Origin of the sequence: Chryseotalea sanaruensis (assembly GCF_003990915.1) — a bacterium.
Lineage (GTDB): Bacteria > Bacteroidota > Bacteroidia > Cytophagales > Cyclobacteriaceae > Chryseotalea > Chryseotalea sanaruensis.
On record NZ_BHXQ01000008.1, the window covers coordinates 57672 to 115342 of the forward strand.

52 protein-coding genes (2 of these 52 cut by a window edge) are annotated in these 57671 nt (G+C 38.4%); 16 read left to right on the plus strand and 36 right to left on the minus strand.

Annotated elements, in window-relative coordinates; all coding sequences use genetic code 11:
• The 4 genes from SanaruYs_RS18685 to SanaruYs_RS18700 form a co-directional block, all read left to right on the plus strand.
• On the plus strand, window positions 1-209 hold the end of the coding sequence (locus tag SanaruYs_RS18685; protein WP_218022480.1) for a DUF2306 domain-containing protein. It extends 367 nt beyond the left edge of the window; only the last 209 of its 576 coding nucleotides appear in the window; the start codon falls outside the window, past its left edge; the stop codon is at window positions 207-209.
• Between the two features lie 113 nt (window positions 210-322).
• Window positions 323-2521: an acylase gene (locus tag SanaruYs_RS18690; protein ID WP_127124139.1), complete on the plus strand. Its 2199-nt coding sequence runs from the start codon at window positions 323-325 to the stop codon at window positions 2519-2521.
• 383 nt (window positions 2522-2904) lie between these two features.
• Window positions 2905-3405: a hypothetical protein gene (locus SanaruYs_RS18695; protein ID WP_127124140.1), complete on the plus strand. Its 501-nt coding sequence runs from the start codon at window positions 2905-2907 to the stop codon at window positions 3403-3405.
• Between the two features lie 5 nt (window positions 3406-3410).
• Window positions 3411-3767, plus strand: coding sequence for a GerW family sporulation protein (locus tag SanaruYs_RS18700; protein ID WP_127124141.1), 357 nt, complete (start codon window positions 3411-3413; stop codon window positions 3765-3767).
• Between the two features lie 454 nt (window positions 3768-4221).
• On the opposite strand, the gene SanaruYs_RS18705 is transcribed toward SanaruYs_RS18700, so the two are convergent.
• The 19 genes from SanaruYs_RS18705 to SanaruYs_RS18795 all read right to left on the minus strand — a co-directional run bounded on the left by SanaruYs_RS18705 (window position 4222) and on the right by SanaruYs_RS18795 (window position 26469).
• Window positions 4222-5319 carry a type 1 glutamine amidotransferase domain-containing protein gene (locus SanaruYs_RS18705; protein ID WP_127124142.1) on the minus strand — a complete coding sequence of 366 codons (1098 nt, stop codon included), beginning with the start codon at window positions 5317-5319 and terminating at the stop codon, window positions 4222-4224.
• 81 nt (window positions 5320-5400) lie between these two features.
• Window positions 5401-6444 carry a helix-turn-helix domain-containing protein gene (locus SanaruYs_RS18710; protein ID WP_127124143.1) on the minus strand — a complete coding sequence of 348 codons (1044 nt, stop codon included), beginning with the start codon at window positions 6442-6444 and terminating at the stop codon, window positions 5401-5403.
• A gap of 681 nt (window positions 6445-7125) precedes the next feature.
• On the minus strand, window positions 7126-7653 hold the full coding sequence (locus SanaruYs_RS18715) for an REP-associated tyrosine transposase (protein ID WP_127124144.1): 528 nt from the start codon (window positions 7651-7653) through the stop codon (window positions 7126-7128).
• 155 nt (window positions 7654-7808) lie between these two features.
• On the minus strand, window positions 7809-8792 hold the full coding sequence (locus SanaruYs_RS18720) for a hypothetical protein (protein ID WP_127124145.1): 984 nt from the start codon (window positions 8790-8792) through the stop codon (window positions 7809-7811).
• A 348-nt stretch (window positions 8793-9140) separates the two neighbouring features.
• The gene (locus SanaruYs_RS18725; RefSeq protein WP_127124146.1) at window positions 9141-9659 is read right to left on the minus strand and encodes a hypothetical protein; all 519 of its coding nucleotides are present in this window, start codon (window positions 9657-9659) and stop codon (window positions 9141-9143) included.
• 497 nt (window positions 9660-10156) lie between these two features.
• Entirely contained in the window at window positions 10157-11512 is a 1356-nt protein-coding gene (locus SanaruYs_RS18730; RefSeq protein ID WP_127124147.1) for a Kelch repeat-containing protein, read from the minus strand.
• Window positions 11513-12761: 1249 nt separating this feature from the next.
• The gene (locus SanaruYs_RS18735; RefSeq protein ID WP_127124148.1) at window positions 12762-13073 is read right to left on the minus strand and encodes a hypothetical protein; all 312 of its coding nucleotides are present in this window, start codon (window positions 13071-13073) and stop codon (window positions 12762-12764) included.
• Window positions 13074-13560: 487 nt separating this feature from the next.
• Entirely contained in the window at window positions 13561-14211 is a 651-nt protein-coding gene (locus SanaruYs_RS18740) for a hypothetical protein (protein WP_127124149.1), read from the minus strand.
• A gap of 52 nt (window positions 14212-14263) precedes the next feature.
• Window positions 14264-14647, minus strand: a complete 384-nt coding sequence (locus tag SanaruYs_RS18745) for an MmcQ/YjbR family DNA-binding protein (protein WP_127124150.1) — start codon at window positions 14645-14647, stop codon at window positions 14264-14266.
• Window positions 14648-14866: 219 nt separating this feature from the next.
• Window positions 14867-16630 carry an amidohydrolase family protein gene (locus tag SanaruYs_RS18750; RefSeq protein WP_127124151.1) on the minus strand — a complete coding sequence of 588 codons (1764 nt, stop codon included), beginning with the start codon at window positions 16628-16630 and terminating at the stop codon, window positions 14867-14869.
• 351 nt (window positions 16631-16981) lie between these two features.
• Complete coding sequence (locus SanaruYs_RS18755; RefSeq protein WP_127124152.1) at window positions 16982-17614, minus strand: hypothetical protein; 633 nt, start codon at window positions 17612-17614, stop codon at window positions 16982-16984.
• Between the two features lie 185 nt (window positions 17615-17799).
• Complete coding sequence (locus SanaruYs_RS18760; protein ID WP_127124153.1) at window positions 17800-18723, minus strand: hypothetical protein; 924 nt, start codon at window positions 18721-18723, stop codon at window positions 17800-17802.
• Window positions 18710-19135, minus strand: coding sequence for a hypothetical protein (locus SanaruYs_RS18765; RefSeq protein WP_127124154.1), 426 nt, complete (start codon window positions 19133-19135; stop codon window positions 18710-18712). The genes SanaruYs_RS18760 and SanaruYs_RS18765 overlap by 14 nt, the downstream gene beginning before the upstream one ends.
• 303 nt (window positions 19136-19438) lie before the next feature.
• Entirely contained in the window at window positions 19439-20479 is a 1041-nt protein-coding gene (locus SanaruYs_RS18770; RefSeq protein WP_127124155.1) for an endonuclease/exonuclease/phosphatase family protein, read from the minus strand.
• A gap of 924 nt (window positions 20480-21403) precedes the next feature.
• Window positions 21404-21853: a DMT family transporter gene (locus tag SanaruYs_RS18775; protein WP_160118723.1), complete on the minus strand. Its 450-nt coding sequence runs from the start codon at window positions 21851-21853 to the stop codon at window positions 21404-21406.
• A gap of 2 nt (window positions 21854-21855) precedes the next feature.
• Window positions 21856-22635, minus strand: coding sequence for a DUF481 domain-containing protein (locus SanaruYs_RS18780; protein WP_127124157.1), 780 nt, complete (start codon window positions 22633-22635; stop codon window positions 21856-21858).
• Window position 22636: 1 nt separating this feature from the next.
• Window positions 22637-24160 (minus strand): alpha/beta fold hydrolase, encoded by a 1524-nt coding sequence (locus tag SanaruYs_RS18785; RefSeq protein WP_127124158.1) that lies wholly within the window; start codon window positions 24158-24160, stop codon window positions 22637-22639.
• An 83-nt stretch (window positions 24161-24243) separates the two neighbouring features.
• Window positions 24244-25161 (minus strand): helix-turn-helix domain-containing protein, encoded by a 918-nt coding sequence (locus SanaruYs_RS18790; RefSeq protein WP_127124159.1) that lies wholly within the window; start codon window positions 25159-25161, stop codon window positions 24244-24246.
• A 234-nt stretch (window positions 25162-25395) separates the two neighbouring features.
• Window positions 25396-26469, minus strand: a complete 1074-nt coding sequence (locus SanaruYs_RS18795) for a WD40/YVTN/BNR-like repeat-containing protein (protein ID WP_127124160.1) — start codon at window positions 26467-26469, stop codon at window positions 25396-25398.
• Window positions 26470-27073: 604 nt separating this feature from the next.
• Here SanaruYs_RS18795 and SanaruYs_RS18805 point away from each other — a divergent pair.
• The 3 genes from SanaruYs_RS18805 (at window position 27074) to SanaruYs_RS18815 (ending at window position 31867) form a co-directional block, all read left to right on the plus strand.
• The gene (locus SanaruYs_RS18805; protein ID WP_127124162.1) at window positions 27074-28672 is read left to right on the plus strand and encodes a vitamin K epoxide reductase family protein; all 1599 of its coding nucleotides are present in this window, start codon (window positions 27074-27076) and stop codon (window positions 28670-28672) included.
• A 223-nt stretch (window positions 28673-28895) separates the two neighbouring features.
• Window positions 28896-29240 (plus strand): PadR family transcriptional regulator, encoded by a 345-nt coding sequence (locus tag SanaruYs_RS18810; protein ID WP_127124163.1) that lies wholly within the window; start codon window positions 28896-28898, stop codon window positions 29238-29240.
• The gene (locus SanaruYs_RS18815) at window positions 29240-31867 is read left to right on the plus strand and encodes an ABC transporter permease (protein ID WP_160118724.1); all 2628 of its coding nucleotides are present in this window, start codon (window positions 29240-29242) and stop codon (window positions 31865-31867) included. Before SanaruYs_RS18810 ends, SanaruYs_RS18815 begins: the two co-directional genes overlap by 1 nt.
• Before the next feature lie 203 nt (window positions 31868-32070).
• On the opposite strand, the gene pdxR is transcribed toward SanaruYs_RS18815, so the two are convergent.
• A complete protein-coding gene (gene pdxR / locus SanaruYs_RS18820) occupies window positions 32071-33537 on the minus strand; it encodes a MocR-like pyridoxine biosynthesis transcription factor PdxR (RefSeq protein ID WP_127124165.1) in 1467 nt (488 codons plus the stop codon).
• Window positions 33538-33755: 218 nt separating this feature from the next.
• Between pdxR and SanaruYs_RS18825 the strand changes: the two genes are divergently transcribed.
• The 4 genes from SanaruYs_RS18825 to SanaruYs_RS18840 all read left to right on the plus strand — a co-directional run bounded on the left by SanaruYs_RS18825 (window position 33756) and on the right by SanaruYs_RS18840 (window position 38400).
• On the plus strand, window positions 33756-34664 hold the full coding sequence (locus SanaruYs_RS18825; protein ID WP_127124166.1) for an EamA family transporter: 909 nt from the start codon (window positions 33756-33758) through the stop codon (window positions 34662-34664).
• Window positions 34665-35824: 1160 nt separating this feature from the next.
• On the plus strand, window positions 35825-36685 hold the full coding sequence (locus SanaruYs_RS18830) for a DUF6799 domain-containing protein (protein ID WP_127124167.1): 861 nt from the start codon (window positions 35825-35827) through the stop codon (window positions 36683-36685).
• Between the two features lie 114 nt (window positions 36686-36799).
• The gene (locus tag SanaruYs_RS18835) at window positions 36800-37684 is read left to right on the plus strand and encodes a hypothetical protein (protein WP_127124168.1); all 885 of its coding nucleotides are present in this window, start codon (window positions 36800-36802) and stop codon (window positions 37682-37684) included.
• 23 nt (window positions 37685-37707) lie between these two features.
• Window positions 37708-38400: a peroxiredoxin gene (locus SanaruYs_RS18840; RefSeq protein ID WP_218022482.1), complete on the plus strand. Its 693-nt coding sequence runs from the start codon at window positions 37708-37710 to the stop codon at window positions 38398-38400.
• A gap of 128 nt (window positions 38401-38528) precedes the next feature.
• On the opposite strand, the gene SanaruYs_RS18845 is transcribed toward SanaruYs_RS18840, so the two are convergent.
• Together SanaruYs_RS18845 and fabV are read right to left on the minus strand one after the other, a co-directional pair.
• Entirely contained in the window at window positions 38529-39218 is a 690-nt protein-coding gene (locus tag SanaruYs_RS18845; protein ID WP_127124169.1) for a DUF4253 domain-containing protein, read from the minus strand.
• A 198-nt stretch (window positions 39219-39416) separates the two neighbouring features.
• Window positions 39417-40610, minus strand: a complete 1194-nt coding sequence (fabV, locus tag SanaruYs_RS18850) for an enoyl-ACP reductase FabV (RefSeq protein ID WP_127124170.1) — start codon at window positions 40608-40610, stop codon at window positions 39417-39419.
• Window positions 40611-40818: 208 nt separating this feature from the next.
• Between fabV and SanaruYs_RS18855 the strand changes: the two genes are divergently transcribed.
• Window positions 40819-42681 carry an ATP-binding protein gene (locus tag SanaruYs_RS18855; protein WP_127124171.1) on the plus strand — a complete coding sequence of 621 codons (1863 nt, stop codon included), beginning with the start codon at window positions 40819-40821 and terminating at the stop codon, window positions 42679-42681.
• Here the strand turns inward: SanaruYs_RS18855 and SanaruYs_RS18860 are convergent.
• Window positions 42671-43189 carry a SixA phosphatase family protein gene (locus tag SanaruYs_RS18860; protein WP_160118725.1) on the minus strand — a complete coding sequence of 173 codons (519 nt, stop codon included), beginning with the start codon at window positions 43187-43189 and terminating at the stop codon, window positions 42671-42673. The genes SanaruYs_RS18855 and SanaruYs_RS18860 overlap by 11 nt on opposite strands.
• Window positions 43190-43204: 15 nt before the next feature.
• Window positions 43205-43699: a nuclear transport factor 2 family protein gene (locus SanaruYs_RS18865; protein ID WP_127124173.1), complete on the minus strand. Its 495-nt coding sequence runs from the start codon at window positions 43697-43699 to the stop codon at window positions 43205-43207.
• Window positions 43700-43833: 134 nt separating this feature from the next.
• On the opposite strand from SanaruYs_RS18865, the gene SanaruYs_RS18870 reads away from it, so the two are divergent.
• Genes SanaruYs_RS18870 through mnmA form a run of 3 tightly spaced genes read left to right on the plus strand, consistent with a single transcriptional unit; the run spans window position 43834 to window position 47487 of the window.
• Window positions 43834-44979 carry a tetratricopeptide repeat protein gene (locus tag SanaruYs_RS18870; RefSeq protein ID WP_127124174.1) on the plus strand — a complete coding sequence of 382 codons (1146 nt, stop codon included), beginning with the start codon at window positions 43834-43836 and terminating at the stop codon, window positions 44977-44979.
• 57 nt (window positions 44980-45036) lie between these two features.
• A complete protein-coding gene (locus SanaruYs_RS18875) occupies window positions 45037-46245 on the plus strand; it encodes a peroxiredoxin family protein (protein WP_127124175.1) in 1209 nt (402 codons plus the stop codon).
• 54 nt (window positions 46246-46299) lie between these two features.
• Window positions 46300-47487, plus strand: a complete 1188-nt coding sequence (gene mnmA / locus SanaruYs_RS18880) for a tRNA 2-thiouridine(34) synthase MnmA (protein ID WP_127124176.1) — start codon at window positions 46300-46302, stop codon at window positions 47485-47487.
• Here mnmA and SanaruYs_RS18885 read toward each other — a convergent pair.
• The 10 genes from SanaruYs_RS18885 to SanaruYs_RS18930 form a co-directional block, all read right to left on the minus strand.
• Window positions 47484-47723: a hypothetical protein gene (locus tag SanaruYs_RS18885; protein WP_127124177.1), complete on the minus strand. Its 240-nt coding sequence runs from the start codon at window positions 47721-47723 to the stop codon at window positions 47484-47486. The genes mnmA and SanaruYs_RS18885 overlap by 4 nt on opposite strands.
• Before the next feature lie 137 nt (window positions 47724-47860).
• Window positions 47861-48550: a fibronectin type III domain-containing protein gene (locus tag SanaruYs_RS18890; protein WP_127124178.1), complete on the minus strand. Its 690-nt coding sequence runs from the start codon at window positions 48548-48550 to the stop codon at window positions 47861-47863.
• Window positions 48551-48566: 16 nt separating this feature from the next.
• Window positions 48567-49133 carry a DUF502 domain-containing protein gene (locus SanaruYs_RS18895; RefSeq protein ID WP_127124179.1) on the minus strand — a complete coding sequence of 189 codons (567 nt, stop codon included), beginning with the start codon at window positions 49131-49133 and terminating at the stop codon, window positions 48567-48569.
• A gap of 189 nt (window positions 49134-49322) precedes the next feature.
• Window positions 49323-49937, minus strand: a complete 615-nt coding sequence (nqrE, locus tag SanaruYs_RS18900; RefSeq protein ID WP_127124180.1) for an NADH:ubiquinone reductase (Na(+)-transporting) subunit E — start codon at window positions 49935-49937, stop codon at window positions 49323-49325.
• A 6-nt stretch (window positions 49938-49943) separates the two neighbouring features.
• On the minus strand, window positions 49944-50606 hold the full coding sequence (locus SanaruYs_RS18905; RefSeq protein ID WP_127124181.1) for an NADH:ubiquinone reductase (Na(+)-transporting) subunit D: 663 nt from the start codon (window positions 50604-50606) through the stop codon (window positions 49944-49946).
• On the minus strand, window positions 50603-51325 hold the full coding sequence (gene nqrC, locus SanaruYs_RS18910; RefSeq protein WP_127124182.1) for an NADH:ubiquinone reductase (Na(+)-transporting) subunit C: 723 nt from the start codon (window positions 51323-51325) through the stop codon (window positions 50603-50605). Before nqrC ends, SanaruYs_RS18905 begins: the two co-directional genes overlap by 4 nt.
• Entirely contained in the window at window positions 51312-52517 is a 1206-nt protein-coding gene (locus tag SanaruYs_RS18915) for an NADH:ubiquinone reductase (Na(+)-transporting) subunit B (RefSeq protein ID WP_127124183.1), read from the minus strand. The genes nqrC and SanaruYs_RS18915 overlap by 14 nt, the downstream gene beginning before the upstream one ends.
• A gap of 1 nt (window position 52518) precedes the next feature.
• Window positions 52519-53883: a Na(+)-translocating NADH-quinone reductase subunit A gene (locus SanaruYs_RS18920; protein ID WP_127124184.1), complete on the minus strand. Its 1365-nt coding sequence runs from the start codon at window positions 53881-53883 to the stop codon at window positions 52519-52521.
• A gap of 108 nt (window positions 53884-53991) precedes the next feature.
• Window positions 53992-54690: a (d)CMP kinase gene (gene cmk, locus SanaruYs_RS18925; RefSeq protein ID WP_127124185.1), complete on the minus strand. Its 699-nt coding sequence runs from the start codon at window positions 54688-54690 to the stop codon at window positions 53992-53994.
• 146 nt (window positions 54691-54836) lie between these two features.
• Window positions 54837-55532 (minus strand): hypothetical protein, encoded by a 696-nt coding sequence (locus tag SanaruYs_RS18930; protein ID WP_127124186.1) that lies wholly within the window; start codon window positions 55530-55532, stop codon window positions 54837-54839.
• 140 nt (window positions 55533-55672) lie between these two features.
• On the opposite strand from SanaruYs_RS18930, the gene SanaruYs_RS18935 reads away from it, so the two are divergent.
• Entirely contained in the window at window positions 55673-55954 is a 282-nt protein-coding gene (locus SanaruYs_RS18935; RefSeq protein ID WP_127124187.1) for a hypothetical protein, read from the plus strand.
• A 69-nt stretch (window positions 55955-56023) separates the two neighbouring features.
• Here the strand turns inward: SanaruYs_RS18935 and SanaruYs_RS18940 are convergent, their stop codons facing one another.
• Together SanaruYs_RS18940 and SanaruYs_RS18945 are read right to left on the minus strand one after the other, a co-directional pair.
• Window positions 56024-57430 carry an MATE family efflux transporter gene (locus SanaruYs_RS18940; RefSeq protein WP_127124188.1) on the minus strand — a complete coding sequence of 469 codons (1407 nt, stop codon included), beginning with the start codon at window positions 57428-57430 and terminating at the stop codon, window positions 56024-56026.
• A 214-nt stretch (window positions 57431-57644) separates the two neighbouring features.
• A protein-coding gene (locus SanaruYs_RS18945) for an autotransporter outer membrane beta-barrel domain-containing protein (protein WP_127124189.1) crosses the window boundary here: on the minus strand, window positions 57645-57671 show its end. 2238 nt of this gene lie beyond the right edge of the window; the window shows 27 of its 2265 coding nt (coding positions 2239-2265); its start codon lies off the right edge, out of view; its stop codon occupies window positions 57645-57647.

Here is a 57671-nt window from a genome sequence, read left to right on the forward strand (position 1 = left end):
TTTTGCATGGAAACTTTATGATACGCAGTTATGCACTTACACTTTCTGCATTAACCCTTCGTGCTTGGAAATATATTATAGTGCTGATTTTTCATCCTCATCCCATGGATGTTTATATGCTTGTAGCCTGGTTGGGGTGGGTACCCAACCTATTAATTGCCGAATGGTTAATTCGAACAAAGTTTTCCACAAAAATTCTTAGTAGTTAAAGCCATAATCAGGCAGCAATGTAATCAACCATTTTCAGTACGGATAAAATTTTGATGAGTGGCGTAGGGCTGCAGGCAATTAGTTTTACCTTAATGCTATAATTGCCAAACCTATGAGAATTCTGCTTTTAATATTATCGGTAGCGATACTTTCATCGTGTAATCCTAAAAATCAAGAGTTAGCACGCTGGAAGGAACACGCAGATAATACAACCATTTACCGCGATGATTTTGGGGTGCCGCACATCTATGGAAAAACAGATGCTGATGCTGTTTTCGGTTTACTCTATGCCCAATGCGAAGATGATTTTCCACGTATAGAACGTAACTACCTATGGGCAATAGGGCGACTGGCAGAAGTAGAAGGTGAAAAGCAATTGTATAGCGATGTACGTGCAAACCTTTTTATGACGCGTGATGAAGCCATAGCACAATATGAGAACAGTCCTGATTGGCTAAAGAAATTATGTAATGCTTTCGCGGATGGCATCAACTATTATCTGTATACCCATCCGGAAGTAAAACCTGCCTTGCTCACACACTTCGAACCCTGGATGCCGATGTACTTCAGCGAAGGCAGTATTGGCGGTGATATTGAATCAATCTCTACAACAAAACTTGAGGCCTTCTACAAGCAATTAGCAGAAGGCGCCAATACAGAAGCTGTTGATCAACAACAGGCAAGGGCTGTATTGAATCAGACAAATACTACTAACGATTTAGATGAACCACAAGGTTCTAATGGCATTGCCATTTCCGGAAAATTAACACAAAGCGGAAATGCCATGTTGCTCATCAACCCGCACACCTCCTTCTACTTCAGGGGCGAAGTGCATGTGGTGAGTGAAGAAGGTTTAAATGCTTACGGAGCCGTAACCTGGGGACAGTTTTTTATTTACCAGGGATTTAATGAAAAGAATGGCTGGATGCATACTTCCTCTTACACCGATGTGATGGATGAATTTATGGAAAGCATCGAGAAGAAAGAAGATAAACTCTATTATCAATATGGAGAAGAATCACGACCGGTAGAAAAGCGCATGGTTACAATCGCCTACAAAACAGATAGTACAATTGCACAGCGCGAATTCGCGATTTACAAAACACATCACGGCCCCATTACTGAAGCTTCTGCAGATAAATGGATTGCAACAGCCATGCTATGGGATCCATCCCGCGCCTTACAACAAGCCTTCATCAGAACTAAGACAGCATCGTATGATGAGTTTAAGAAAATGATGGACTTTAAAACAAATTCTTCGAACAATACTGTTTATGCAGATGCCGCTGGCAACATTGCTTTTTTCCAGGGCAACTTTATCCCTAAGCGCGATACAATTTTTAATTATGCATTACCGGTAGATGGCAGTAACAAAGCCACAGACTGGCAAGGTTTACATGCAGTAGATGAAAGCATCCATCTATTTAATCCAGGTAATGGCTGGATACAAAATTGTAATTCAACACCTTTTACTTCTGCTGCTGAATTCAGTCCGAAGAAGAAGGACTACCCTTATTACATGGCCACCGAGCCTGAAAATTTCAGGGGGGTGCATGCTATTAAAGTATTGACAAACAGAAGTGGCTATACACTCGACTCATTGTTATCGCTTGCATACGATCCATACCTGCCGGCTTTTGAGAAACTGATTCCTGGGTTATTAAAAGCGTTCGATCAGTCTGGTAAAAAGTATAGTGCACTAAAACCTGCCATTGAAGTATTACGTCAATGGGATATGCGAACCTCAAAAGAATCAGTAGGCATGTCGTTGGCGCACTATTATATTTCTGCTTATCTGCAAAAAGGGCCACGCCCCGAAGGACTTAGTATGATGGAGCGCGTAAATTATTTTGGAATGGATACACCCAATGATGAACGCCTGCAGATTTTTAGTGAGGCTGTACAAAAAATAACGGACGACTTTGGTAAATGGAATACACCTTGGGGTGAGATTTGCAGACTGCAACGATTAGATGGCGCCATCACGCAAAAGTTTGATGATACCAAGCCTAGCATTGCTATTGGTTTTGGTTCGGGCAATTGGGGTGCGTTGGCATCTTTTGGTGTACGCGGTAAACAAGATACTAAACGTTACTATGGTACTTATGGTAATAGTTTTGTAGCTGTTGTAGAGTTTGGTGAAAAGGTAAAAGCCAAAAGTATTCTGGCTGGTGGCCAGAGTGGCGATCCTACCTCTCCACATTTTATGGATCAGGCCCAACGCTATGCCGACAGAAATTTTAAGGATGTAGCCTATTACAGAGAAGATGTTGAAGCAAGGGCGGTGAGGAAGTATAATCCGGGGAAGTGAAGAGTAAGTCTCGAGCTATGAGTCCCGCTGTTCTGGTATATCGTCTAACCCGCTGTTCGACATGTTTCCAGCGATTTTAAAAATTGATTTTGGTTCAACAACAGCGACCGGTCAGACCGGACGTTATAGCTGTTGTAAAGTTTAGCGCAGCGCATGTCGAACTTCAAATAAAAATGGATTTTTTAATCCTGCTCTACAACTCAACTAATTCTAATAATCTCTAAACACAATCAGCGTCCCAGCGGAGACGCTGATTGGACCGGAAAGCGTTGTAGTCGCTGCCTCTCAATTTTCCTCATGATATAAATCAGCGCCTCCCTATTCAGATATCATTACTTCCTGTTTCTTCTCGTCTTATTTTGGCATGTCAAATAAAAGGGAGTATGACAGTTTTAGCCATTATACTCTTCATTATTCTATTTATCAGTAGCTGGATTTTGTTCATGCCACTGGTTGTTGATGTTGATACTACAGCCACACGATACTGCATGTACCAGGCCGGTACTTTTCAGTTTTATTTTGAAAATGATTTTCAGCCCCGCCTGCGGGTATTGGGCATGTCGGTATCGCTAAAACAAAAAACGAAACCAAAAGCTGAAATTAAAGTCCGCAAAAAAAGTAAAACTGAAAAAATAGCCATGCCTCGTATATGGGCACTGGTGCGCAATATTTTTCGGTGCATTAATATTAAGCGGTTTACGCTTACGCTAGATACAGGCGATGTAGTATTCAACGCAAAGCTTATACCTGCCTTTGTTTTACTCAGCCGTGGTCCTGTTCAATTGTCTGCGAACTTCAATGGCAGAGTCAGTGCAAGCCTTCTGGCTGAAGTGCGTTTGTATCGCCTGGTCTGGGTCGTTCTGAAATTCTTCACTAAAAAATAAATATTATGGACATCAATTTTGAAAGCATGCTTCAACGGTTAACAGAGTTTATCCAGAAGGAAGCAAAAACTGAAACAGTAGTTGGCGAGCCCTTTCAACTTGGGGGCTTTACTTGCGTTCCCGTCATCAGATTAGGCGTAGGCTTTGGTAGCGGAGGTGGCTCGGGCGATTCTGTAAAAACAGGAAAAGGCGAAGGCGGTGGTGGAGGTGCAGGCTTAGGCATTGATCCTGTGGGTTTTCTTGTTACGAAGGATGACGAGATTTCTTTCATCAGCACACAACAGAACAAGGGCCTGTCTGCTATTTTTGAAAAGGTACCTGATTTGATTGAGAAGTTAATGAAGAAGAAAGAAGCGGTCTAAAGCTTGAATACTTCCAGACCAGCACAAGTCCTGGCATTGTGTAAGCATGTGAAAGACTGGTATTAAAATATCAATTACCAGATTGCTTTATTCTACTCACTGTCTCCCCCAGGGGACGGTGAGTATGTAAAATTGTTAATCAGGAACATGCGGGTGAAACAAGATCAGTGTCCCTGCAGAGACGCTGATTAGACAGTAAAGGGACGATATCTCTAGTGGTGTTGTGTGCGTAAATTTGAGAAGCAGCACCAACAGCTTGATATTACCAAGTTTGTTGGTGAGCCTCACACTAATACTAACGCGTAACACCAACAAAGGAAAAGGTGACTCTAAAGAATTTGAATATTTTGTTTTTCATACTACTGGAACAAGTAACCTAATCTTCATAACAAGTAAGGAAAACCAAATCATTAATATCTCAAGTCAAGTTTTGTTTCCTCACAAGCATCGGCTATTACAGGTACCCATTGCTGTACGATAACAATCGAGTAAGTTTCACGGCCCTAATCAAATCGAATTGCATAGCAGCAACAATGCTATGCATCGCAATCAGTTGCCTGTCAATAGACATTGCATCGCGCGTACAAAATCTATCGATGGCAACTTTAGCCTGACTGTATCCCTCCGCCTCAAATGTTTCCAAAACGGAGATTGAGTTTTCTTCTGTTGTTATTATTCGCTGTTTTGGCTTGTATCCCATCTGTTCAATTACCAACTCTGCCACCTGCCAGGTTGACCATGGATTTTGCCCCGTTATCAGATTTCCATCTTTGCTCACTTTGTTAAGGTACATAAAACCTTCATTAAAGCTTGCCCCATTTTCAATGAGTTTGTCTTGCAATAGAAAAGGAAATATTTCGGCTGCATCCGGAATAAGCAACAACTCTTCTTTATTGGTAAAACTACTGATTTGACGATTTGCTAATAGTAATGCTCCGCTACTGAGTGTAACGTTGACAAGTGCTGCTGGACCATGGCATACTGCACTCACTATTTTACCGGACTCATAATATTCTCTTACGAGCGATTGAATGTATTCATTGTCTGGAAAATCGTACATCGTGCCTTTGCCACCTACAAAATACACAGCCTGATAAGCCTTTGGATCTACGTCTTTCATTGCAATGCTACCCTTTATTTTTGCTTGCGCAAAAGCGTCATTCAAAAAAGCGTAATCATATTCATTCATGTCATCGCCATCAATGACCGCAGGTGGTGCGCCACCCAGCGGACTGGCCACATCCACCTCAAAACCATTGGCCTGAAAAACATAATAAGCGCGGGACAACTCTGTCAACTCAAACCCCGTGCTTTTACCACTGCTTCCCATTTGGCTGGTGCTAGTGACTACTGCCAATATTTTCCCTCGGTTGGGAACAATGTTTTCTGTAAGATAGGGAAGCTCAGCAGGTGAAACAGCCTTGATATCCTTTACTGATTCGGGGGATGGAGGAAGCAAGCTCATGAACCATACCCCGAACAAAACAATGGTTACAAACAATCCTGCTAAAACAATCAGGGACCACTTGATGATTTTTCTTTTACCAGACATAACTTAATTTGTTTATGCTGCAAAAATGTGTCTATCAAATGGAAAAGGCTCTTCAAATGATCATTTCGAAAGAGAAAAAGATCATTTTAACAGTTGCTGGCGGTATATCATAGGTGTTTCACCTGTTTGCTTTTTAAAAGCCGTGTTGAAACTGGAGATGCTGTTAAACCCTACCTCATAAGCGATAGAAGCTATGGTTTTGTTTTTGAATTCCTCCAAGTGGAGCAAGCGTTTCGACTCCTCAATCCTGAAAGCATTTACAAAACCATTGAAGTTCCTGGCACTTTTTTGATTGATCACCTGCGAGAGAATTTGTGGACTTACATGTAGCGACTCACTTAATAATTTTAATGTGAGGTTGGCGTTTTGAAATTGCTTTTCATCCACAATGAGTTTTAATGCTTTGGCATAGATATGGTCACTTTGTTCCTCCGAAATAGGTGTTGTTTTGTATTTAATATGGTCGATCTTGGGAATGTACCCTTGGCTGATAACGATATAGCTTATTACATAGGCTACAACAGAATAGAGAATAGGCCCAATCACATAAGGGATAACATCGTCAAACAGGTTGAGTACATAAGCCACCCAAATAACGAGAAGTCCGTAAAAAAACAGGCGCAATAAAACAAAGGTGTCCAGGCTAAGTCCGGCATCTTTTTGTTGAAGTACATACCGATAACTAAAAAACAGGTAAACAAGAAAATGAAGGTAGTAGGAAATAAAAAGTGTTACGAATAATGCGAGCGGCAAAGTTGCCGTGTGTTGCTCTTCTAGTAATAATCCAATGATGAAGCCGATGATTGCTGGGATGAAATGGAGAAAGTGCTTAGGAGTAAGCCGAAATGATTTGCGTGTACAAGAGAGTGCAAAGAGATAATAAAACGGCCCAATAGCCATGATAGTGCTGAGTCCGACAAAAATGATTTTGATGTCAATGTTGCCGGTGAATTCCAGAAACACTGATTTCCCAACCCTGAAGGATAGAACAATTAGCAGTGCACTTAGTAATTTATTAGAGAGCGCATTTCCTTTCTGGTAGCCCCATAGAAATAAGGCTAGGAATAGGCCATGGATAACCCCTAACCCACTAATGACAACTAAAATGATATCATATACACTCATCGGGCGCAAATTAATTCAAATGATGCATTTTATTGAGTTTGATCTAAATACTTCGGAAAAGGAAAATTGCATGTGATAGCAAGCCAGTGCTGTTAGCCCATTTTTTTCGAAAGGAAAGGATATAAATGCCAAGTGGCTTGCCGGTAATAGTTGGCGGTATCAATTCGTTAAAGGTTGCTGCCTACTCTCCTGCTCAGTTACAATCGTAGCTATCTCAAACGCTTATTCCGCTCACCGTCTCCCGCAGGGGACGATAAGTATGCAAAATTGTTAATCAGGAACATGCGGGTGAAGCAAGATCAGCGTCCCTGCGGAGACGCTGACTGGACAGTAAATTATCCAAGCCATTGTTGGTGTTGGGCGTGGGAATCCCGCTGTGCCCCGCTGTTCGACATGTTAGCGCAGCGCATGTCGAACTTTAAATAAAACGGATTTCTAATCCGCGAACTCCAATAAAATGAATTTCTAATCCGTCTCTAAGACTCTGCTAATTCCAACAATCCTTTTCTTGCTCCGTAGTAATCACCACAGCTGCTATACATATACTCTTCCTCTTTCTCCACAATACCCGCCCGAACAGGGTTCACCGCTGTTCGACATGTTAGCGCAGCGCATGTCGAACTTTAAATAAAACGGATTTCCAATCCGCGAACTCCAATAAAATAAATTTCTAATCCGTCTCTAAGAATCTGCTAATTCCAACAATCCTTTTCTTGTTCCGTAGTAATCACCACAGCTGCTATACATATACTCTTCTTCTTTCTCCACAATACCCGCCCGAACAGGGTTCATATGTATATAAGTAATTTTAGTATCAAAGAATGACTGAGTTCTGATTTCCTCACCATGATAACCTTCTTGCCAAAAGATGACCTTATCCTCTTTTTTCAGCAACCACAACAACCAGCTTTTTCGGCTTTCCTTCATATTCTCTTTAATGGCCGCTACAATTCTTGATGATGTAAACTTCTTAAAATCGCGGATAATATCGCTAAGCTTTTCTTTATCACTACTTATAATCATGTGGATATGATTAGTCATCACTACCCAGGCATACACTTTTAATCCTTTGTGCTGCTGACAATGTCGGATGCTGGCTAACAAAATATCGATATACGTTCTTCTTGTAAATACATCTACCCATTGATTGACAGTACAAGTAATAAAGTACTGACCAAATTGATCATAAATACGGTAAGCATAGCCCATCGATAAAAATAATAGCCATCTCTTTATTAAAATAAGTCTTTAAGACTTATTGGTATCTTGGCTTGTTCAAAGCGAGATTAAAAATACCGCAACATTAAGCGTTCAACATCCGCTACGCTAACATGTCGAGCAGCGGACCTTCTCTAGATGTGGAATTATTGCACCCAGATTCCAGTTCCAGTGGTGTAACTATTGTTTGTATTTTTAATTGTTCTTTGTGCTCCATTAACCCAATATGTTGCAATTCCCATCACTTCTCCGGTTATATAGATATCTCCATTATGTACAAAGACAGAGAAAGCCCTAGCACCTTGGCCAGGCAATGAAATACTACTTCCATTTTTCCAGCATTTAGCAACTGAATTTTCTTCTCCCACAATATAAATATCCTCGCCTTGAACAAATATTCCTTTTGCATCTGAATCATAAGCTGGGTTTGACAATATCATTTCATTTCCATTCTTCCATACTTTTGCTATATATGTTGCGCCTGCCTTCTCACTGCCAACAACATAAACATCACCTTTGTCTGAAACACTGATTGCATGGACTTGTGCAGGGCTACTACCAGTTGTAAGATTTATCCCCACACCATTTTTCCAATACTTCATAATATTATACATGCTACTTGACTCAAATCCAGCAACGTATACGTCATCACCAGACACAAAAATTGCACTTGCTTTTGAATGATTCGATAGATCACCAAGTGTGTGCTCAATTCCATTCTTCCAGTATTTAGCTGTGCTATAAATAAAACTGTACTCTTCATAGCCAGCCGTGTAAACATTATCACCAACAATAAAAATTGAGTTTACTACTGCATTATTCTGGCCATTTGTTAACATAACCTCGCTTCCATTCTTCCAATACTTGGCAACTCTTTTTCCCAAATTATTATATTCATATCCACCAATATAAATATCATTCTCAGTTACATACAGAGACAATGCTGCTGAATGATTATCTGAGTTTGATAATTGAGAGCTTTCTCCATTTTTCCAATAAACTGCTTTTGGCGAGTACGGTGGTTCCCAAGGATTCTCGACTCCTGAAATGTGAATACTTGGAGAGTAGGGTTGCTCTTCGCAGCCGTTTAATAGCATTAGCAGAAAAGAGAATAATAATAATTTTTTCACAAGGAAAGTAGGTTGAGTAAATATAATAATGATAAAGCATTCGGAAAAAGGAAAAACGCTATGTCACTCAATATTGGAATAAAGGTAAAAATAGAACTTATTCCATTTTACTCGCTAATTTTATTTCTGTTGCAAATATCTATTGGCGCGAGTGTTGTGGGTAAATAAGCGCATGGATCACTTGTATCCTTTGAGTAGATATATAATGTTAGGCACAAGTTTAACACATACAAACCCACATGCGGAAGACTTAAGTCAGATATGGTCTTCAAAGCGGGATTAAAAATCCCGCTACATTAAGCGTTCAACATGCGCTGCGCTAACATGTCGAACAGCGGGGATTTTACATTAGTATTCTCCTTTTTCAAAAGGAGAGGATTCTTTACTTATTGTTACTGGGTTTAAGACTCGATATATTTTTTCCATTCCATCTTTTGTCTGTTTAGTTTCCTTGCCTTCCGAAAAAACATAATCCAACCCCAACATATGAAGATCACCAAAGAAGATTTCCTTTTCTATGGAGAAATCTCTGAGACTTTCACTTGTTCTTTGTTTATCCATTTGCTCAGATACTTTTTCCAGCCAAATGCTATAACCTTGTTTAGAAAATCCAAATTGCTTGAATTTATCAGAGTCCTTAAACTCTATAAGCTCATTGTATAAGGTACTATATAATATCACTAGTTTTCTTTGCTCCTCAGTCAATTCCGTTTCAAGAATTGATTCTCTAACTGGTTCAGATTTTTCAAGTATTTTATCTGTACTACTTAACTGTTCTATTTTATTTAAGTCATTGACTTTGGTTTTTTCGCGCGAACAAGCGAATAATATTAATATAACAGTGAAAACTACAAAGAGTCTTATCATAATCGATTTTTCTGTATCCTCCCAAACTAGCGCAGGTCTTTGACATTGTATTCAAGTATGTGCGAGACTTGTGTTTTGTCATTAATCCCGATATTAAAACGCTCTATCGTTTTACTAATTATGGCACAAGTATCGCACTTTCCTACGCTCATGCGGAAGACTTGCGCCAGATGGGAACATGTCGAACAGCAAGGTCATCTCTTTATTAAAATAAGTCTTTAAGACTTATTGGTATCTTGGCTTGTTCAAAGCGAGATTAAAAATCCCGCAACATTAAGCGTTCGACATGCGCTGCGCTAACATGTCGAACAGCGGGTTTGTCTTGTTTATACTTGAAATAAATCTCCTTTAAATCTTCTAGTCTTTTTTTTGCTCTTTCTAACGACCAACTAAAATGAGTATGCGCCACAGTTGCTAAAAGCACTGAAAGTTCTATTTCGCATTGTCCTATCAAAGAGCTCAGTTCGCATATTCATTTTAGTGTTTGTTGTGATCAGTTAGTTTGGAATAAACTCCCAAAAATCAGTGTAAAGTGAGGTGTCAAAACTTTCCGTGTCTCTATTATATTCTCTATCCTCCCCCAGTCCCATAAATGCTCTATCTCCAATAACTAAAGAGACACCACCAGCTCGATCTAAAAAATGGATATCATCTTGGTCATCAACGTAGACGGGATATGTTTGTGGTATCCATCTATTTCCATTAGGTTCATATCTGTAAAAATCAAACTGACTACCTACGTTTGTTCCATAGGTTAATGGAAATTCACCATATCCCATTCCGATAAATGCCTGTCCTTGAACAACAAAAGAAACCATCTCCTTTCTGCTTGCATCATATCCTCTGTCATTATCAAATGACCCTCTGTATGAGGAGGACAGATTTGGAATATCGTACTCTATGACACTTTCATCCTCTTCATAGAACCACATTTCACCACCAACAACATAGCCTTTATTGCCTAAAGAGAACATACTAGCATATGATCGATTGGGATTTAGCCTTGGAGAAAATGAACTTGTAAGACTAGTAAACTCATTAGTAACAGAATTCCATTCTAGGAGTCCCTCATTTAGATTACCAACTCCAGCTCCAATATAAGCCTTATCCCCGATCACAAAAGATGATACTCCTTTACACCCCTTATGTTCATACGTGTAAATTGGGTAGTCGTTAAGTTTTGACCAAGTGTCCAAATCAGAGTTGTACTCCCATAGTAAATCACAATACAGGAAACCTCTGTTGTTTATCACAAAACTCGTAGATCCGATTGTTGAAAAAGGTGCATCGTTCTTCCTATTCCAAGAATCTAAATTAGGATCATATTCCCAAACTTGTGCATCTGTGAAATCAGTTCTCGAACCTACAATAAACCCTTTTCCATCAACTGAAAAACCAGTCGCATTTACCAATCCTTCTCCAGGGAAGTCACTTAGTTTTTTCCAAGTCCCAGGTTTCGTTGTGAATGATATTTCATTTGCATAATAAATCTGATTATTCATCTCAATAAACGCTTTAACATAATAAGTTGTGTTCCCGACTAAATTCTTTACAAAGGCGGAAAATGCGTAATTTGGTTTCTTTATGCCTTTTCGGATTATTTCTGAATTCGGATTATCAAGTGAATTGTTCGGAAAAGTAGACCAAACAAAGCCATGATCCTCAATTAAGTCAAGAATTTGATCCTCTTGCTCTTCATCAATGTTCGCATCAAGCCAAGTATAACTGAGAGTCGGAGGATCTTTTTGGGAGGTTTCAAAAATTGGTTCAATTATCTGGATCTCTTCCGTATCACATGAAATAGACAGAAACAGAATTAGTACAATAAAAAATTTTCCTTGCTTTATCATCATCTTAATTGATCACAACAACTGTGTATCAGATAGTTTAGAATAGGTCGTTTCTCCAATAATATACTTTTTGTCCTTATAAATTGAGAGCTGCTTTTCTAATGCTTCAATTATCGCTGATTTACTTTCTAGTCTAGTCTTATATAGATAATTAATAAATATCCATATGATTGTCGCAACTGAAATTAATGATGTTATATAAATGAATGGTGCGTTTATGAAGCTTTCCCACTGCTGTTCAATATTTATTTGACTAAAAATAAGGTTATACATCATTTTGCTATTTCTATGTGTGCCAACGCTTGGCTATGAAGCGTTACTTTTATCCTTTAAAAAATAATTAATCAAAAGTAATGCTTTATAGCCGTTGTTGGTTGCTGGGCGATTCACTCGTCCATTAGATATTAAAGAATTCTTATTCTTCATTAACTTCAAAGGTGTCCAGTGATTTAGATTTATAAAAACTCCTCGTATTTTAACTGATAATAGAATGTGATCGCGATAATTATCGAAAGTACTATTCCGATTAGTAAGAAGGCATTTGAATAGAATTTCAACCAAAAGACATTAAGTCCAAGAATTTTTGGATTGTCAATCCCCGACCTCTGAATGTAGAGCTTTATCCCAATACCTGTAATTATCAGCACAAACGTCAATATTAAAGGTTTTATATAAAAGTCTAATTCAGTCATTAGTTTCTAATTTTTTTGAAACTGTTAATAAATCGTTTTACTATATAAAAGTCCGCGATGATGAATAGGCCGATTACTAATCCGAAAAAGAGTATCTCCGTTGCATTCATATTCTTGAATTGAGGTTTTGTTATCTTTTCGTATAGTAGTTCAAAATAGACTATTATAAAAAATCCTGTGACCACAAGAAACATGAATAGTCCTACGTTAATCAAAGCATTTTTCATTTATCAATTCTTTGTCCGTCCTGATTTTTTCGTCAACGCGCCTTGCAACCAACATCTGTATATATACGTTACACATATTACCCTAAACTTAGAGGCTATATACACTCAACAAATCTTAACACTTCCTGCACACAAGTCTCCGAGCCCACTAAGTATTGTTATAACTAATGTAAGTAAATTCTTTTCAATTCTCCAACCGAAGAGAACAAAAATTGAGCTGATTTCTTCTACCTGAAAAGTGGTAGAATTTTCGGAAAATAAAAAAGCTGCATCGGAAAGAAGATGCAGCTATTGGGAAAGTGTTTTTGGTAATCTCTTTTTAGTACGTCTGCCCTACCGCTGGCTCTTCATCGCCTTCAGCTTCTTGTACACAGCCTTCGCCTGCTTGGTCACGGATGATTTGGTTTTATCGATCTTCTCTGCATGCTTATTCATTACGTCATAGTAAAAATCAAAGGTTTCGTTTGTATCGTCATCTATACCAAGGCAACTCAGAATGGTATCGTCCAGGTGGGGTTGGTACCAGGAATCATCAAGGCCTAAGTCTTGCAGGGTGTTAAAGAATTTGCGGCTTTTAAGTTCTGCAGAAATGAGGGCAATAATCAAGCGCTCGCTATCTAAAGCAGTTTTACATTCTATTCCCATACTGTAAACTTACTACCTGAAAGCAAGGGAAAGGTTGCCGTTGACGGCAACCCAAGTGTAATTTTACGTTGTAAAAAATAGTAGGTGAATGGGATTAAAAATCCCACAGCATCAAGCGTTCAACATGCGCTGCGCTAAACTGTACAACAGCTATAACAACCGGTCTGACCGCTGTATATAATAACAAGAAGCGGTCTGACCGGTCGCTGTTGTTGAACCAAAATCATTTTTTAAAATCGCTGGAAACATGTCGAACAGCGGTTCTCGGAGTAGATATCACCGATTTCTTTAAATCTAAATAGTTCTATAAAGCGGGATTAAAAATCCAATGTCATTTAGTTAAACTTCCATATTCATCCTCTCCCCTGCAGAGGATTGGAGGTGAGGTCATAAAAAAGGAATTAACTAAACGACATTGTATTAAAAATAACGCAACATCAAGCGTTTAACATAGCTGCATTGAAGAACAATGACGAGATTCTATAATTTAATGAAGCACGAAATTTACTATGCCGTTAGGCTCCGCATATTCAGCTTTTCCACTTTCGTAAATCTGATTGGCCATTTCCAAAGACTCAAAGCCTGTTACTACTTCTTTTACTTTAAAGTATTGTATATTATAACTTTCCCCAACTAACTCTAAATTCATTGATTCTACATAGTCTATAAAATCAGGTTCTGAAATAAGACTTTCATTATTTTTTGTCAGCACTTCGCTTATCAAAATAAAATATGAACTAAGGTCATTCTCTACTAAATAGAACAAAGGAGTAGCTGAGTAAATCTCATCGTCTTCGTTGAGTATTTTCAGGTAATTGTTCATGGTGGCGCAATCTGCCGAATTTTCTTTCAGCCTTACCCACACCTTGCTATAATTGTTGTTCAGTACATTATACTCTATAAATGAATACTTATTCAAAATAGACTCAGCGTCTTCCTTTGTAATTTCATCTTCCCCAAACACAATCCACATTTCTGACAAAGACTGCTTTAGATTGACTTTTACGCCTGCTGAAGCATAATAAAAATACTCGGTGTCACAGAGCCTCATTTGTGGCGAAGCTTCTTTCTTTTCACAAGAAACTAACACTGTACATCCCAAAAGCACAGGTAAGGCAAATTGAAATAAATGCTTCATAGATTCAGATTTGCTATTGGACACAGCTTAAGGCCAAAAGGTAGGAACGAAATCAATATTTTGTAAATCTCCTTTCGTCATATTCTTTTACCTGTTTTTTAGTCGCAAGTCCTTTCCAGCTTTGCTCAAGTATTTCTTTCAATAATTTTTTGTCATAGTTATGTATCCACATACAAATGTATGGATAGGCTTTGAAGTGGTCAGGCAAATGAAAAATTTCAGGGTGACTGTCTAAATATTTATTTCTGATTGCGAAATCAAGATGTACCGGAATAAATTCTCCGCTATCGTGAAGTCGGCACATGAGTTTGCCACGCACTTTTACCGATGGTGTTCCTTCGTGTGAAACACTCTCCTCTGTACCGGGGAAAGTCAAAGCAATATTCTTTACTACTTCAAAGTCGGCATAGTTAAAGTTTACTATTTTGTTTTTCATTGTCAGGTTGATTGAGTGCTTACTGGTTTGTTAGTGAGCCTTCGCGCTCATACAAACGCACAACACCAACAAAGGCAGGGCCAATAGTTTCCTACAAAGTAGTAAAAAACAAGCACGATTTTGTTGGCGTTGTTTGCAAAAGTTTGTGCTCTATCATAATCACTTTCAATTATATTCTACTAATAACATGAACCAAACTCAATCTATAATTATAGAAATTTATTTCACAAAACGCATAGGATTATCGCGGGCTATAATATCTACATTCTTAGTCGAAAGATTGAACTTCAATTCAGCGAACAACTGCTTTTCTGATTTGTGATTTCGCACTACATAAAAATCTGTTCCGTATAAAATACCTTCAGCCAGGTTTCGCGTTTCACCTTCCAGTTTAGGTCGATCCAATGTATCGCTCAGTAGTGGCCAAATACCAGCATCATGCAGTGTGTAACTGATATCGGCATATACATTAGGATGCTGCAAAATCAAGCTGCTGATAATGGAATACCAGTCGGTACTTTTCCACATTTGCGCTAGTTTATCGTGCGAGAATTGTCCATTGGAATTACGCATAAAGTCAATACCATTTGGCTTGCTGATGAGTGCCCTGCTAAAGGTATCTCTATCCGCTTCTAAGTATTTTAACCATTCATCTTCACCACCATAATGGCCAAAGCAAATTTTCAAGTCGTTCAAATTGTTTAGCAGTGGCGTTTCGAAATCTGTAAAGCCAAACATTTCCTTAATCCTTGGGTCTTTGGCATTTCCAACTACTATGCGCAACAGCGGCTCCTTTAGTAAGCAGAGATAGTTAAGCGGGTGTGTGAAATTAATTGAGAATTCCCGATTTTTTCTTTCCTTTAGCAGCATCGGCATTTCGTCATTACCTACTTTTTCCTTAAAAACCGGGTGCATATTCCACTCACTTTTCTTTTTACCCCGATAGAAAATTGTGCCTCTTATGCAATGTGTAATAATTGGCAGATCATGATCAACAGCATATTTCCAAACAGGAAGCAGATGTTCATCAAAGGGATAATAGCCCAAAGCAGGGTATATCTTAAAACCATTGAATCCATACTTCTCGAGATAATCACGCATATCACAATCTTGCAACAAGATTTCTTTATTGGGTCCTATTCGATAACTGAAAAAATCCTTTTGAAGATTGTTTAATTTTTGTGCTGTTATACGTCTTGGGTCAACAAAAACAAAAGGCAAAAAAACACTTGGGTGATCTTGCTTGATGCTAACGAGTTCGTTCATCTGCTGAGCGTAAGACTCTCTGGGTAAACCGGCACCCATAAATTCCATGTCCATTGGCAAAACTATAAACCGACTGCCTTGTGGATACTGCTTAGTTAAACGACCAAAGATGTCTCTTTGATTTTTATAAAAAGCAAAACGGCCAACCAGAACATAACGACTAATGAATTTAGTGGTTTCCTTGCCTGGTAAAAGAGCAAAGAATTTAAAAAATCGTTTGAGTAAAAATAGGATAAGATTGCGACCGGACTTCACGAATAATAAAACGACTACAACTAATATCCAATAAGTTGTTTTGGTTAGCGTTTCAACGAGAATTCCGTTATTCGTTAGCCAATCCCGACTTACTTGTAACCAGCTTTTTTCTGTTGAATCTCCTACAGGGAAATACTGTGCGAGGAGATCGAATAAAAAAAATAATACCTGAAGCGAAATCCATAAACCGACTATATAAAATACAATTTTAATAATTGTATTTTGACTGATTCCCAGCACTATCTGTGCGTAGATGCGTCTTGCACGTTCGAGCCATGAAATTTTATGTACGAAATAATCTCTGAGTTTATACCAGGCACGAAACAATCCGACAATCACAGCTGTGTTTATAAGGTAGGCTGTACCAAACGGTAAATAGGATTTACTCAACCAAGGTGGCACATGGTCTGCTTTGAAAATGTGCGTGTGGCAATTAGTGAGGGGGAGTTTTTCAGGGTCCATTGTGTGCGGTTGAGTTTGTTTGTAAAGTTATTCAAAGAAGCAGATGTTCAGCATTACTACTTACCGAAGATTTAGGTTTTACTTTTTTCTTTTGTTTTGACTTGCCATTGTTGGTGTTGCGTGCAGGAATGTGGGAGCTGCACCAATATTTTTTTCATCTCTCAACCCAAGTTAAGTTACGCGGCTTATTGGTGAGTCTTCACGCTTGTGCAAACGCACAACACCAACAAAGGCAGAGAAGAGGCATCACCAACAAAGGTTCTGGGTATTCTTGCTTATGAGTCCTCCTGCACCAACTGTGTTTAACAGACATTATCGAAGGTTAACACTTGCAACAATTATGAGTCGTCATCAATAATCGGACAAGAGTTGGTACCCTCTCTTCGTTACTTTGGTCTTTGATGTTAAAAGTACTTCTACACCTCCACCAGCCTGACCAAAGTTTGGCGCAACTGTACCCGACTTAATCACTGTGCCAGCGGGCACTTCATATTCAATGCAATACCTCCCGGGCAGCGGCACAGGTAATGCGTAGCGACCTACCACGGCAAAACCTGTATTTGCGTATCCCTTGTCTAGTATTGTTGTAAGGTAAGTATTTGGAGATAGCTGTCCATTATTATACCTAAAATCAGCAGGTCCATGCGCAATAATGCGATAGAAAATCGTAGGTGACTGAAGTGTGTATTCTTTAATGAGGGGAAAGCTAGCAGGAACTCCAAGGTATCCGGGATTTACAATACCGGTTTGTGTAAAAAGTGGTAAGCTTCCAATTTTAAGTACATCTTTAACATCGATGTATTCCTCATCGCCAAGTTCTTCCTCAATAGTTGGTAAGTCCAATAACGAATTTGTGATTTCAAACACTCGGCTACCATTAAAGACGGCATAAATACTTTGGTTTAGTGTTAATACAAGTTGAAAACCCATGCCTGTTTCGTGCCTATCAACCAAAATTTTTCGGGTTGTTTCATTAATTTGCATAAAATAGATTTACATTTTTAAACAATCTATTATAGAAGATCACAACAATACTTATCGATATATTTTGATTCCAAAATCGTTCTCAAAGTTGGAGATTCCTTACAAGGCAAAACAGTGGTATAAGGAAATTTGTGTTTTTTCGAAGGCGATAAATTTAGATAGTGTGCTTCTCAAAATCAATTCTTCTATTTAATAATAATTTTCGCCTTGACAGTTAATGTTCTGTATTGTTGATCATCCAGTCCTTTGAGCGGATCAGCACCTTTGATCCAATCATGAGCAATACCTAAGCTATTCTGATTATCAGATCCGAATGGTAAGTTTATACCCACTTGAAAATTGAATTGTGTATCCAAATCTCTGTCAACTTCATTTATAAATTCGGATCTTCCATTGTAGGTAAATTGAGCTTTGAAAAGATCATATCTATCCACCAATAAATCTGAAAGTATTGGAAGAAAAAATAAGTTAAATTCAAAATCAAATTGCCCCAAAACAGCTTTCCCATCTCCTAGGTAGGCTAAACCAAAATTATGATCATGAGAAAACATTAAAACCTGAGCAAGCCTCTTTCCATATGCTGGAAAAAGAGATTTTGTTCTAAGTATTTGTACACCAACCAACCTATCAAAAGATAACCCAAGAATAGCTTGTAACTCTTCTTTATCCTTAATTTTGTCTTCTGAATTTTTAAAGTTAAGAGTTAAAGGCATTTCAAATGAAGAAGAACCAATTGACTGTCTTTGAAGAACGATGACTTTTCCCATTGAAATTCCAAGTTGTCTAACATCTTGTTTCTTTTCAATCAATGTGTTACGATGTAACTCTGCAGTCAGACCAAAACTCCACCGGCTTATAGCTGTCCCTAAACTTGTTTCTATAAGTGCATTCGTAAGCCAACTATTGCTAACTGTATCTGAAGAAGGAAATGTTCCAATAAATTCTGCGGGTTTTCCTTTTGTAAAATCATTGTCCGAAGCTTTTGCTATAGTTAATTTGAAAACAACACTGTCTCTAGGTTGACTCTGTTGAGATTGTGCTGATGTACTATACACAGTAATGATGATAGTTAATGCCAGTGTTAATGACAAATAGTTATGATTTTTCATAGTGATCTTGAATTAGATTAATACAATCTTCAACTGTTGTTAATTTTACTATTTCGGTCATTGCTATTCTGCTTGGATTTTTACCAGGCTTTCGAGTCGCAACTAACACTCCCAAAATGTAGCTTAATACATAGTAAAGACCCTGCGAACTATTTATAAAATTTTGAGAGATTCCAAGGTTTAGAATCAACTTAGAAGATTTTAGTATAGAATTTCCATTTGTATATGGGTGCAGATAATTAATTAGCTGCTGAAAAATATAGACTCCGTTTTGGATGTCTTCCAAAATTTCGCGAGTAACCTTTTGTAAAACCTCAAAAGTTTTTACATCAAGTGCTTGCGATGCAGCCTGTTGTAATGCTGGGACTAAGATATAAGCCTCCGAATCATTTATTTCAAACTCTATTTTCATGGACATTTCTGATTAAAAGTGAAAATTCTATTCTAAGATGTTTATTGATTATTACTTAACGTTTTGGAATTTGTTCAAGGAGCTACTTTCTAAGCACTAAACTGTATGCCCCATTGACCTACACATAAGGAGCAAAGCTTTGGTTAGGTACTCCTCTCCCTTGCTAAAGGCCTGCTAACTGTTCGGACTTTTTGTAATTGCTATCAGGATTAACTTTAACAATTCTTCATTCAAAGTTTTATATTTTTCCATTGCCTTAAAATTAAAATTTATAATCTACTCGGATTTTCGGCTTATTCCGTTTTACTTTTTGTACTCTTCTGTCTTTAGTTTATTGAGATAGTTCTCAGAAAAATCTACTTTAAACTCGATCCACAATGGCAAGTGATCAGACATCTGAAATGTCTTCCACTGCTTGTAACTTAGTTTTGATTTTTTTACTTCGCCTTCAAATATGGTTTCGTCTTCTTTGCGGAACACATGCTGAAAGAAGTTAAAGATGCCTACGCTGTTGGTATTGTTATTAAACTCCATGTAGCCAGGCTGATCGATGTAGGCAATCTGGTCGTAGGGCATGGTGCCATCGGCATTGGTATTTGCATTGCTTAACGCCAGCAAGGCAGGTGGTATTTTAAAACCACCATCGAGCAAAGCCTTCAGGGTAGCATCATTTTTATCGCGACCCGTAATGTTAAAGTCGCCCAGGATGAGGTGATTTTCTTTTTCTTTGGCGGTGCGCTTTTTTAAAAAGGTAGCTACATCATTAATTTCTTTTGCACGTCTTTTGTATTCGGCAGAAGATTTGGTGGCTTTGCCATAATAGATGTGTACGGTGGTAATATAAAATTTAAACCACCCCGATTGAAAGGCTACAATAAACGGAGTGCGCGCCAATTGCTTTGCCGATGCACCTTTAGGATCAGGCAATACAATTTCACCTACTACTTTTCGAAAGATTACTTTTCGGGTATCGAATAGAAATGCTAACCGCTCACCATTACCAGAGGCACCCTCGGTGATGTTGGTAATCAGGTAATCCCATTCGGGGCCAAGGATTTTTACAAGCTCTTTTAAATCTTTAAGGTCGTTACCAATTTCTTGCACAGCAACCAAGTCGTATGAAGAAATGACTTCGGCCATGTAAAACAACGATTCGCGCATGCGTACCGCTTTATCATTTTTACCTAATTCGCGAATATTCCAGGTAGCGATCAGTAGGTTTTCTTCGAGGTTTTTTCGGGGCACTTCTTGCTCAAGAGCACTTTTAAGGCGTTGGATATTTTCAATAATGCGAACGCGTTCACTTTTTGTTTTGTAATCACGGAGGGAAGGATAGTATGCCATGATATTTGGGGGTTATAATATGGGGTTATAATATTAGGAATTGGGTAGGGTGTTAATTCGTTTTTGAGATTTATAAATGGGTCTCCGCGAATAGTAAAATACAGCGTCACCGCGGCAGGAAACTCTGTTGAGAAATAAGTATATGCTCTGTCATTAATTAGCATTGTATACAACGTAGATATAATCGATAAAAACCTTCGCCAAGCAATACGATATCAGTATGCTGGTAAAAATAAAATCAGTAAAATTTATTTTTAGAAAAGGGAGCGCGCAACATTACCTTATGCTGCTATCAGTCTATTAATTCCATTTACTATTACTTAGTTCAGATAAGGACAGGGATACAGCCAGGTACGTTACTTAAATAAAATTCACTTTTTCTGCACACAAGTTTCTGAGCCCATTCAGTATTGCTTAACTAATTTAAGAAATTCTTTTTCACTTTTCCAAACGGATGAGAATAAAAATTGAGCGAACTAACAATTCAATGTTGTTTAGCTAATACTTTTCTTGGCCTCACCTCCAGTGCTCCCGAAAGGAGAGGGTGAATATGGAAACTTAACTAAACAAAATTGAATTAGTAATACCTCATAAAGGGTATACGCCAAAAACAAAAAAGCTGCATCCGAAACCGGACGCAGCTATGAGAAAAGTGGTTTTTGTAATTATGTTTTAAAGAATGGCAGATATTAATAGAGTTGAAAAAATAATCTTTTTAAAAACGAAATAGTTTTTCATAGCAAGATTAAAATTCCGTAGCCTCAGGCGTTATATATCCGCTGAGTTAATATTTAACATCGGCTCAGCATCACTTCGGAAACATTGATTGAAATGGGTGAGAATCATTTCTTAAGTTGCGATTGAAGTGAATTGTATAAAAACATCTGTAAAGATAAACGAACGATTAATCATCATTTTTTCATCCTAAAATTTCTTGATTAAATAAACGCCACTTACTAGCAAAACAACACCAAGTAATCGTTGCCAATTTAGAAGATGAATGGTTGCTCCTAACAACCCAAATTGATCAATGACCATAGCAGCCAAAATCTGGCCCAACAAAACCAGTACAGTTACATTTCCGATCCCTAATTTTGGTGCAAGAAGTACAATTAATAAAATGTATGTTCCACCCAAAATACCACCCAAATAACTCCATTTAGGTGCGCTTGTAAAGTGTTGTACACCTGGAAGTGTTTGCTTAGTGATCAGAATAAAAATAGTTAAGCCAATAGCTGCAATTATAAATACAGAAAGTGCCGAAAAATATGGGCTTTGAAGGCTCTTGCCTAAATCTGCATTCATTGCGCTCTGAAAAGGTATCATGGCTCCTGCCGAAATAGCCAGAATGATCAGTAATATGGAGTTATTCATTTTCATCTACTCTTCAAATTGTATGCTAATCCAAAAGTCAGAATCTTATCTTCTTGCAGTATTTCTTCTATTACAACATTTTCTCGCGTAAAGGCATATACAACGTTAAAGGATAAACCCTTCCAAATGGGAAAATCCAATCCTACATCTAATTGAGTCCTGTAATTATTACTATTATCGAAAGCAGGTTGCCAATAAGCATCATAATACAAGCGCATATGTTTATCTGCTAAATAGCTCCAGCCACCAACATATAGCGTGCCTCGCCAAAGATTGATGTTATTATTACCATTATATTCAGAATAATTATAAAAGCTATTGGCAAATTTAGTGGCTTCATAAACTGTACTTGCCGAAAGCTTCAACACATTAATTTTTGTATTGATAACCTGATAAGTAAAGCCACCACCAGCAAAATACCTATTGTCAATTTTTCTGCGGTAATTAGTAGAAACAAAAGTAATAGCAAATGGATAAACTTTACGCTGTGGTTTGTAGTAAATAAAATTCCGGCTAAAAATATCGTTATCTGCTTCTACCGAATAGAAGGCCTGATACAAACTGCTGCTTTGTGATTTAAACACCAAATCTTTATGCAATAATAATGTTAAGTCCACTCTGCCTCTAATATTTAATAGCGCTACATTTCCTTGCTGGTAAATGCCAGTAACGCCTGTTCTGAATTGAAACCTAATGGTATCACTTTCATTGAGCTGAGCAAATGATTTACCCACACTCAGTGATAAAGCGATAACAATGCAGCCAAAAAATCTTTTAAGCATTTTACTTAATTTGAGAAAGGATGTTCAGAAATTCTTGTGGCATTACAACGAATGGCAAATGTGATGTTGGTAATTCAAAAACTTTTTTAACAGTTCCATTATCCCTAATCATCTGTTGTTGTAAAGCAAATGGGACAGCATAGTCATTTTTTGTAGCGATATAATATTTTGGTATTCCTGTAAATTTTGAAGTTAAAACTACACTATCATTTAAACCCTTTGTAGGCTCAGCTCTGTGATATTTCACCAAGGCATCTTTCATGTAATCAGGGCAATCTGCACACACAACATTAGCGATGGCATCCTTTTTAATACTTACCAGTGAATAATCGTTATTGAATTCAAAAACTTCAATAGGCTTATTGTTTAAAAATTTGTTGGTGATGCCACTTACATTCTCTCCGTTTTTAGGCAGATAAGCCGACACATAAATCAGCTTGTCAATTTTTGCTGGCATGTTTTCCGCTACCTGTGATATTACAACACCTGCCATACTATGACCGACTAAGATTACTTTACCCTTTACGTTGTTAATTTCTTTCGTAACGGTCTTCACATAATCGTTTAAGCCAACTCCTACTCCGTAAGTATTGTCCGCACCATGTGCTGGAAGATTTACCACAATAACATTGGCATTTACTGCTAATTGATTGCGAATAAAACCCCAGGCACTCTCATCTGCCCATGCACCATGAACCAATACGTAGGTTGGATAGCGGGTTTTATCCTCTTCTAATTGATCAATAATAAGTTTCGCTGCTTCTGAACCTGAATTTTGCTGTTGCCCGGTAATTAAATTTCCATCTTTAACTGCAAATGATTGAAACATAGGGGCAACTACAAATTTGCTGTTTGGCATTTTTTCAGCCTCATCCTGTATCCTAAACGGTTGAATTTTCTGACCAACGTAAGCATCCGCATAGTTCTCCTCTGTATTAGCAAAACCAGTCCAGTTTTTACCTTCTACTAGATATTTTCCGTTTGGAAGTTTTGTTTTCAATAGAATGCAGGTTCCATGACAAATTACTCCTGTTGGTTTTCCTGTTTGGTAAAAATCTACAAAGAATTTATGAAGCTCCGTATTATCTATGAATGTGTACATCGGACCCTGACCGCCACAAACTAAAATGGCCTTGTAGTCGTTTGGATCCACTGCAGATAATTTGAGCGTGTTTTTTAAGAGGGCGGCTTTAGTTGGATCTTTTAAAAACCCTAAAGACAAATAATCCCAGGCTGCATATTTACTCGCGTCTTCCGGATCGCTAAATGCGTCAATCTTTACTTCACCGCCATCAGGACTTGCAATATCTACAGAGTATCCTGCATTTATAAATTCCCAATAAGGGTGTATTACTTCAGCGGCCCATACGCCAATTGGCCAACCAGTTTGCTTACTGATAGATGGATTAGACGCTATCAATAAAACTTTTCCATTGTTGCCTGCATTATGCTGAGACCATGCCGAGGGGCTGTGAACTAAGGCAATAAGCAAGAATGCTGTACTCAAGAGTTGTTTTTGTATCATATTCTAGTGTTTGTTAATATGAATCAAAAATGTGATGAAACTGAGTTTAGTTTATGGTAGCATTTATGCCTTTTATGGTATAATCATTTTTGATTACGATAGCGGAGGGGGGTAAGGGCGGTTCCCTTCTTAAAGAATTTATTAAAATGCGAAGGATCGGAAAAGTTAAGTTGATAGGCAATTTCTGAAATAGTGAGTTCTGTATGGCGCAGTAATGCCTTGGCTTCCATTAACAACATTTCTTCGATAAAACTGCTGGCGGTTTTGCCGCTTTGTTCTTTCACCAATTTACTCAGGTGGTTTGGCGTTATTGCCAATATGGAGGCGTAATCACTCACGCTTCTTTTGGTAAGAAAATGCTGACCTACTAATTTTTTAAAGCGTGTTACTACAGTTCCATCCTTTTTTGGCTCTACCTTTTTGGCCAACTTTTGCCTTTCGTAGCTTCGGTTAGCCGCTATTAATATCAATTTTATATAAAGTTGAATTGCCTGCTTTAGCAGTTTTTGATTTCGTTTAATCTCATTATCTATTTTAAAAAACAATTCTTCAATTTCTGTCGATTCGCTTTCTGTAAGCTGAAAGAAAGGAACACCTTCGTAATCCAAAAATGGAAACTGCTGTTGAATGCTATTCAAAGGTAAAATATCTTCAATAAACTTTTCAGTGAAGAGAATGTAGTATGCAAACATATCGTCACTCTTGTTGTAGAGCGAAAACAATTGCGAGGGGAAATTAAAATGGATGGTATTGCGCTGATGTGTAAAGGTCTCCAGTCCGCAGTCGACCGTAACGAAACCTCTCCGGCACATAGCAACCCGATAAAATTCAGATTTTAAAGGGCCAATTTTATTTTTTACCCTTACAGAAGAATAAATCCCAAAGCCATTATCGATCAGCTCAGCTGTATTGTCAAGACCAAAATCGCTATCGGTTATTGCTTCCTTGTGAATAAACAAGTATTGGTTATCCAGGCGATATGACTTAATTTCTTTAGGCATTGAGCAGGGTTTATGCTTATATGCTAATTAACAAAATTTAAGCAGGATAGCCTACACCAAGGCTGCACCGCGGTACAAACTGTACAACAGCTATAACAACCGGTCTGACCGCTGTATACAATAACAAGAAGCGGTCTGACCGGTCGCTGTTGTTGAACCAAAATCAATTTTTAAAATCGCTGGAAACATGTCGAAGAGCCAAGAACATATCGAAGAGCTAAAGAGTGAAAACCGTTACTTCTCAGGTACAAATTTTAATACTTGAACACCAATCGCATAGCCATACGTTTGCTCACCTTCTTTATAAAATCTTATTTTATTACAGGCCGTACCTAAATCAATTTTTGTCCAGCTATTGCCACCGTCTTTCGTTTCATAGCCAGAGCTCATGGTGCCTAAGTAACCGTGGTTCTCATCAATAAAACCAATTCCAAATTGTCTGGCCTGGGCATCTTCACATACGTTAAGCTCAACCCACGTTTCACCACCATTAGTGGTTTTTATTATGCGTTGTTGTTTTACAGCAGGATCAGGATTATACGATTGTATACTTGCATAACCTACTTTTCTGGTTGGGAAAGAAATCTTCCATGTAGTTTCAAAAGGTCTATCAGATCTGTAAACCTCTTTCCAGGTTTTGCCGCTATCTTTGGTTTGTAGTATTAAAGCATTCGATTGACTTATGTCTTCATTGGTGGCCGAGCAGACAAATCCTTCTCGCTTATCAAACATTTTAACATCAAATGCCATTCTTGCATTACCTGTAAAAGGTTGCGAGACAAAAGTTTCACCGTTGTCGTTAGAAATAATTGACATAGCAGGGCCTCCTACTCTACCCACTGCATAAATGTGATGTCTATATCCTATCACACCATGATTTATAAATTGCTCCTTCACAATGTCAATGGCACAAATGCCCTTTACGTATGGCCCTTTGTATGAAACAGGATGCCAGCTTTTACCACCATCGGTTGTCTTGTACAAGGGTATGGTATCAGTAACGTTAGGAAAATAATCGGTACCCACAGTTCCTACATATCCATGAAGACTATCAACAAAAGCCAAAGCCCTGAAGAACGATCCCCTTTGTTCAAACTGTAGTTTCCATTGCTCGCCACCATCAACAGTTTTGAAAATTTTTCCATAGCCGTTTACATACCAGCCAATTTTTTCACTAACAAAACAAATATCATCTTGCTTACCGCGATAGGGTTCCGTTTGTAGTTTCCTCCATGTTTGTGCGGAAGTCAATGTAGATGACAGTATGAAGATGACAATGCTAATACCGATCACATTCAATTTTTTCATTATTCGAAATGTTTAAATCTCTATAAGATTAAGACATTCTCGAATCAGTTCTTGATTTTCTCCACTAATGAAGAATGTGAGGTACAAGTGAAAGGAATGCATTATGAACGCCATGCTCCGATAATGGCAAAATCTACCACCATAAACACTACTTATTATAATTGACATCCGAAGTCACTTTCTAAACAGTAGTGTAGTAATCAATTCTAATAGATTACGTGAAAATCGTATCAAACAGAGCTCAAACTTTATAATCAAAAGTTCAAAAGGTCTAATAGGCTGATTATGATATTTTTATTACAAGCATAATCAGTTAACATTAACAATGGGGGAAACTGAAAACCCAAAAAAAGAGTAAGTGAAAATAATAATCCATTAACCAAATGAAAGATCTAATCAAAAAAAACAGCACAATCAAGCCATTAAGCAAAGATCAATTAAAAGCTATTGTAGGTGGTTGTAATTCAGTAACCGGGCCTCGTGTGTTTTGTCCTGAATTGAAGATTTACACTTGCGCAGAATTCTGCTAATTGTAAATAAATTAAAGTTTAAGAGGGCTTTCGAGCCCTCTTATTTTTTGTAACACTTAAAGAATGTAAATAACATGGAACACGATCTTACGCAAGAAGTCTATCGGTTACTTAAACAACTCGGTACCCATCTTGACAAAAGGTATATAAAAGAAAGACTCGTTTCACATCCTGATTTTCCATCTGCATTCTGCATAACCAGCTTACTCGATGAGCTCTCTATATCAAATAATGCTATAGAACTAAATCTTGATGACCTTCAATCGCTTAATGGTCCAGCTCTTGCTTTTGTAGACGGAAAGTCGTTTTACTTTATTAAAGATATTGCTCTACCTGAAAAATCGATTCCAAACTTTTCGGATCGTTGGAATGGAATAGTCATACTGGCTCAAAAAGAATCTCAGTCCTTCAAATCAGATGAGTTACAAAAAATTGAACAGCAACGAACATTAAAAAATACTTGGATGATATTACTCGCGGTAACGCTAATATCATTGGCTATAATACTACTTTATAACACTGCACCAAAAAACATCTACTTGTTTGGTTTATCAGCTGTAGGAGCCTTTTTATCATGGCAAGCAGTATTAGTAGAATTAGGCAAGACTTCTGATTTTTCAATTAAGATATGTCGTGAGTCAAATTCACTTTCTTGTAAATCAGTTATTCAGGAATTCAAACCATTACCCTTCAACATTCATATATCAGATATATCTATGTTTTTTTTTCTAGGTATTATTAACCTTGTTATAATAAAAGAAGGGAGAGAATGGGAAGATATTACTAATACCATCATTCAACTGCTTTGTTATGTAAGCAGTGTTCCATTAATCATTTCAATTTATTACCAGCAATTTATTGTTAAGAAGTGGTGTGCATTATGTATTTCAATTAGCATTTGTTTGTGTCTTATGATTTTGCTTGCCATCACATTTGAAAGCCAAACAAAAGTAAATTTAAACGGGATGTTTCTGTCGATAATGTGCATTTTCCTTTTACCAGGAATCATTTGGATGAATCTAAGACCCCTTATTGAAGAACGAAATGATACACTTACTAAAAACTTATTGCTAAAACGATTTAAGAGAAATCCTGACTTATTTAAAATGCGATTACTAAACCAAAACAAAGAAGTGTGTCACTCGTTTCCAACTGATTTACAGATTGGAAACAGCAAGGCACCTTGTCAGGTGGTAGCTGTAATCAGCCCTGTATGTGGTCCGTGCTCGGAAGCTTTTGATATTCTTAAAAAACTAAAACTACGGTATACTGAGCAGATTGGCATAACCATTCGATTTGCATTGGGGAATCAATATAAATCAAAAATGATTATCCTGAAAGCCATGTTAAGCTATGCGCTTTCAAAAGATGGTTTCATGAATTCACCGAAAGACATTGAGACAATGTTGGATACCTGGTATCAAAATACAGATGTCGATAAATTCATAATGAAATATCCTTCGGCTGAAAATAAAGCTCTTATTTCTTATATCTCTGAGGTTCAAAAATGGATTAAAAACTCAAGTATTTACTACACACCAACAATCATTATTAATGGCTACAGGCTACACGATCCGTATACTTTTGATGATCTTCTTGAATTTGGTGGTCTCTGCTTGGAAATCTTTTCTTCAGAAGTAGATAAAGATAGTGATGACCAAACAAATTGCTGACGTGGATTCATTAAGGCAGATTAACTGTTCATTAAAAGACTAAACGACAATTAATGGTAGCTCAGGCCATTTTGTAGACAAGTCTCTTCCAATTCAATGGCACCTATAGCACACTAAAAACCTGTCGGTTACAGGCATTTACCCAAATTATTATCGATTTGGTACTAAATAGTAGAACAAATAATCCGGTTCTCCGTATATTAGTTCTACAATTTAGTATAATATGATTGAAACACGGCTTGGGGAATTCGAGGAAGTGATCTTGTTACTGACAGGAATATTAGGTGAAGAGGCATACGCATACAAAGTTGCCGAAGAGTTTGAATTACAAACTGGCCGCTCAGTATCAATTGGCGCTGTACACTCAACCCTTACCCGCTTAGAAGAAAAGGGATTTCTGAAATCAGAAATGGGAAAATCGACTGCTGAAAGAGGTGGTAGGAGAAAACGCATTTACACCATTACTGCTTATGGAAAGAAAACGCTTGCCGCTGCACGTGACTTCAAGCAGTCGCTATGGGAGCAGTTCCCTGGTTTTGCAACTTCCAAATTAAGTTTCGGAATGTAATGGAAGATAAACTAGGCCCTCCCAGGTTAGCACAAAAGTTATTAAGGGCTTTTCTCCGGGAAGATATTGCCGAAGAAGTAGAAGGCGATCTGGATGAAAAGTTTCATGCTGATCTGAAAAGTAAATCAAAGCACAAAGCCAAACTGAATTACTGGTATCAAACTATAAACTATTTACGCCCTTTTGCCATCAAAAAAATTAACAGATACAAGGTTATGAATAACTACCTTTTCAGCAACTATTTTAAAATCAGTACACGAAATATTTTTAAACATAAAATGATTTCGTTTATCAACGTATTTAGCTTAGCCGTTGGCTTGGCTGCTTGTGTGGCCATTTATTTGTTTGTGTCTGACGAGCAAAGTTTTGATGCATTCCATTCGAAAAAAGAAAATATCTACCGTCTGGATGAAGTACAAAAATTCACAGGCACTAATGAACAAAAGGTAGCGCTATCTATGCCGGGTATGGGCCCTGCCATAAAGCGGGATTTTCCTGAAGTTAAATCGTATGTACGCTTTTGGCTACACGGCAAACAACTAATTACCAAGGATGATACTAAACAGTTGATTGAAAATGTAATGGTGGCGGATAGCACCTTATTTGATGTTTTTGATTTCGTACTAATTCAGGGCGATATCAATACGTGTCTGGATCGACCACTTACTATCTTACTTACCGAATCAACTGCTCTGAAGTTTTTTAAAAATTCGAGTGATGCACTCAACAATACTGTTTCCTGGGATGGACGAGATTATCAAATTACCGGAATTTTAAAAGACATTCCTGAAAATTCTCATATTCAATTTGATGCGCTGCTCTCTATGGTGAGTTACACCAGTGGAGAGAATAATGTTAATAATTCATGGGGTGGAAATTGGATGACCACTTACTTGTTGTTAGAACCCACAGCAGACATTAGTGCCATGGAAGAAAAATTTCCTTCCTTTCTTTCGCGTTATATAGACGACCCCGAGATCAACACAACTTACAAGTTATTTCTGCAATCGCTTAATGAGGTGCACCTGGCATCTAATGATATTGAACATGATTACATTAACTATAGAAAGTTTAATGGATCTTATCTGACTATCTTTTATATAATCGCTGCCTTTATATTACTGATAGCAGCTGTTAATTTTATGAACCTCACCACCGCACGTGCTTCTCATCGCTGGAAAGAAATTGGTGTGCGTAAGTCAGTGGGTGCCAGAAATTTTCAGTTGTTTGGTCAGTTTATTTTTGAGTCGGTTATGCTTTCTGCTTTCGCATTGGTGGTTGCCTTGTTATTAGATGCACTTTTCATTCCAATGCTTAATGATTTGATCGGAAGAAAACTAAGCATACTCCCATTATTTCAAAATGGTTGGCAATTGTCAGTAGTACTTGCGGGCACACTTTCGTTAGGCATTCTTACAGGCATCTACCCTTCCTTTTATATGACTTCGTTTGATTTATCGCGTGTTTTAAAAGGTGGCAACAAGGGCGAAGGAAAGTCGGTATTGCGCAGTACGCTGGTGGTGGTTCAATTTGGATTGGCCATCGCTATGATGGTGAGTACTTTAATTGTTATTCAGCAATTATCGTTTATGAAAGAATCTGACATTGGTTTTGATAAAGACCAGATGTTGTTGGTGAACATGAATCGTGAAGCCAACGAAAAATTTGAGACAATCAAAAATGAATTGCAAAAGCAATCCATGATACTTGGTGTTACTGCCAGTGGCCAGCGCCTGGGTAACAATTTTCACCAGTGGGGTTTCAAGGTTATTGCCGACACAGGTGTGCTATCCATTACTCCATCTAATGTAAATGTAGATTATGATTACCTAAAAGTGTATGGCATAGAAGTAAAAGAAGGTCGTGGCTTTTCAAAAGATAACCTAACCGATAATGGATATGCATTTGTGATTAATGAATCGTTTGCGAATGAACTTAGACTAAAAGAAACAGTTGGCACTAAAGCAGGCCACGGTTGGTATGATAACGACTCGCTGGGAACCATCATAGGTGTGGTGAAAGATTTTAATTTCAACTCCCTTCATTATAAAGTGAACACACTGGCGCTGGTGGTACATCCTGGGTGGGGTTATAGCGAGCTTTCAGTAAAAATAGAAAAGGGTCGTACGGAAGAAGGTATAGCCGCAGTTAAAAAGGTATGGGACGAACAAGTACCCTCTTACCCTTTCGATTACACTTTTTTAGATGCACACTTTGAAGAAGTATATCGCTCTGACAAACAAATGAGTGCTGTGGTGGCGATAATGGCAGGTCTATCCATTCTAATTTCTTGCATTGGCTTGTTTGGTCTGGCAGCCATTACCATTGAAAAGAAAACAAAGGAGATTGGTGTACGAAAGGTTTTAGGTGCTACTGAAAGCCAGATCACTGTTTTGTTGTCACGCAACTTTGCTATGCTCATTGCCATTGCATTTATAATTGTAAGTCCGATAACCTACATAGCGCTGCATGGTTGGCTGGAAAGTTTTGCTTACCGCATAAATATTAATCTGCTGGTTTTTGTTTTGGGTGGTGTACTGGCATTAGCTATCGGACTACTCACTATCAGTTACCATACGCTGAGGTCAGCACGGGCAAATCCTGTTAAGGCACTGCGGTATGAGTAAGTGAAATTGTTTGTAGTGTCTGTCTAGTCCTGAAATAGGTTTACACGAAACGTAAACTTAAAACAGGACAAAATGGAACACAAAATCGAAGTCAGGCAACAGTATGATGAATCATTCAAGCAAATAGGTATGCTTACTGCAATGATATGTTGTTGTGACATTCAATTGATGCCCTGGCCACAAGATTTATACCATTGATTTGGTCACAGACATGTTTTTAAAATCCTCACTGCTTTTTCCTGCTCGTTAAAATTCAAAGAAGCGAAGCCAAGTCTTACCGAATTGTACTTTACTTTATCCGTATCATAGTCTTTTCCATTTCTAATGATGAGTCCATTTTTCAACGCGCGCTGAGCAACAATGGATAAGTCGGCCTTGTGGAATTTTGTCCAAACCGACATTCCTCCTGCGGGGATGTCAAAAGATAAATGCTTACCCAATTCTGTTTGTAATAGTTTACACAAATGATCTCTGCGTTCTCTATACAGATTTACCGATTTTTTAATATGCCTTGCCATCGTTCCGTCTTTGTATAATTCAGCAATGGCATTTTCCATCAGACTGTCTCCTTGTGTGTCGATTGATTTTCGAAGATGAGTGGCCGAACGAATAAACGATGCAGGAGCAACGATAAAGCCAAACCGAATAGCCGGTGCCAGGGTTTTGGTAAACGTTCCGATGTAAATTACATGACCATTCCGATCGAGACTTGCCATTGGCATAATGGGCTTACTGGAATAATGAAAGTCATAATCATAGTCGTCTTCAATAATTGCAAACTTATACTTTGCCGCTAACGCAAGCAGTCGTATTCTTCTTTCGGATGATAAGGTTACAGTAGTAGGATTGTGATGATGTGGAATTACATACACCATTTTTATTTTCTGCCGTTGGCAGATTTCTTCCAGCGTGTCAATATTGATTCCTTTATCATCTACAGGTAAGTGGATTACTTTAGCACCGAGTTGCCGAAAAGTAAGATTAGCTGCAGCATAACCAGGACTGCCTGCAATTACGACATCACCGGGTTTTAAGATTATAGATGCAGCAAGGTACAATCCCATTTGCGCCCCTCTGGTGATAAGTATATTTTCAGAGGAGCTTGGCAAACCTCTGGTCTCATTTAAAAATGCAGACAAAGTTTCCCTCAACATGATGGTTCCTTGTGCACCGCCATACATCAGGTATTTTTTTTGAAAAGCCAGTTTTGAAAGCCGTCTCATGGTTTTAATCAGCTGTTCAGTTGGGGCAATGCGAACGTCCGGGAACCCATCGTTAAATATCAGTTTATCGGTTGGGGGAAAATCCGAGAGTTCAATTGGTATAATTCTCTTTTCATCATATTGGAAGCCGGTTTTGTCAGCTATTGTGAAAACCCTTGTTTCTTCGGTTATCTTCCCGGGTGTTAAAAGAGGAAGTATCTTTTTGATAAAAGTACCTTTCCTCGGAAGTGTTTCGATCCAGCCTTGTGCATCCAATTCATTCAAGGCGGCTACCACCGTCATCCGATTGACTTGTAGCAGTGTGGCAATCTTTCTTGATCCTGGCAATTTCAACCCTTTCTTAAATCTTCCCTGCCGAATATGTTGAATAAAGCCATTGCTTATTTGAATATAAACCGGTGTATCGGATTGGGCATCGATTATTATTAATTGCTTTATAAGATTCATATCTGGATTAGCTGATATTTAAAATCTGGATTATTTACATCATCCAACAAATATGGACTTTTAGGTCGTGAAAGTAAAACACAATCTGTTTATAAATCAATGTCGGTTAGTTAAGCTTCCCTATTCATCCTCTCCCCAGAGAGGATTGGAAGTGAGGCCATAAAAAAGACTTAACTAAACGACATTGTGTTTTTGAATAGAAATAGCATGATTAAGAAATGAATCGACAGAAACAAAAAACCATTCTTGCCTTTGCAGCCATCTACCTGATTTGGGGGTCCACATTTTTTGGCGTTTCCATCGCGCTTAAATCTTTCCCACCATTCCTGTTGTCGGCATTGCGATTTCTGATTGGCGGATTACTCTTAACAGGCTATTGTTATTTTAGAAAACAACCCATGCCATCGGTAAAGGAGATCCTGAGTTTTTCATTTTGGGGCATTATAATTTTTGGAGGCGGTATTATTGCCGTTGTCTGGGCTCAGCAATATTTACCCTCTTCACTGGCGTCCTTAATCATTACTACTCCGTTTTGGTTTATCGTTTTGGATAAATCACACTGGCACATCAATTTTAAAAATTACTGGACAATGACCGGACTTATTGCAGGGCTTGCCGGTGTACTTCTTCTCATGTCTCAAAAGTCATCCAACCAATTTCAGGGTGTTGATTTTACACAAACCAAAGCTATACTCGTGATGGTTGCGGGCAGTATGCTTTGGGTTATCGGGTCACTTCGTTTAAGGGGCAACCAGAGTAGCATTTCTGTTTATGCAAAAACTTCCATACACCTGTTGGCAGCTGGTGTTTTTGCCATTGTGGTATCCTTGCTTTCAAATGAATCAACCAGTTTTAATTGGCAGGCCATCCGTATCGATTCACTGTTCGCCTTGTTGTTTCTTGCTATACTCAGCACTACCTTAACATTCATCGCGTTTGTTTGGCTGATCCAAACGAAACCCGTAGCCATGGTTAGTACCTATTCTTACATAAATCCGATGGTGGCTGTATTGCTAGGCGTATTGGTTGGGGGTGAATCTATCAATACCATACAAGTTGCTGCCATGTTCATCATCCTGTCGGGTGTGTTCCTTGTTAATATTCCCAAGTATAAACTCAAAATTTGAAAATAGCGTTTATTGTGTAACATACGGTAGCATGTTGAACAGTTGAGTTTGGATATAAACAGATTATTATTTCTTTTTTGGTTTTGCTTCGGGCAACTCTTTTAATGAGATGCGAACCAATCTACTAAGCCATTCGCTGTTCTCAATTTTATCTTCAATCAGAAAACTTGGTTTTGCTCCGGGATAAGGTGGAGATTCTATTACTTCACCACGCTGTTCGACATGTAAGCGCAGTGCATGCCGAACTTCAAATAAAATGGATTTTTAATCCATCTTTAAGATTTAACTAATTTTAACAAGCGCTACCTCCCTCTTCATCTCTCGACACACTTCATGTTGCCAAACTTGTTGGTGAGCCTACGCGCTGATGCTGGCGCACAACACCAACAAGGGCTGAGTGTTGACATTGCTGTTGCTAAAAATTCCAGCAAACAGATTCTGTAAATCGGCAGGGTAATCTCTGGTAGATGTCCCATAAATATTTCCGTTCCCATCCATATCAGCCACAGCATCTAAATGTGATGGTGTGTTCTGATTTGTTCTGGCAAGTTCTCCGACAAAATTAAAAGTGGAGTCGTTTACTCTTGTAGCATAATATAGCCGGGTAGTTATTTAATCATTCAAATTATTAAAGAACAGGCAGTTTCCATCAGCAGATAAAAATGGCTCCATGGCATCAAATAATAAACCGTTAATGGTTACAAATTTTCAGCATCAAATGATGAATATCGAAGAGTAATGTCATCGTCTTTTGATGAGCAAGGCAAGATCAATAATGATACAACGAATATTGAATAGATATTTATTCTCATTAACATTATTTAAATCGTTGCCAATTACCGAGCATTCGGATCTAAGCGCATATTATTTCCATTCAAGACACACATATTTTTATAATTTTTTGATAGCCCAGCACTAATATGTCGCACAACGCATGTTCGCGCTTTTTTATTTTAATGATCAAAATCATTCGTTCAGTTGAGGTTAAAATATACTGCCCGATAAACTATCTGTCTTAACGTTGTACCTGATGACTGAAAAATGGAAGTGTTGTACGTACATGACAAGAATCATATTTCTATGTGACCCCGGTTACAGATTAATAGCTGTGAAAGATCGATTTTTAGTCTTTCAAAGAAGGGGCTTAAAAACAATCAATTATGAAAAGGATAATTCAATTTTCAGTGGCCTTTATGCTGGCTACCGTTTTGATTCCGGTTCAAGGCCAGGATCAAATTCGTCTTCAGGAACATCTTATGTTAAAAGATGGTAAAATGTATCAGGTAAGAGATCAGGAACAAATTCAATTGAACCAACAGCTCAAATTACAAAATGGAGGTTTGGTCAATCCCGATGGAAGCTATCAACTCCAAAATCAAAAACAGCTTAGACTAAAGAACGGTGAATGTCTGGATATGGATGGTAACCGGTACGCAAATCAACAGGAATTCCGTCAGCAGATGCAATACAGAGAGCAAGCGATGGCACAAGAGCATCTGATGTTACAGAATGGCCAAATGTACCGCATTCATAATCAACAGAAAACGCAACTGCAACAACAACTCACGCTTCAAGACGGAGCAATTGTAAATCCAAATGGAAGTGTGCAAACAAAGGATCGCAAACAACTGCAGCTAAAAAATGGAGAATGCCTGGATATGAATGGGAACCGCTATGCTTCTCAGCAGGAGTTTGGTCAGCGAATGGCTCAGGCAATGGCACAGGAGCATCTGATGTTTCAAAATGGTCAGGTGTATCGTATTCAGAATCAGCAGAAAATTAAGCTGGAGCAACAGCTATCACTTCAAAACGGAACTACTGTTAATCCTAACGGAGGTGTGCAAACTAAAGACCGGAAACAACTTCAGTTGAAGGATGGAGAATGCATGGACATGGCCGGAAACCGTTATGAAACTCAGGAGCGTTTCAGGGAAAAAATGGCACAACGGAACATGGAAAGGATGGATAAGGAAAGAGGAAAGGAAAAAATGGATCCTAAAAAAGGGAAAAAGAATAACTAAATCATTTCCGCAAAGAAACTGTATCACAACTGAAAGATGAAAACATGTTGTGATACAGTTTACCTTGGCACAAGAAATTCAGATTAGCATTAATAAGGGCTTTGAACCCATGTTATGAAGTTATTCAATTTTACATTCCTGTTTATGTGGGTTCTGATTATTTCACAATCCACACAAATGGCATACTCTCAATTGTATGAGTCTCCAGTCTACGACTCAACAATTGACAAATCAGAATTACGCATTGGTGTTCGTTATTCAAGCGATTATTATTATATGGGAAGGGCTGATTCAGCAGCGGCTCCTTATTTATCACCATCGATTGGATACTATCACAAATCCGGGCTTTCTATCCGGAGTTCGCTTTCTTACCTGACAGCCTCGGGTGAAGGAAGGATTGATCTATACACTTTATCAGGAGGATATGATTATTACGGGGAGAAAGTGGCTGCGGGATTTTCCGTTTCCGAATACTTCTTCAACGATCTTAGTTATGCTGTACAGGCTGAAATGAGCACATACTTCAACGCCTATACAGGTTATGATTTTTCCGCATTTATGCTTTATGTAGATGCCAGTCTTGGCTTCAGCGAAGGAACCGATGTATTTCTGGGTGCTGAAATTAACCGTACTTTTTATGCTGTGAAAAATAAATTACGTATAACGCCTGCAGTTTATATTAATGCCGGAACACAAAAGTACTATAGTGAATACTACAATATGAGAAGCACGCAGACTGGTACTGGCAAAGGCAAAGGAGGTAAACAATCTGTTCCTATACAGGATGTGCAAATTTTAGAATCAGAAAAATTTCAGGTATTGGACTATGAGGCCGACTTACAAATCAGTTATAAAATCCGAAATGTTCGTTTCTTCATTTCAACAACATGGACTTTCCCTGTAAACCCGGCTACAATTGTTACTGACACAGGCGCTAATGAGGAAGACCTGAAAAATGGTTTTTACTGGTCGTCCGGTGTGCGCTTAACACTTAAATAAAATACAAACAATACATTAAAACTATGGAAACAATTGAACAGATAGTGGCCATGCCACGAATAGGTGATCAGGCCCCTGAATTTAAAGCCATTACTACTCAAGGAGAAATTAACTTCCCCGCTGACTACAAGGGTAAGTGGGTGATTCTTTTTAGTCACCCGGCAGACTTTACACCCGTATGCACCTCAGAGTTTATGACCTTTGCAAAAATGGAACAGGAATTTGCAGCTCATAATTGTCAGTTGGTTGGCTTATCTGTTGATGGACTATACAGTCATATTGCCTGGCTTCGAACAATCAAAGAGAAGATTGAATATAGGGGAATGAAAAATGTAGAGGTGAAGTTTCCATTGATTGAAGATATTACAATGAACGTGGCCAAAAAATATGGTATGATACAGCCTGGTGAGAGTTCCACAAAAGCAGTGAGGGCTGTGTTCTTTATTGATCCCAAGGGAATAATAAGAGCAATAATATACTATCCGTTGTCGCTGGGTAGAAATTTTGATGAACTAATGAGAGCTTTAGTAGCCATGCAGACTGCTGACAAACACAGTATTGCTACTCCTGCTGACTGGCGCCCAGGCGATGATGTTATTGTACCCCCAGCTGGTTCATGTGGTGTTGCCAAAGAACGAATGGATAATGTAGAAGCGGGTGTTAAATGCTACGACTGGTTTTTCTGTACAAAAGAATTACCCGTTGAGAATGTATAATAATAGCACTGCAGAAAAAGTAAAAACCTTGATGTTCGACATGAGTAGTGCATGTCGAACATCAAATAAAACGGATTTTTAATACGCCTTTAGGTCTTAACCAATTTTAATAAGGTTATAGACTATCATTAATCCCACCACAAATAAAGTTGCTGTGTCCTTGTTATAGATAGCTGTAATTCTTCCAATGTCCCGGAACCCTGATCAACAATATCCGGGCAAAATTCATATAGATCTTCACTATGCTTATTTAAATCAGTAGGTGTATTCTCATAGTAAGCTTGAACAACATCAAAACCGGAAGCAACTATATCTAAACCATAAGCATGGTGCCATTCAGTTAATTTTTCGATTATATCTTCGGTAAAGATATCATGGTTCACTCCATTTGTTCCTTCAAATCGAATTAAGTCAAACATGTCATCAGTTTTTAGAATCGTCACTTCTTCAGGAGAATATCCCGAATTCATTTCTGATATGTAGATAAAATGCCCTTTTTCTCTAAATTTTTTCCTGAGCTTTTGAATAAGCTCAAATGCCATATCCTCTGAAGCATTAAATGATATTCCTCCAATTTTTTTGTTAATAAAATCCGAATAAGAGATTGAATCCTTAAAACCCAATTCAGCATCGATACTGCCCGATGCTTTTCTAAAAGCACTGTCTGTATATGAACGCAGTTCCATCAATAATTCAGTGTCCAGCTTATATTCCTCTATTAACTTTGTTTCGTCATCCGAAAATTGCTTTTTTGATTGATTGCAACCAAAAAAGGAAAAAAACATGAGCATTAGAATAAAGATTTTAGTCGCATTCATAAGTTTTCAATTAAGTTCAAATAAGTTTATCTGTACACAAGTAAGTATTTTATAAACCAGCTATTGTTTATCATTTACTAATATCGAGAGATTTTATCTACTTCTGCAAAGAACCTATAGTCGAACTAAAAATTATTTCAAAAAAAATCCTTTCCAGTTTTCACTGAAAAGGATTTAATAAAAAAATCAATTCAATAATTATTCTACCAATCCTGGCATACTTACATTCTCATCTGTATCTGCCGCGTAATCTACACCCGCTACAGCAAAACCAAACAGATTTAAGAAATCAGTTTTGTAACCTGGTAAGTCACCAATGGCTGGTAATGTTTCCGTTGTTGCCTGCTCCCACAATTTTGCTACTTCACTTTGCACATCATCTCTCATCTCCCAATCGTCAACTCTTATTCTTCCTTTATCATCTGTTGGCGTAGCATCACCATGGTAGAGTCTATCGGCAAACAAACGTTGCATTTGTTCTATACAGCCCTCATGTATGCCTTTGGCTTTCATGATTTTGTAAAGCAAAGAAATATACAATGGAATAACTGGTATTGCAGAACTTGCTTGTGTTACCAAAGCTTTATTTACAGAAACTAAAGCTTTACCATTAATAGATTTTAATTTATCAGCTATTGTAAAGGCAGTAGCCTCTAAATGGTCCTTAGCACGACCGATAGTACCCTTGCGGTAAACGGCTTCTGTTAAACCCGGGCCGATATATGAGTACGCAATAGTCATGGCACCTTCGCTCAATACACCAGCTGCCAGCATTTGCTCCATCCACATTTGCCAATCTTCACCACCCATAACGGTAACGGTATTGGCAATATCATCTTCGGTAGCCGGATCTATCGAAATGTTGGTGACAACACCTGTATGGAAATCAACAGTCTTGTTACTGAAGGTCTGACCAATCGGTTTTAATACAGAACGATGCATCACTCCGGTTGTTGGATGGGTACGAACCGGTGAGGCCAAGCTATAAATTACTAAATCAACCTGACCTAGGTCTGCCTTAATCAAGTCAATAGTTTTCTTTTTAATTTCGTTAGAGAAAGCATCACCATTAATACTTTTAGCATACAAGCCCGCTTTTTGCGCCTGCTTCTGGAAGGCTACACTGTTATACCATCCTGGTGAGGCAGTTTTACCTGGCGATGGTGCTTTTTCAAAAAACACACCGATAGTTGCGGCATTACTTCCAAAGGCAGCTGAGACACGGGACGACAAGCCAAAACCGGTTGAGGCACCAATTACCAATACTTTTTTCGCACCATTTATGGCACCCTTACTTTTTACGTAATTAATCTGATTAATAACATTTTGTTCGCAGCCCTGAGGGTGTGCCGTTAAGCATATAAAGCCGCGCATTCTGGGTTCAATAATCATAGCAATCTTTTGTTTATTAGTTAAACAGGGTATATACCATACCCTTGTGAACGTAAATATATCTAATTAATAACAATTCAATTACAGTTGCTTAACAGCTTAATCGGAACCAGCCAGTGTGGTCCAACATGATTACCCAACATTTATGTTAACAATCTCATAATACAAGCGCAAAATTAAAGGCATATGCTTTCCATAATTTTGCACTATGCCCAAGCATTTTTTTAAGCTGAATACTATTTCAAAACGGCTCTTCCTCTCATTAGGAATTCTTATCGCGAGTATCATTGTTGTTAGTACCCTTGCCCTGATTTTCCAATCAAAAATCAGGTCTATCCATGCTATAGAACAGGCCATCAGCGGTGAGCGTATACTTATTGTAAGATTAATCAAAACAGACCTTGATTTTTTGCGAATTGAAATTCACAACAATGATTTCTTCAAGACTAGAGAAAGTCAGTTACTGAAAGAGCGTAATATTCTTGCCCAAACGGTGAAAGAACAGATGCGCACCTTACGCAATTCTATGATTGATAACGATTTCAGAATCGATCATGAATTTGAAATCATTGACAGTCTACTGACAGAGTACAATAAGACTTTTCAACAACTTACCGATCGCATACTTGTGCGTGGATTTAAAGATTTTGGCCTTGAAGGTGAAATGCGGTTTCAGGCGCACGAACTGGAAAAGCAGCAAGACATAATTTCAATGGTGAACTTGCTCATGCTACGCAGGCATGAGAAAGATTTTATGTTGCGTAAAGAGGAGCATTATCTAGTTCAATTTAATAAACTCGCCAATTCCCTCATTATTAACCTCACGAATAAAAACAAAAACACGACACTGCTCGAACATTATCAGGAAGCTTTTAATAGTCTTGCTTCTATTGATAAAGAAATAGGTTACGATTCGTCCAGAGGTTTGCTTGGCTTATTGAATAAACAAACCACTAGCATATCTGCAAAACTTGATGAGCTCATAAAATTATCAAACTACAGAACGCAAGAAATAGTTAATAACAGCGGTGTTGTTTTTTTAAGTATAGGTCTTTCCACCATTTTAATTTCATTATCCATTGTGTATTACACTGCATCGCGTTTGGCAGTGCCCTTGAAAAAACTTTCTGGTTCTATGAACAAATTTATTCTGCATGAAGGGTTAAATGAAAAGGAATTTAACCTTGATTATGAAACCGATGAAATTAGTCGGTTAGCACAATCATTTATAACCATGAGTAGAAAATTAAGGGTGCAGTTCAGTGATATTGAGCATAAAACACAATTACTTGAAAAACAGAATGAAGAGCTTAAAAAGCTTAATGAAGAGTTAGATCGTTTCATTTATAGTGCAGCTCATGATTTAAAATCACCACTTGCTTCGCTCTCCGGCCTCGTAAACCTTGCAAAAATTGAAATCAATACAAAATCACATAACCACTATTTTGATATGATGTCTGCTTCAATTATTAAACTTGATAGTTTCATTAAAGACATAACTGATTATGCAAAAAACAAAAGACAACACCTGAACATTCAGGAAGTTGATTTTGCTAAAGTGGTAGAAGACATCTTACAAAGTCTGGATCATCTTCCACAAGCCAGCCGTATACAATCGTTTATAAGAGTAAGTGGCACAAAATTCAATTGTGATAGAATGAGATTAGAAATAATTTTGAAGAATCTTATTTCTAACTCGTATCGTTATTATGCACCCAATAAACAAAATAACTATCTGTTTATTGAAGCTAACATACATGATGATCAGGTGAGTATTGAAATCATGGACAACGGTATAGGTATTGGCAGATCACACCTACCCAGAATATTTGATATGTTTTACCGGGCAGTAGATAATGCCCATGGTTCTGGGATTGGGCTTTTTCTGGTAAAGGAAACTGTAAAGATGCTGCATGGTAAAATAACGGTGAAGTCAAGTCTTAAAAACTGGACGCGCTTTACCATTACTCTACCTAACAGCTATGAAAATCATTCTATTGAGCCTGAAACCGATAAGATCGAAATCACTGAAAAAAATATTGTACTAGAGAAATCCATACTCAATAACTGATCTGCAGTGTAGATCCGTTAACACCTTTCTCAATTACGTTTACGATGAGCACGTTTTCATAATAACTCTCATCATAATCACCAAATTCCTTTTTACCCAACAGTGTATTGGCTATCCAGGGTATGTTATTGGAGTGTCCTACAATTAATACAGTTTTGCCTTTATGCTCGCTAGCCATCTTTACAATTTCATCATCTTTAAAAGGCTCGTACTGCAATACCGTTTGCCCCAATTGCTCCGCTAAAGGCTTCACGGTATTCATAGTACGCTTATAGTTGGTTGAGTAAATAGCAGCAATACTTTGCTTCTTCAACATATTGGCCAAACGCAAAGCACGTGCTTTACCAACCTCGCTTAGCTCAGGATCTTTACTGCCATCGGCTACTTTTTCCGCATGGCGCACCAAAATAAAAGTGGTTACCTGTTTGTCCTGCCCATGTGCAGAATTGCCTAAGGCAAAAAATAATACCAGACACAATACGATCTGCAGTGGAGTTATCAGTTTCATTATTTTCATACTTAATTACTTTGAATGTTTCGTTTTAATTTCTTCAGGTATATTGCATCCGTCCTTTCTTCGGGTATCTGCCAGGTGAAAAATCTTCCAGCCATCTTTTGTTTTGTAGAGTTGGAAGGCATCTACACCACAATGACTAAAAGTGTGATCAATATAAAAAGCGTAATCACACCAGGCCTGTGCAAAATCACCATCAAGCTGAATGTTTACATTCCAAAACTCCTCGGTCATTTTTTCTTTTCGCGGAGTACCTATTGCTTTCAGCATTCCATTCATAGACGATTCTCTTCTCAGCACCGGCTCCCCCATTTTATTGCGTGCAACGGTGGCCATAGTGGCACTCTCATCAAAAACACTGTGGACCTTACTACTGTCACCTTCATACATCCCATCAAATAGGGTTTTAATTACAGCGTTAATGGCTTGTTTGTCATCCGCTTGCGACCAGGCTGTGGTGGTCAGCAAAACCAGACAACTGGCTAGTAAAAGGGAATTTTTCATATGTTTCAGTTTTTAGCAAATCTCACGGTAAAAGCCGGCTTTTGTTTTACTTATTATGCCAATGGCCTTTATCGATTTGGCTAGCTAAATATGAATAATATCTGCTATTTTTAACCAATAATTTCCCTAATAATATGCGTAAAATCCTAGTTATCAGTCTTTTTACCCTAAGCTTCGGTATATTATCTGCACAAAGCCCCATTGATAGCTTAAAGGATGTTGCGATGAGCGTGGAAGGCGAGCAAAAGGTGAAGGCCTTGAATGAGCTTTTTAGGGCTTACCAGGAAGCTGATCCGGTAACTGCATTGGGTTACACCCGCGAGGCTCTTAACCTGGCCACCGAAATTGGAGATAAAAAGGGTATGGCTGCTTCTTACAATAACCTGGGCGTGTCTTACCGCCAGCAAGGAGCCATTGATAAAGCGTTGGAGTATTATATTAACTCTTTAAAAATTTACGAAGAACTTGATAATAAGGAAGGCATAGCCACTCTGAAAAATAACATAGCAAACATCTATTCCATTAAAAAAGATTTTGGCCTAGCTGTCAGTTACCTGGAGCAATCATATGCTTTGTTCACACAACTGCAAGACAAGAAAAAGATAGTTGGCTCTATGAATAATCTAGGCAATCTTAATAGCGATTTACAGTTATTCGAAAAAGCGATGCGCTACTATTCTGAAGCCTATCAATTAAGTCAGCAGGAAGGAATGAAGTTTGCAGACCCACTTACCAATCTGGGTAATATCTATTTCAAGCAGGGTAATTATCAACGCGCAGTTGAGTTCTACAACAAGGCACTAGACATCGAAAAGGAAAATAATAACAAACTGGGTATGCTCAGTATACTTACTAACATAGGTGCTACCTATACTAAGGCTCAAATGCCTAAACCTGCACTGGAATACCTGAAAGAAGCTGAAAAACTGGCTGAAGAACTACAAGCTTTCAGTTATTTACCAAATATTCTTAGAAGCCATGCAGATATACTTTATCAACAGGGAAAATCAAAAGAAGCTTATGAGACCATTCTAAAGTACGACTCTCTAAGAGAAAAAATTTATGGTGAAGAAAGCACCAAAAAAATTGCACAAATGGAATTGGTGCTAACCTTTGCAGAAAAGGAACGGGAACTACAATTATTACAAAAGGAAGGTAAAATTCAAACACTTGAACTGCGTAACACACGTTTGTTTATTGTAATGATCATTCTAGGTGGTCTTATGCTGATTGGAGGTTTTAATCTTTACTTTATGAGTAATAAAAAGAAGTTGTTGTAAACTTTTTTCACTCCATTTCAGTTTTTTCTATTCATGATTTAACAATCATTCCCGAACATGTATCGTATATTTCTATTTCTGGCAGTTGCCTCATTTTTCTTATCCTGTAGCTCAAAAACTAAAGACCTTAGCGGAACCTGGCGTGCTGTTGTAACTATGCAGGACCAGGAACTGCCCTTTACTTTCACTTTAACAAAAGAAAAGGATCAGTACTCCGCAATTATCCGCAATGCAGAAGAAAAATTAGCCTTAGATGATGTGCGCCTCGAGGGTGATACCTTGGTACTGGTAATGCATATTTTTGATGCCCAGATTCGCGCCAAAGTACTTGATGATAAACTCAGTGGCGTATTTATTAAAAATTATGAATTAGACGCCACTGTTCCTTTTGAAGCAACAAAGGGAGATAATTATCGCTTTGCTAAAAAAGAGAAAACCAATTTAGATTTTAGTGGTAAATACAGCGTAACCTTTACCAATGAAAAAGATACAACCCAGGCAATAGGGGTATTTACACAAAATGAAAATGAGGTTAAGGGCACCTTTCTCACCCCCACTGGTGATTACCGGTACTTACAGGGCAATATCGTTGGCGAGACTATGAAACTGAGTGCCTTTGATGGTAACCATACTTATGTGTTTACCGCCAATGTAAAAGGCGACAGTATCATGGGTGATTTTTATTCAGGCAAAACCTACCATCAGGTATGGAAAGGCATCAAATCTGAAAGCGCATCACTCCCCCATCCTGAATCACTTACTTATTTGAAAGAAGGTTATGATAGAATTGAATTTAGTTTTCCGGATGTAGAAGGTAAAAAAGTAACGCCACAGGACGATAAGTATAAAAACAAAGTGGTCATCCTCCAACTCTTCGGAACGTGGTGTCCTAACTGCATGGACGAAACAAGATTTTTGGCTGATTGGTATACACAAAACAATACGCGCGGGGTTGAAATTATTGGACTGGCTTATGAAAGAAAAGACGATTTTTCTTATGCCAGCGACCGTGTAAAAAAGATGAAAGAAAAATTAAACGTTACTTACGATTTTGTAATTGCCGGTGTTAATGATAAAGTTAAGGCTGGTGAAACCTTGCCTATGCTGAACAAAGTTGTAGCCTTCCCCACCACTATTTTTATTGGTAAAGATGGAAAAGTAAAATACATCCATACAGGCTTTTCAGGGCCGGGTACGGGTATCTATTATGAGCAATTTAAAGAAAGTTTTAACCAAAAAATTAATGAACTTTTAGCTGGAGGCTAGAGGCTTGAAGCATGTAGCTTAAAGCCTGCAGAACAGAAATCAAAGAACAAAACTATGTCACTAGGAACAGGAAAACGTGTAGTTGTCGGATTATCAGGAGGAGTTGATTCCAGTGTTACTGCTTACCTTTTACAACAAGAAGGCTACGAAGTAATTGGTATGTTCATGAAGAACTGGCATGACGATTCCGTAACCATCAGTAAAGAATGCCCGTGGCTTGACGATAGTAACGATGCCATGATTATTGCGCAACAACTCAATATTCCTTTTCAGGCAATCGACCTAAGCACAGAATACAAAACCAGAATTGTAGACTACATGTTTGCCGAGTACGAACGTGGCCGCACACCCAATCCTGATGTACTCTGTAACCGCGAAATAAAGTTTGATATCTTTTTAAATGCCGCCATGAAACTCGGTGCCGATTATGTGGCAACGGGCCACTATGCGCGAAAAGGTTCTACCGTTGTCAATGGCAAAACGGTTTACCAGTTATTGGCCGGCAAGGATAACAACAAAGACCAAAGCTATTTTCTCTGTCAGCTAAAGCAGTCGCAATTAGCCAAGGCACTTTTTCCTATCGGTGAATTAACCAAACCTGAAGTCAGGGCCATCGCAAAAGAAATTGGTTTAGCCACAGCCGAGAAAAAAGATTCGCAAGGACTCTGCTTCATTGGTAAAGTTCATCTGCCCGATTTTTTACAACAACAACTCAAACCCAAACAAGGTAAGGTTATTGAAGTACCTGCACAGGCTGAAGTATTTAATCTGGGTTTCGATTTAAATGATCTGGCAAGCAGCACCAAGGCTTATCCGCTAAGCGCGGATGCTGGTCGTGTGGTTGGCGAACACAAAGGCGCACATTACTATACTATTGGTCAGCGTAAAGGTTTGAATATGGGTGGTCATGAAAAACCACTCTTTGTGATTGGCACCAACACGCAAGAGAATGTCATATACATGGGCATGGGTGAAGACCATCCTGGTCTCTACAGAAAAGGTTTGTTCATTCCAAATGAAGACGAACATTGGATTAGAGAAGATATGGTTTTATCATCAGGAGAGTCTGCGAATTATTTGGCTAGAATTCGTTACAGACAAAAGCTGGAGCCTTGCACTTTATATAAAAAAGAAGAAGGTCTTTATATTGTATTCGAAAATGCACAACGTAGTATTACACCAGGTCAGTTTGCAGCTTGGTATAAAGATGAAGAGCTGATTGGCTCTGGCGTTATCAACTAATCTGTCAAAAATTTTATTGCCTCCTCCTCTGTATTACATGCCTTGAAGTTTACCTTCATGAAATACGTTATGCCTTTGAGTAAACCAATTTTTGCACCAGCTATACCTAAAAATGCTCCTTTAGGTATAAAAGGCTTAGTGGCTTGTGTAAAAGCATAAGCAGCTTTCATATATTCTGGAGAGCCATAAGTATTTATGTAGTTGGCAATGAAGTATGATTCCTTAGCTTCCGCCAAAACTCATTCGGTATGTTTCTGCGTAAGCTCAATCATCTCTGCCTGCTTCAACCCACTGTAATCAGCAAGAATAATATCCTTACCATTAATGGTAATCTTCATAAGTCGCTCAGTAGATGGAAAGAGATTCAAAGGATTTAATTTGTAGTTGTAAACGAAAGCAAATCACCATACACTACTACAGTAGCCTCCTCATTGCTTACAAAAGCCCTGTAATAATAGGTAGTTTGCGCTTGCAATGAAGTCAAGGTTGATTGGTACGTTAATGGTGTTGAGGCAGTACCGGTAACCACTACGTTGCCTTGCAGAATAGAATTAAAAGGTGTGAGTGCCCATACAAAGCCATATTGCGCTGTTGTTAATTCATTTAAATCAATCAACTCACCATTTAGCTTAGCAGTACTATTTGTTAACTCATCAGCTACCAGTGTGCGCACATAATCAGCTGGCAAACTTGTAGTAAATGCAATTTCTTCACCATAATAAATATTAGTGAATCCATTAGTTGAAGCAAAAGCGCGTACAAAGTAATCTGTACCCGGACTTAGGTTAGTAACCTCGTAACTGAATGGCAACTCACCTTCTGATGATTCACCCACTACCACTTTACCTTGTGCCGAAATTACATCTACACCATTGGTTGTCGACCACAAAAAACCGTATTGAACTGGTTTAATCGGACCCACTTCCAACAACTCCGCTTGTAGTACAGCTTTATTTAAACCAACTGCACCCGTACCCCTTGTTTCTACTTTAGGTTTATCTGCTTCATCTTGCTGGCAGGCAAGTAGCGATAGTGCCAAGAATAGAAAAATAATTTTTTGCATACCTAAATATACTAGATTATTGCTGCTCATTAAATCCGGAAATACCACCCGACACAATGTATTTCATAGCTACTGGCCCTGAAATATTGAGTGGCTTAATATTTTCCTTTGGCACAATGTAATGTATGCCTGAGAACGCATAAGAGTGTGGCAGATACACAGATACCATATCGTTCAGACCCAGAGAGGTTAAATCACCTTGTGTAATAAACCCGATCTGAAACAATTGATTCTCGTTGTTAATTTTCACCAACACAGGTTTATTAAATTTCTTTTTATCACCAACAAAAGCATTGAGCAAATCTTTTAATGAAGAATAAATTAACTTCACTAAAGGTATTCTGTTCATGCCATGATCAAACCAGGTAGATAATGTTTGAAAAGCAAGGTTTGAAGTGAGGTAGCCAAAACCAGTAATAGCAACCAGTATTATTACAAAACCTAATCCCGGATAAGGCAGGTTAAGCAAACTATCGAGCCAGCTAAACGACACAAATATAAAATAGGCTGTAGCTGTTAGTGGTACAATAAATAACGTACCACTAAAAAAATAGCGAAGTAATTTTCTAAAGGTGCTTTCCATAGTTGTAAAAATTGGCTATCCGTTTCTTCACCCTTAAATCCGTCCGACTGCTGTTTACTTCAGTATTCATCAGGCAAACGGATCTTCTTGTTTGTCGATTTTTCGTAAGCTGTATAAACGGATTAGCAGATTATAAAAAAAGGCTTCTGTAACTAACAGAAGCCTCTTCATCATGTCAAAGAATTAAGTCTAAATCGAGAAACCTAAAAAGCTTAGGAAACCTAAAGACATAAGTCCTACTAATATAAAGGTGATACCCAGGCCACGTAATGGCGCTGGTACATCTGAGTAACGCATTTTTTCACGCACACCTGCTAGGGCTACAATAGCCAGCAACCATCCTATACCTGAACCTAAACCATAAACAGTGGCCTCAGTTAGTGTGTAAGAGCGACCTACCATAAATAATGCACCCCCTAAGATGGCGCAGTTCACAGCAATTAGTGGAAGAAAGATACCCAAGGCACCGTAGAGTGAAGGAGAGAAACGTTCAACCACCATTTCAGTTAATTGTACCATAGCGGCAATAACCGCAATGAAAATAATGAACTGAAGGAAACCCAAATCAACAGTGCTGAAATCATCACCTAACCAGGCCAAGGCCCCAGGATTTAAAATATAATTTTGAATGAGCCAGTTGATGGGTACTGTGATACCCAAAACAAATACTACCGCTACTCCCAAACCAAAGGCTGTACTCACCTTCTTAGAAACAGCCAGATAAGAACACATGCCAAGGAAGTAGGCAAAAATCATGTTGTCTACAAAAATCGAGCGGACGCCAATGCTTATTAAATTCTCCATATGCTATTAATGTTCTCTGTATCCGTTAATACTACGCTGTACCCAAATGATAATCCCTACAATTACACAAGCACCTGCAGGTAATAACATCAAACCATTTCCCTGATAAGGAATGCCAAGCTCAGCAAATACCTTGTATCCAAAAATAGAACCACCGCCTAATAATTCACGGAAGAAAGCAATAATCATCAGGATTAGACCATAACCTAAACCATTACCTATTCCATCCAAAAATGATGGCCATGGTTTGTTACCCATTGCAAAGGCTTCTAAACGCCCCATTACAATACAGTTAGTAATAATCAAACCGATGAATACTGATAGTTGCTTGGCAACATCATATACATAAGCCTGAAGAAGCATACTAACCAGTGTTACCCATAGAGAAACTACTGCCAACTGAACAATAATACGAATACGCGGAGGAATGGAATTGCGCATTAATGAAATCACAACGTTGGATGAAGCTGTAACTACTGTTAAGCTAAGTGCCATAATAAAGGCAGGCTTCATTTGTGTTGTTACCGCCAATGCAGAACAAATACCTAAAACCTGTACGGTAATAGGGTTGTCAATATCTAACGGATTCGAAACAAGTTTCTTATTCTTTTTTGAGAAAAGCGGTTCGCTTTTCTTCACTTCAGGTACTGTTGCGGTCTCTGCACTCATAACACCGTTGTGGTTTTAGTTTTCTTAATATAATTCTCGTAGCACACTAAATAGTCTTTCAGCATGTTGTTTACTCCCTTAGCTGTTAAGGTTGCACCAGACATACCATCTACTTTATGCTCCTGGCTGGCGTAATCATTGCCTTCGCCTTTCATCATTTCTACAGAAGCAATTTGCTCGCCTTCAAAAACTTCTTTGCCTTTATACCGATCCTGAATTTCTTCAGACGCAATTCGCGCACCAAGACCTGGTGTTTCACCTTTGTGTTGAAATACCATACCCTGAATGGTGTTGAAGTCTGCTTGAAGCGCTACATAGCCCCAGATGCGATCCCACAAACCAAAACCGTGTAGCGGTAATACAACATTTTCTATTTTGTTGGAATCAGTTTCACTGCGAAACTCATACACGGGCAGCAAGCGTTCTTTTGCTGGCTTTTTATATTCAGCGACCACATCAATGTCAGTAGCTCTCTTGCCTTCTACCACATTTCCACTGTAGTCAACAACAAACGCTTTTACACGCTTGTTGTAAATCTCAGAAGCATTGTCCTCGTCTTTCAATACCATTACTGTAGAAAGAATATTTTCCTTCTGTTCAAGAGCGATATTCTCTTGCTGTTTTTCCTTTAAGCTTTCCGAAGCGAAAGCGAGCAAACCACCACAGACTACCGTGAGGATGGCTGCATACATTACGATATAAAGATTAGACTGTCGCACGTTTTAATCGTCTTGTTTTGTTAGCACTTACTACGAAATAATCAATGAGTGGAGCGAATATGTTCATTAACAATATCGCCAACATAATACCTTCAGGATATGCCGGGTTAAACACACGGATTAGTACTGTAAATAAACCAATCAAAAATCCATACACCCATTTACCGGTTTCTGTCTGTGTAGCGGTTACAGGATCTGTTGCCATAAACACAGCACCAAATGCCAAACCACCAATTACTAAATGATAATGCGCTGGCATTTCCATGAATGGATTAACTGCAAGGGCATTCAATAATAAACCCATTGCCCAGGCACCTGCAAATACACTAACAATAATTTTCCAGCTACCTGTTCCAGTAGCCCATAAAATAAAGGCACCTATCAGACACATTAAAGTAGAAGTCTCTCCAATACTTCCCGGCATGGCTCCGAAGAACAAATTCCCCAATGAGAAGAAGCCCTCTCCTGCCCAGCTTGCGCCAAAGGAGTCGAGTGCGGCTACAACACTAGTACCATCTGTTGAACTTTGAGAAGCAATAGCGAGTGGTGTCGCACCTGAATAACCAGCTACTGTTTGTGCACCTTCAGGTATGTATGCCCAAACCTCTCCAGAAATTTGTGTGGGATATGCGAAGTACAAAAAGGCACGCGCTGTCAAAGCAATGTTCACCACATTCATACCTGTACCACCAAATGCTTCTTTACCAATAATAACCGCAAAGATTGTGGCAACAGCCACCTGCCAAAGAGGAATATCTGGAGGCATTACCAATGGAATCAACATACCTGTTACTAAATATCCTTCGTTAACAGGATGTCTTCGAATGGTAGCGAATATAAATTCTATACCTAAACCAACGCCATAGGAAACAATAACGATTGGCATTACCTGAAGAGCCCCCACCCAGAATTTATCCATCATGGAAGCTTCCTGACCTAACGCTAAGAAATGTTGGTGACCAACATTAAAAATACCAAAGATGAGACAGGGAACCATCGCAATGATAACTGTCATCATTAAACGCTTCAAGTCTACACCATCGCGAATTTGAACACCTTTAGTACTAGCAGTAGTGTTGGGAACAAATGCAAATGTTTCAAGAGCCTCAAAGGCATAGTAGTATTTTTCGTACTTACCCCCTTTTTCGAAGTCGTGTTTTACCTTATCTAACGTGTTACGTAAAAACTTCATATTATGCGTTCGCTAATAAATCAATACCTTCTCTAACAATGCTTTGCACGTTGTGTTTGGACACATCAACAAACTCACACAATGCAAGATCTTCTTCAATAACTTCGTAGATACCTAAAGCTTCCATATCATCATAATCCTCGGCAATAATTGCCTTTAGCAAATGCGTAGGCAAAATATCCATTGGCACTACCTTTTCGAAAACTCCGGATTGAACAAATGCACGTGGTTCGCCATGAGTGTTGCTATCTACCACAGCTTCTTTAGCACGGCTAAGGAATGAGAACAAACCCCATGCGCGGTGAAAGCTCACTTTGTTTGCAGATGGTGTGATCCATCCTAAAAACTCATATTGATCGCCTTCCGGAATAGCAGTAATCATTTGATCGAAGAAGCCCATGTGGCCATCTTTACCAATGCTTGTACCGGTTAAAACATTTCCGGAAATAACGCGGACATGCTCGTTCTTTAAATTATTGTTCAAGAACTTCTTAACAGAAGCGCCTGTGTAAGTCTTGTAATACTGAGGCTCACTAACTTCAGAACCTGCTACCGCTACGATCTTGGCACTGTCAACTATGCCGTTAAGGAATAGTTTACCAATCTGGATTACACCTGCAGGATTAATTGTCCAGACAACATCGCCTTTATTTATAGGATCGATATGGTGAATTTGTACACCAACACAACCTGAAGGGTGCGGTCCTGAGAATTTGTTTAACTCTGCATTCTTAACCTGTGAAAAAACCGGTGAAATCTCACGCTCAGAGTGAACATTTACATGGACTGCTCCAGTAGTTAGTTTTTTCAATACATCAATACCTGCCTGGAAGAATTGCTCCTGTCCTTTATAGATGAAGTTGTAGTCTGGGGCAAGCGGATGTGAATCGAAGCCAGAAATAAAGATAGACTTCGGTGTTTCCTCTGGATTGGCAACAACACCATAAGGGCGCTGCACCAGATTTACCCAAACACCACTGCTTAAGAGTTGCTCCTGAATCTTGTCCTTAGCAAGGCTGGTCAAATCAGAAACTGAGTACTTATTGAACGACAAAGACTCTACGGTCTTGTCGGCTAGGATCTTGATTTCAATCAGCTTACGTTTTTCGCCACGCTTAACCTCTACCACTTCACCACTTACAGGTGCCGTGAAAACAATCTTTTCATTCTTTTTATCATGAAAAAGAGGGCTTCCTGCTTTAACTGTATCGCCTTCTTTAACCATAACCTTAGGCATGTAAATGCCATGGAAGTCGTCTGGTTTAATGACGAAAGTTTCTGCTTGTTCAATGTTAGAGAGCTTCAGGGCAGCTTTGCCGGCCAGATTAATATCAAAACCCTTTTTTAACCGTATGAATTTTCCCATGATGGGCAGTATTTTGGTTAGGAAAGTGGCAAAATTAGTAATTATAACGACAAACAAAAGGTATTGCTATAGAATAGCTGGGCCTCTTTTAAACTTAAAATTTAACCCCTAACCAGGGAGTTGGGGAGCCAGTATTCGGTTGATGGCTAATTGCACCACAGCATCAACCTGTTCATCTATAGTAATGTGAGTGGTATTTATTTCGATAGCGCCCTCTGCCTTTCTTAGCGGGCTTTCTACACGTGTTGTATCTATCTGATCGCGCATGTGTATGTTTTCCATAACCTCCACTAGATCAACCATTTTGTCACTTTGCAGCAACTCTTGTTGCCTCCTGAAAGCCCTTACCTGCATATCGGCCGTCATAAAAACCTTAAGCTCGGCATCCGGAAATACTACTGTGCCAATATCACGGCCATCCATCACCACGCCTTTCTCCCTGCCCAATTGGCGCTGTTGTTTAACCATGGCCAACCTAACCGGTTTAATAGCACTCACCTGGCTTACATTATCAGAAATACGCATTTTTCTGATCTCCTTTTCTATTTTGAGCCCATCTAAGAAGGTTTCGGTCTCCATATCGTCATTTACATGGAAGGTAATTTTTATTTTGTTCAACGCAGCCTCTATCTCCTTTGGGTTGCTCAGTGACACATAGTGCTCAAGAAAGTAATACGTAACTGCCCTATACATGGCTCCACTGTCTATATACTTATAGCCCAGTATTTTAGCTACTTCTTTTGCCGTAGTACTTTTACCACATGCAGAATAACCATCGATAGCGATTACAATCTTTCGTAAATTCATCAGCAATCTTTTTGTGGACAAGGAATAGGCTTACCTGGCTTCAGCTTTTTATTTCTTTGTGTTGAGGCACAGGATACTGTGCAAATAATAAGTAGGGTGAGGAGTATAATCCGGCTGATGCTCATCATAGACAAATATACTAAAGCTTACTGAGGTTGCTGGCGTTCGTGACTCATTTTAAATCCGATTTTTTGCCCACCACCCAACTCAGGTGTGTGCTCAAGTTTTTGATACAGTGTTATAAATTTCACGTCCTGATAGGGTGGAGCCATTAAATCATTTTCAATTGCAATGGTAAGCGCAAGTTTAACAAGCAGTTGCAAATAAGCACCCGAAACTGGCGCTTCTGATATACCATTAAATAAACTGGCGATAGGCCCCTCTCCTTCTACAAAAAATCTGTTCTCATGGTTGATCATCACTCTCGCAATAAGATATCCAGGGTCATTAACACGATTAAACTTCAACGAGTCTGACATGAAGTTATAAATGTTAAGTTGGCCGAAGTATCGATTAACCTCTTTCTCTCGAATATAAGGATCTAACATAATGGTGTGATCTGGGCCAAGGGTTACTACATTGGTGTGCAGAACAAATATCAACAAGTCGCCAGCCAGCTTCACATGAAATTCATGTTTACTTATATCTTGAAATTCTACAGTAACTTCTTTGTCGTCAGGATTTGTTCTCTTATTTAATTCATCAACTACACATTTGGCCTCCTCCCGCAGTAACTGGAAACTAGAAAGTAAATGTTTGTAAGTGCGTTGTTTTGCATCCGACTTACTTTCCAACATATTTTTAATGAAATCGAGTGGGTCTTGTTGTTCCGTTACATTCATGGTAATTTCAGGTTTAAATAAAAGTCGTTTTGATAATTGTCTTTATAGCCTCACTTTTAGTCTTTTCCAAAAGAGAAAATAAATAAGGAATTTTAACAAAATGACTTTGGTTACGAGTAACGAAGTTAAAATTAATAATCATGGGAACCACAGAAGAACAGGAAGGATCAGCAGAAAAGTTTTTTAAAAACTTTGGTAAGCGTATGGATGAATTCTCAAAAGAAGTGCACGAATCTGGAGGGCGCTTGCAAAAAGAATTAGAAAAGCGCCTAGAAGAATTAAAAGAATCAGCTGAACGCTTTAAAAAAGAAGCCGAGAATAAAGAAAAGTGGAAAGAAGTTGAGGCGAGCTTGAAAAAAGCCGGTGAAGAATTAAATAAGGCAGTGAAGGCTGCGTTTGGTAAGAAGGAGGAGAAACAATAGTTGATAGTTATTAGTTGTTGGTTGTTCGCATTAAACTAACAACTAATAACCAACAACTAACAACCAAAACTAGATCTTCACCAACTTCCACTTACCTCGTTTAAAAATAATAACGGCTACTATGGCTATACAAGATTCTGCAATAGAGATAGCCGCATAAACGCCTGGAGGACCAAACTCAAAAATAATAGCTAACGCATAGGCTAGTGGTATTTGAAAAGTCCAGAAACCAAAGAAGTTAAGCACAGTCGGTGTTGCAGTATCACCAGCTCCGTTAAATGCCTGACTGATAACCATACCATAGGCATAAAAAATATAGCCGAGTGAAACAATCTGTAAACACAAAATACCATTCTCTAAAACTTCAGGCTCATTTGTAAACAGACGGAGAATAGGATCAGCCATTGAGAAGAAAAGGATAGTAACAAGGCCTAAAAAAATCATATTAAAAAATGCGGTTCGCCAAACCGATTTCTCTGCCCTATCGGGATACCCGGCACCTAAGTTTTGTCCTACTAAAGTTGCCGCTGCATTAGCCATACCCCATGCAGGTAAAATCGCGAATACAATAACCCTAATCGCAATGGTATAACCCGCAAGTGCGCTGCTTCCAAAATTAGAAACGATACGCACCAAAAAAATCCAACTGGCCGAAGCAATTACAAATTGCGCTGTACCACCAGCCGAAACTTTTAATAGATTCCAAACGATATTCCATTTAATAATAAGGTTCTGCGCATGCAATCTGATAAGTCCTTTACCTTTTAGTAAATGATATAATTGATAAGCAACACCAATACCTCTACCTATGTTAGTGGCAATAGCTGCACCCTCTACTCCATAACCAGGAATAATTCCCCATCCGAAAATAAAAATTGGATCAAGCAAAATATTAAGACCGTTAGCCAACACAAGTGCACGCATAGCAATAGATGCATTTCCTGCACCTCTGAATATAGCATTGATTAAAAAGAGTAGCATGATGGTAACATTACCGCTAAACATCCAGCGTGTGTAACCGGCACCGGCTGCGATAACGCCTTCATCAGCGCCCATGAGCTTCAATAAATCGTCTGCGAAAATACCGCCAACAATACTGATGATGATAGACAAGCTTAATCCGACAAAAAGTGCTTGTACTGCCGCTACTTCCGCTGCTTTAATATCCTTCTCACCAACCCTTCTGGCTACCATGGCTGTAGCGCCCATGCTTAAACCTATGGCAATAGAATAAATTATGGTAAGCATTGTTTCGGTAAGACCGATTACTGCAATTGCATTAGTATCATTTAATCTGCTTACATAAAATACATCAATAATAGCAAAGAGCGCTTCCATGCCCATTTCTATTATCATGGGAACTGAAAGGAGAAAAATAGCACGATCAATACTACCTGTGGTAAAGCTCTGTTCAGAACCTAAAAGGGCTTCTTCAAATAATGATAAGGCTGATTTGATTTTTGAAAAAAATGACATACATGAAGTTAATTATGGTACGAATAGAATTATCGTGAGCGACTATTTGTGTCTCTCAATGTTTGGGCGTACCAAACAGGATCTTATAACTTCATGGGCTTTTTCGATTTACAATTACAAAAGTGGAAACTTTTACGAAAACGGGAAAGAAAAGTTTAAAAAGAAAAGGCCATCCTGCATAAACAGGATGGCCTTCCAACTTAATGATTATAGATTAGTTAGGATTTCTAACTGTTCCCGT

What these genes read in the sequence shown, in the direction of transcription:
- SanaruYs_RS18760 (WP_127124153.1), bottom strand. Translation starts at nt 18,723, where the DNA reads ATGAAAAATCATAACTATTTGTCATTAACACTGGCATTAACTATCATC.
- SanaruYs_RS18840 (WP_218022482.1), top strand. Translation starts at nt 37,708, where the DNA reads ATGGAAACAATTGAACAGATAGTGGCCATGCCACGAATAGGTGATCAG.
- SanaruYs_RS18855 (WP_127124171.1), top strand. Translation starts at nt 40,819, where the DNA reads ATGCCCAAGCATTTTTTTAAGCTGAATACTATTTCAAAACGGCTCTTC.
- SanaruYs_RS18930 (WP_127124186.1), bottom strand. Translation starts at nt 55,532, where the DNA reads ATGAATGTAACGGAACAACAAGACCCACTCGATTTCATTAAAAATATG.
- SanaruYs_RS18895 (WP_127124179.1), bottom strand. Translation starts at nt 49,133, where the DNA reads ATGGAAAGCACCTTTAGAAAATTACTTCGCTATTTTTTTAGTGGTACG.
- SanaruYs_RS18745 (WP_127124150.1), bottom strand. Translation starts at nt 14,647, where the DNA reads ATGAAAAACAAAATAGTAAACTTTAACTATGCCGACTTTGAAGTAGTA.
- SanaruYs_RS18935 (WP_127124187.1), top strand. Translation starts at nt 55,673, where the DNA reads ATGGGAACCACAGAAGAACAGGAAGGATCAGCAGAAAAGTTTTTTAAA.
- SanaruYs_RS18860 (WP_160118725.1), bottom strand. Translation starts at nt 43,189, where the DNA reads ATGAAACTGATAACTCCACTGCAGATCGTATTGTGTCTGGTATTATTT.
- SanaruYs_RS18715 (WP_127124144.1), bottom strand. Translation starts at nt 7,653, where the DNA reads ATGGGCTATGCTTACCGTATTTATGATCAATTTGGTCAGTACTTTATT.
- SanaruYs_RS18790 (WP_127124159.1), bottom strand. Translation starts at nt 25,161, where the DNA reads ATGCCTAAAGAAATTAAGTCATATCGCCTGGATAACCAATACTTGTTT.
- SanaruYs_RS18750 (WP_127124151.1), bottom strand. Translation starts at nt 16,630, where the DNA reads ATGGACCCTGAAAAACTCCCCCTCACTAATTGCCACACGCACATTTTC.
- SanaruYs_RS18920 (WP_127124184.1), bottom strand. Translation starts at nt 53,883, where the DNA reads ATGGGAAAATTCATACGGTTAAAAAAGGGTTTTGATATTAATCTGGCC.
- SanaruYs_RS18825 (WP_127124166.1), top strand. Translation starts at nt 33,756, where the DNA reads ATGAATCGACAGAAACAAAAAACCATTCTTGCCTTTGCAGCCATCTAC.
- SanaruYs_RS18730 (WP_127124147.1), bottom strand. Translation starts at nt 11,512, where the DNA reads ATGATGATAAAGCAAGGAAAATTTTTTATTGTACTAATTCTGTTTCTG.
- SanaruYs_RS18735 (WP_127124148.1), bottom strand. Translation starts at nt 13,073, where the DNA reads ATGGGAATAGAATGTAAAACTGCTTTAGATAGCGAGCGCTTGATTATT.
- SanaruYs_RS18875 (WP_127124175.1), top strand. Translation starts at nt 45,037, where the DNA reads ATGTATCGTATATTTCTATTTCTGGCAGTTGCCTCATTTTTCTTATCC.
- SanaruYs_RS18940 (WP_127124188.1), bottom strand. Translation starts at nt 57,430, where the DNA reads ATGTCATTTTTTTCAAAAATCAAATCAGCCTTATCATTATTTGAAGAA.
- SanaruYs_RS18915 (WP_127124183.1), bottom strand. Translation starts at nt 52,517, where the DNA reads ATGAAGTTTTTACGTAACACGTTAGATAAGGTAAAACACGACTTCGAA.
- SanaruYs_RS18690 (WP_127124139.1), top strand. Translation starts at nt 323, where the DNA reads ATGAGAATTCTGCTTTTAATATTATCGGTAGCGATACTTTCATCGTGT.
- SanaruYs_RS18905 (WP_127124181.1), bottom strand. Translation starts at nt 50,606, where the DNA reads ATGAGTGCAGAGACCGCAACAGTACCTGAAGTGAAGAAAAGCGAACCG.
- cmk (WP_127124185.1), bottom strand. Translation starts at nt 54,690, where the DNA reads ATGAATTTACGAAAGATTGTAATCGCTATCGATGGTTATTCTGCATGT.
- pdxR (WP_127124165.1), bottom strand. Translation starts at nt 33,537, where the DNA reads ATGAATCTTATAAAGCAATTAATAATAATCGATGCCCAATCCGATACA.
- SanaruYs_RS18710 (WP_127124143.1), bottom strand. Translation starts at nt 6,444, where the DNA reads ATGAGTGTATATGATATCATTTTAGTTGTCATTAGTGGGTTAGGGGTT.
- SanaruYs_RS18845 (WP_127124169.1), bottom strand. Translation starts at nt 39,218, where the DNA reads ATGAATGCGACTAAAATCTTTATTCTAATGCTCATGTTTTTTTCCTTT.
- SanaruYs_RS18705 (WP_127124142.1), bottom strand. Translation starts at nt 5,319, where the DNA reads ATGTCTGGTAAAAGAAAAATCATCAAGTGGTCCCTGATTGTTTTAGCA.
- mnmA (WP_127124176.1), top strand. Translation starts at nt 46,300, where the DNA reads ATGTCACTAGGAACAGGAAAACGTGTAGTTGTCGGATTATCAGGAGGA.
- SanaruYs_RS18725 (WP_127124146.1), bottom strand. Translation starts at nt 9,659, where the DNA reads ATGATAAGACTCTTTGTAGTTTTCACTGTTATATTAATATTATTCGCT.
- SanaruYs_RS18740 (WP_127124149.1), bottom strand. Translation starts at nt 14,211, where the DNA reads ATGAAGCATTTATTTCAATTTGCCTTACCTGTGCTTTTGGGATGTACA.
- SanaruYs_RS18770 (WP_127124155.1), bottom strand. Translation starts at nt 20,479, where the DNA reads ATGGCATACTATCCTTCCCTCCGTGATTACAAAACAAAAAGTGAACGC.
- SanaruYs_RS18870 (WP_127124174.1), top strand. Translation starts at nt 43,834, where the DNA reads ATGCGTAAAATCCTAGTTATCAGTCTTTTTACCCTAAGCTTCGGTATA.
- SanaruYs_RS18865 (WP_127124173.1), bottom strand. Translation starts at nt 43,699, where the DNA reads ATGAAAAATTCCCTTTTACTAGCCAGTTGTCTGGTTTTGCTGACCACC.
- nqrE (WP_127124180.1), bottom strand. Translation starts at nt 49,937, where the DNA reads ATGGAGAATTTAATAAGCATTGGCGTCCGCTCGATTTTTGTAGACAAC.
- SanaruYs_RS18805 (WP_127124162.1), top strand. Translation starts at nt 27,074, where the DNA reads ATGGAACACGATCTTACGCAAGAAGTCTATCGGTTACTTAAACAACTC.
- SanaruYs_RS18765 (WP_127124154.1), bottom strand. Translation starts at nt 19,135, where the DNA reads ATGAAAATAGAGTTTGAAATAAATGATTCGGAGGCTTATATCTTAGTC.
- SanaruYs_RS18795 (WP_127124160.1), bottom strand. Translation starts at nt 26,469, where the DNA reads ATGAAAAAATTGAATGTGATCGGTATTAGCATTGTCATCTTCATACTG.
- SanaruYs_RS18835 (WP_127124168.1), top strand. Translation starts at nt 36,800, where the DNA reads ATGAAGTTATTCAATTTTACATTCCTGTTTATGTGGGTTCTGATTATT.
- SanaruYs_RS18695 (WP_127124140.1), top strand. Translation starts at nt 2,905, where the DNA reads ATGACAGTTTTAGCCATTATACTCTTCATTATTCTATTTATCAGTAGC.
- SanaruYs_RS18815 (WP_160118724.1), top strand. Translation starts at nt 29,240, where the DNA reads ATGGAAGATAAACTAGGCCCTCCCAGGTTAGCACAAAAGTTATTAAGG.
- fabV (WP_127124170.1), bottom strand. Translation starts at nt 40,610, where the DNA reads ATGATTATTGAACCCAGAATGCGCGGCTTTATATGCTTAACGGCACAC.
- SanaruYs_RS18785 (WP_127124158.1), bottom strand. Translation starts at nt 24,160, where the DNA reads ATGATACAAAAACAACTCTTGAGTACAGCATTCTTGCTTATTGCCTTA.
- SanaruYs_RS18810 (WP_127124163.1), top strand. Translation starts at nt 28,896, where the DNA reads ATGATTGAAACACGGCTTGGGGAATTCGAGGAAGTGATCTTGTTACTG.
- SanaruYs_RS18755 (WP_127124152.1), bottom strand. Translation starts at nt 17,614, where the DNA reads ATGCAAATTAATGAAACAACCCGAAAAATTTTGGTTGATAGGCACGAA.
- SanaruYs_RS18780 (WP_127124157.1), bottom strand. Translation starts at nt 22,635, where the DNA reads ATGCTTAAAAGATTTTTTGGCTGCATTGTTATCGCTTTATCACTGAGT.
- SanaruYs_RS18830 (WP_127124167.1), top strand. Translation starts at nt 35,825, where the DNA reads ATGAAAAGGATAATTCAATTTTCAGTGGCCTTTATGCTGGCTACCGTT.
- SanaruYs_RS18700 (WP_127124141.1), top strand. Translation starts at nt 3,411, where the DNA reads ATGGACATCAATTTTGAAAGCATGCTTCAACGGTTAACAGAGTTTATC.
- SanaruYs_RS18890 (WP_127124178.1), bottom strand. Translation starts at nt 48,550, where the DNA reads ATGCAAAAAATTATTTTTCTATTCTTGGCACTATCGCTACTTGCCTGC.
- SanaruYs_RS18775 (WP_160118723.1), bottom strand. Translation starts at nt 21,853, where the DNA reads ATGAATAACTCCATATTACTGATCATTCTGGCTATTTCGGCAGGAGCC.